Below are 57,671 nucleotides of genomic sequence, written 5' to 3'. Positions count from 1 at the left end.
GGTAAAGGCACGGATCTGGGGCGGCAAGGCGCAGCTCAACCTTTCTGGCTTTCATTACGACTACAACAACATGCAGGTCACCATCCTGCAAAATACGGGAACCCACACGACCAATGCCGCACAGGCGGTATCGAACGGTTTTGAATTTGAAGGGCAGGTACGCCCCTTGCAAAACCTGTTTGGCTCCTTTGGCGTAACCTACCAGGACGCACATTACACCAACTTCAAAAACGCCAGTGCGCCAACGCCGTTTAATGGTGGCAACCCGGTGGACCTGTCCGGCCAGCCGCTTGAACGCGCACCACACGTAACTGCCAACTTTTTGCTTAGCTATAAAATCCCTGTCTCCTTTGGGGATTTTACGGTGCAGACAGACTGGCGCTACACAAGCCGCTACCGTTTTCAGGCATGGTCGGACAGCCACGCCACAACCCCTGCCGCCTTTTTGGCATCCCCCCAGATGCAGGCTCTGGTGCGGCATGCTTTTTCGCAAAACCCGGTTATTACGGGCAATGTGCGCGTGGCATGGCACTCGGTGGATGAAAAAACGGAAGTGGCCTTCTGGCTCCATAACGTAACCAACCAGATGACCTACACCAACGCGTTTGGCGAATTTTTCAATCGCAATATCAGCCGCTATCCGGGCGACCTGCGCGCCTTCGGGTTTGAAGTCATGCGGGCGCTGTAATGGTCGCGGGGCTACGCAACCGGGCCGGGCTGCTGGTGCTGGCCGCGATCAGTGCGGCAGACTGCGCAGCCCATAGCATGAACTCGCTTGGCCCGTTTGCCGTGGGCGAGCTGGTCCGTGGCGGGCGGTTCAGTATCATGCAGGCCGGGTTATGGAGCTGTGTGGAAATGCTGGCCTATGCCGTGGCCATGACCGCCATAGCCCCCCTGTCTGCCCGGTTAAGGCTGCGTCTGGTGGCCCTGCTGGCAGGCATTGGGCTGGTTGTCGCACAGGCAGGCTCCGCCTTTGCTGTGGGGGTGTGCCCCCTGCTGGCCCTGCGTGTGCTCTCCGGCGGCTGCCTTGGCGGGTTGAATGCGGTAGTCAATATCGGGGCCAGCCGGTTGGGCAAACCTGTGTTTGTGCTGGCGTTTGTTATGGTGGTGCAGACTGTTGTTTTTAGTCTGGCAAGCCTGCTGCTCCCCCATGCCAGTGCACTGGCGGGGCAGAAAGGTATTTTTCTGGCACTGGCAGGGCTTGTTGTTGTGCTGCTGCCACTCCTGTTTTTTCTGCCCGATACGGTTCTGCCCACCCCCGGCGCCAACCCGCAGGCCGGTTATGCCGCCCCGGCTCATGCGGCCCCTATGTGGGCTTTGCTGGCCGTGCTGTTTTACACCGGGGGCAGTCTGGCGGTATGGCCTTTTACCCAGCGGATTGGCCTTTCTGTTGGGCTGGCACCCTCCTCTTTTGGGGTTTTGTCGGCTGTTGCCAATATTGCGGGGCTTGTGGTCTGCCTTGCTACGGTGCTGCAAAGCCGCAGGCACATAACCAGCCCCCTGCTTGTGCCCGCCCTTGTGCTGGCAGGCGGCGTTTGCGTGGTGCAGGCCTGCCCACCCACGCCATGGCTGTTCTGCACCGCCTTTGTCCTGAATTATGCTGCGTGGTTCTTTGTGTACCCCAGCCTTGTCGGCCTGACCTGCCTTGTGGACCCCACGGGCAAGCTGGCCTCCCGCGCTGGAGGGGCGTGGATGTTCTCTCAGGCGGCAACAACGCTCTTTGCCAGCGCCACCCAAACACATGGGCTTTACCTGTGGACCGGCCTGTTCAGCCTTGCGCTGTGCCTTTGCGCGGCACTGGCCACCCTGCGTGTAACCCGCCCCCATGCGGGCAGGCCCGGTATGCAGCAGGCCGCCTATTCCGCCTGTGGGCCACACACGGGCACAGGCCCGGACTAAAGCCACAACCAGCCCCAGACGGCACACCGCGTAAGGCATGCCGCATGCAGGCGGCACAAAAGGCAGCATGGCCTGCCCGCCTGCGCATATAAGGCATGGACAAGCAGGGGGAGCGGGTTCTATTTTCCGCCGGTTATGACCTCCTTACCCGCCCCCACCCGCATCGGCATTGATTTTGGCACAACCAACAGTGTTATTGTCATTGCGCGCCCCGACCGCACGATCCAGACCATCCGCTTTGCCACGCCTGATGGTGAACCTTCGGAAACCTGCCGCACACTGCTGGCCTTATGGCAGGACATGGAGGGCGGGCGGCGCGTGCAGCACCGCGCAGTTGGCGCGCATGCCATTGAAGCACATCTGGATGACCCGGCCGAGACGCGGCTGATCATGTCCATGAAATCCTATCTCGCACAGGCCAGCTTTCGCGAGACACAGGTTTTTGGCCAGCGCCTGTCGCTTGAAAGCCTGATTGCCACCTTTTTGCAGGAACTCATGGCCCTTGGTGGGCTTTCCCCCGCCCAGTGCCATGTTACGGTGGGCCGCCCCGTGCATTTTGTGGGGGATAATGCCGATGATGCTCTGGGGGAAACCCGGCTCCGCGCCGCCTTTGCCCAAGCAGGCTTTGCCGATGTTACGGTTATGATGGAGCCAGAGGCCGCGGGCTGGCGCTTCATGCAGCGGCTGGACCGGCCTGCAACGGTTCTGGTCGGGGATTTTGGTGGTGGCACAAGCGATTTTTCCGTCGTGCGTTTTGACCCCAAAGGCCAGACCGCAACGCAGCCACTGGGCCATGCAGGGGTTGGGCTTGCAGGGGACCAGTTTGATTTTCGGATCATAGACAACGTGGTGGCTCCCTACCTTGGGCGGGACTGCACCTTCCGCATCATGGGGGGGGAACCATTACCCGTACCGGTTGAATGGTACCATGCACTGGCGCGCTGGCACCGGCTCTCGCTCATGCGTACACCGCGTATTCTGAACGAAATCGAGGATGTGGCACGCACCGCCACCGAGCCCAAGAAGCTGAAGAACCTGATCGAACTCGTGCGTGAACAGCGCGGGCAGGAACTCTACAACGCCGTATCGGCCACCAAGCGCGCGCTCTCCACCCACACATCGGCAGACCTGCACTTTACGCAGCCGGGGTTGGATATTCACACCACCATCCAGCGTGAGGATTTTGACCGCTGGATCGCGCCCGACATTGCAAGGCTGGGCGCAGGCATTGATGCCGCCTTGCAGGAAGCAGCCCTCCCCCCCGAGCAGATCGACCGCGTGTTCCTGACCGGTGGCACATCGTTTGTGCCTGCGGTGCGCGCCCTGTTTACCTCCCGCTTTGGAGCCGAAAAGGTGGAACTGGGCGGGGAGTTTGTCTCGGTCGCTGAAGGGCTGGCTCTGGCGGCAGCGTAAAAGCTGCCTGCCCTCCTGCCCTTTGGGGGTTAGGCCGCACTGGCGCAGGCTTTTATGTCTGCTGCCAGCCGGTCCACCTCCGCCATGTCCGCATCCCATGCGAACATAAAGCGCGCCCCTCCGCCGATAAAAGTATAAAAGCGCCAGCCACAGGCCCGGAGCCGCTCCAGCACAGCAGGCTGTGCATGAATGAAAACACCATTGGCCTGCACCGGAAACATGAGCGAAACACCGGGCAGGCCCACCACCTGTTCGGCCAGCCTGCGTGCGCAGGTATTGGCATGCCGGGCGTTACGCAGCCATGCCCCGCTCTCGAGCATACCCACCCATGGGGCGGATAAAAACCGCATTTTGGAGGCCAGTTGCCCGGCCTGCTTGCAGCGGTAATCAAAACCATCAGCCAGGGCGCGGTCAAAAAACAGAACGGCCTCGCTGACGGCCATGCCATTTTTGGTGCCACCAAAACACAGCACATCCACCCCGGCCCGCCATGTCATGTCGGCCGGTGTGCAGCCAAGGGCGGCGCACGCATTGGCAAAGCGTGAGCCATCCATATGCAGATACAGCCCGAGTTCACGGCATGTTTGCGCCAGTGTGCGAATTTCGGACAGGGAATACAGCTCCCCCGTCTCGGTCGGTTGCGTAATGGTTACGGCCCGTGGCTTGGGGTAATGAATATCGCTCCGGCAGGTGGATAACAGCCTGACATCCTGCTCGGTCAGCTTTGCACTTTCCGTCCGGGCGACAAGCAGCTTGGAACCGTTGGAAAAAAACTCGGGCGCTCCGCACTCATCCGTTTCCACATGCGCGTAGGAGGAACAGATCACACTGTTATAAGACTGGCAGAGAGCCGCCAGCGCCAGTGAATTGGCCGCCGTGCCGTTAAAGACAAAAAAGACCTCGCACTCCTTTTCAAACAGGGCGCGAAAAGCGTCTGCCGCCCGGCTGGTCCATTCATCCTCCCCATAAGGGATCAACGAGCCGATATTGGCCTGCATCATGGCCTGCCATGCCTCGGGGCACATCCCGGCGTAGTTATCGCTTGTAAATTGCTGGCGCGTGTTCATCGCTCATCATCTTTACCGCATTGTGGCAGGCACGCAGCCTTAACCACTGTGGACAACAGGGGGCCACGCGCAGGCTGCGCACATGGCCTTTTACATCAATACGTCTGGCACAGGGGCGCGTTAGTTGACCGTGTAGGTCACCAGCACAAGGTAGATCACCAGCAGGACATTGGTCAGCAGGAAAACCGGTGTCAGCCGCGCCCAGCTCCGGGTAGCAACCGCCATGACCGTGTAGGCAAAGCACCCCGCGCAAATCCCGATCATGAGGTTGGCGGTTGTGACCGTCAGCAGCACGATCATGCCAGCAGAAACACTCTGGAGCGGGTCGGATATATCCAGCTCCGTCAGGCCTTCCATCATCAGAATCCCCACCATCACCAGTGCTGCGGTGGTGGCCTGTGGGGGAATACAGGCAATAAGGGGCCAGAAAAACGCACTCAGGCCAAACAGTATGGCTACGGTCAGGGTTGTCAGGCCCGTGCGCCCGCCTGCCTCCACCCCGGTTGCGGATTCAACATACGCCCCCACGGTCGGGCTCCCCAGACACGCCCCCACAATGGAGGCCAGCCCATCGGCCAGAAACGCACGCCGGGAGTTCATGAAATTGCCTTGCGCATCCATCATGCCCGCCCGCCGCGTGACCGCGATCATGGTCGCTGTGGCGGAGAAAAAGTCGGACAGGAAAAAATAAAGAGTCAGGGGCAGGACCAGAAAAAAGTTGTGGAAGAACTCGGTCGTATCAAACGCAAACAGGTACGCGCTGGGCGCATGGGGCAGGGCCACCGCCTGCGCAGGCAGAACGGTCATGACATGACCCGGAGAGGTCTGGATAAACAGCCCCGCCACCGTAACCGCCAGAATGGACAACAGCATGGCCCCCCGCACACGGGCCGCCACCAGTGCCGCGATGAGCAAAAGCGAGAGAAAAACCACCATGACCGAGGGGGAGCGCAAATCCGCAAAGGCAACGCCCCCGCCTGGATCCGTTACAATCAGCCCCCCGCTGCGCAGGCCCAGATAGGCAATAAACAGGCCAATACCGGCCTGTAACCCAATACGGATAGAGGCGGGAAAGCCCCGCACAATATGCTGGCGCACATTACTGAGCGACAGGCAGGTAAACAGAATACCCCCCACCAGCACCATGGTAAGCGCCGTGCCATAGGACAGGCCCATTTTAACCACGACAACCTGAGCAAAAACCGCGTTGGACCCCATGCCCGGCGCCAGCGCAATGGGCAGGCGTGACAAAAACGCCATAAGCAGGGAGCCACACATGGCGGCCAGCACGGTTACGGTAATCATATCCGCACGGTTGGCACCCGTTGCTGCCAGAATGGCCGGATTGACCGCAATAATATACCCCATGGCGCCAAAGGTTGTGAGCCCGGCCAGCACCTCCGTGCCCACGCTGGACTGGTGGCCCGCCACATTAAACCGGAAGAGCTTTTGCAGGGATAAAACGGCTCTCATAATCAACAGCACTCCAGTTTTATGCGACCAGTGGGCTGCTCCGCCACACCGGCGCGCTGCCCGTTGCCCCTACCAGACAATGGGGTGTGTCTGCCCGGTCTGAACATTAACAAACCCTTCGGGCACGCTGGGGCTGGGGGCCACCAGCACCCACCGCCACGGCGAGCAGGTAAGCGTTGCAAAGCACAGCCGCTCGGGAAAACCCTCCGGCCAGTTTTTGGAATAGGTGGGCTCATGCATCCACTCTATTGTCCGGGCCTGTGCGTAAAGTTCCTGCATATCCGCGTCCAGTGCTTCGGCCGGGCGGGCGGTCATTAGCCCGCCAACCTCGTAGCGGACCGTGGCCAGCACGGCGTTATCCCGCACCAGTGCCCAACCACCCTGCTGCCTGCGGATCTGGTTGACCACCTGCGCCATGGCGGCATCGGACGACCCGACGACCCATATATTATGCTGGTCATGCGCGACCGAGCAGCCCACAGCCGTATCGGGCGTGCTGGGGCCACAGCCGCGCCAGAACATACGCCCGACCCTGCCCTGCCCGGAATAGCGGTCCACAACCGCAAACTTGGTAATGCACTGGCTGGTATCACGCTGCACCTGCCCGTCCTGCACAGGCAGGGTTTCCACCAGAAAATCATCCGCCCAGTGGAACGGGCGCAGCACAGCGGCCTGCATGGTCTGCCGCCCCGGATCAGCCGGAATGGCAAAATCCTCCGCAACAAGCTCCCGCGTGATGTTGATGGTCTGGCTCGCCCATGCGGGCCATGCAATAGCGGGCACGGGCGCAATATAACGCCCGTTCTGCGCCACGCACTGGCCATCTGCCCAGACCTCCGCAATGTCCAGCGCTGCCACATCGGACAGCAGCACAACATCAGCAAAGCGGCCGGGGGCCAGACTGCCCACCCACGGGGTCAGGCGCATATGCCGCGCGGGGTTGATGGTCACACACTGAATGGCAATTTCTGGCGGCAGGCCAGCCTCCATGGCTCTGCGCACATTATAGTCTGTGGCTCCCATGCGCAATGTGTCGCTTGCGGAACGATCATCGGTGGTCAGCGCAATCTGGGAAAAATCCTCAAAGCCTGCATCCAGCATGCCCCGCACCAGTTCGGGAATGGCCCCATGCCGCAACGCCACAAAAATACCGGCCTGCAACTTGGCCTGTAGTTCGGCCATGTTCAGCACTTCGTGGTCAGAGGCCAGACCAGCCGCGGCAAAGGCGTTAATGGAACGTGTGTCATGCAGGCCCGCCCCGTGCCCTTCCACCACGCCACGGTGTTCATACGTTGCCTGGATCATGCCCCACAACCGCGCGTAGGAGGGGGATTCAGGGTTCCACACACTGGGCCAGTCCATAACCTCGTCCAGCCCGGGCACCATCAGGTTCCCGCCCATAAAGGCGCTCTGTTCGTCATACCCATAATACCCGCCCCCGCCCTCATACGCAGTGGGGGGCACGGCCGAACCGGGGAGCGGGAATATTTTAAGCGGCACACCATGGCTGCGCGCCGTCATCCAGAACGACAGGTTATGCGCGCCATCCACGTTGGAAAACTCGTGGCTGGCCTCGCACGTCCATGTATTACCGCGTGGCAGCACCAGAGTGGCCTCGTATTCGGGGGTCAGGTGCGAGCTTTCGATATGTTTGTGCACCTCGCCAAAGCCGGGCACGGCGGAAAGTTCCAGCCGCTCGACATGCGCTCGGGCTGTGCCGGTGTAGGTGCCCGCAGGGCCGGTCCAGGCAATGCGGCGACGATACATAACAATATCCTGCTGCTCTACCCAGCGGCGCGTATGCACGTCCAGCAGGCGGCCCACACGCAGCACCAGATCGGCCGGGATCAGCCCCATGGCCACACGGGTCAGTTCCTGGCGGATGCGCACTTCCTGGGCAGCACTGATAAACAGGTCATTCCCGGACATCATCTCCGATGCAGACTTCATCACCATGATCCATTATACCAAAGAAAAATCTGGAACTTTGCGAAAGATACGGAAGAAGTTTTCCGTTGTCTGCCGGGCCAGTTCCTCGGGGGTGACCTTGCGCAACCCGGCCAGAACCCTGAGCGTATGCACAAGGTAGGCGGGCTCGTTCCGCTGGTCCGCGTAGGGTTCGGGGGCCAGAGATGGCGCGTCTGTCTCGATCAGAATACGGTCTGCGGGCAGGCTGGCGGCAATAGCGCGCATGCCATCATTCCCCTCATGGGTGAGCAGGCCGGAGAAAGAGAGGTAATGCCCCATCTCCACATTGGCCCGCGCCAGAGCCGGGCCGCCTGAAAAACAGTGCATGACCACCGGAAAACGCCCTTTGGCATCCTCCTCACGCAAGACCTGCTCCATGGCCGCATCCTGCTTGACGGAATGGATGATCAGGGGCAGCTGCGTCTGCCGGGCGGCCTCTATATGGACCAGAAAATTGCGCATCTGCGCATCCCACGAGGCCGTGGTAAAAAACGTGTCCAGCCCCACCTCGCCTATGCCCACCACCTTGGGGTGGGCGGCATGGGCAACAAGGTCCTGCACCTGCACGTCGGTTTCCCCATCCGCCCAGTGGGGGTGGGTGCCTACGGAGCAGAAGACATCGTCCATCTCCTCCGCTTTTTGCAGCACCTTTGCAAAATCATGCACACTGGTACCAATGCTGACAAACCGGCGGATACCCACCGCGCGCGCCCGCTGCATGACCGCGTCCAGATCCCCCGCAAGCTCGGAAAACTCAAGGTGGCAATGACTGTCAACCAGATGCATGCTGCGTCCTCCCGTTATGGGGTTTGTTGCAAGGCCGGATCATACTACCGTGCCCTGTCTGGCCGAAATATCAAGCACTTCCGGCAGGCGCGTAATAAAATTAACCATAACGGCAAAGGCTGCCTGCACATCCGCCACGATCACGCTCTCATCGGGGTGGTGGCTTATGCCGCCGGGGCTGCGCAGGAACAGCATGGCCGTGGGCACCCAGTCCGTCATCATCATGGCATCATGGCCAGCACCGCTGACCAGAACATGCTCGGGCATACCCTCCGCCCTTATGCCTGAACGCAACAGGTCAACCAGCCGGCCATCGCAGGGGGCGGGGGCAAAGGTCTGGTGGTCCTGCACCTCCCACCCCACGTGGCGGCGCCCGGCAATGCTGCCCACCAGTTCCTTTACCTGCAAAAACGCGCGCTCAAGGCATTGCGCATCCGCCGAGCGGATTTCCACCGAAAGGCTGGCACTGCCGGGAATAACATTTACCGCCCCCGGATGCGCCTCGATCTTGCCCACGGTGGCCACAAAATCATCCACATGCGCGCGGGCCAGTGCCTCTATACCCAGAACCATCTCGCACGCAGCAGCCAGCGCATCGCGGCGCATGGAGAGCGGTACGGTGCCTGCATGCCCTGCCTGCCCCTGCACGCGAACATAAAACCGCTGGATACCGGCAATGGCAGACACGGCCGCCAATGGGGCATCCGCATGTTCCAGCACGGGGCCTTGCTCAATATGTGCTTCCAGATAGGCCAGTATGTCCTGCCGGTTGCGCCGGGCCTCGCCCATTCTGCCAACATCCAGCCCTGCACCACGCATGGCCTCGTGCAATGTTGCGCCGGTGCGGTCACGCATCTGGCCGACATCCCCCACGGCCTTGCCCGCCATGGCCCGGGAACCCAGCATGGACAGCGGGAAGCGTGACCCCTCCTCATCCCCAAAAGCCACAACCTCCAGGGCAAAAGGCAGGCGTATGCCACGGCTTGCAAAGGCGGCCACACATTCCACCCCCAACATGACCCCCAGTGCGCCATCGTAAAAACCACCGTTCCACACGCTGTCTATGTGCGAGCCGATCAGCAGTGCGGGGGCGTTGGCCTCTGCCCCCTCGTACCGGCCAATAACCGTGCCTGCGGGGTCCGTGCGCACGCTCATGCCTGCATCGTGCATCCACCCCCGCAATGTGGCCATGGCGGCTTTGTGTGCAGCCCCAAGGTAAGGGCGGAACAGGCCGCCACGCATATCGCTATAAGGTTCGCACCCGAGTTCTTCACACCGTCTGACCGCACGCGCCCCTGCATCGTGCTCGACAATCCGCTCCAGCTTGTTCATCTCAACCACCAACGTAAACCGGCACTCAATCCCGGCGGCATTCTGCACGCCATGCCACAAAGGCCGCCCCTGCCCTGTTCCACCTACCGGTGTGTGGGAAAGGTCTGTGCGGAGCGGCCTTTTTATTATTGCTTCAGAAATCCGTGGAAATTGTTCCCGTCATGCTAAAGCGTGGCAGAACGTAAAACTGTGCCCCACTCCCCGCAGCCAGGGTTGTGCCATCCAGCAGTTGCCCCTGAGTGGCGTTTGTTGCAATACCCACCGGCCCCGTGCGCACCACGGCCCCGGTCAGGTTCTGAAAATTCATTTTAAACGTAGGTGATTTGAGGAAAGAGAACGGCTTGAAGCGATACCCAACACTCAGGCTGTCCGTTACGTAGCCGGGCATACGCTGGTCCCCCGTCAGGGTTACAGACTGGGAACTGGCATAATGCAGGGCAAAGTTTCCAAAAAAGTGCGTGTCATCATACGACAGGCCAAAATTGGCCATGACCTTGGGAGCCATTGGGGCTTCATGCCCTTTGGTCCGCAGGTAGCTCCCCCCATATGGCACGTTGGAATCCAGCGTTGCATGCAGGTATTCAAACGACGCATAGGGGCTAAAATGGTGGATCGGCCGGGCCGCCACCATAAGGTCAAAGCCACGCACGGTCTGGTTGCCTGCATTGGCCGTGCCAAACACGCCACCACCCAGATAGGTGCTCATCAACCTGTTGGTAATGTTGTAGTTGAACAGGGACAGATCGAGCATCACATACTTGTCGTGGTAGCGGTACCCCAGCTCCTCCTTGATCGAATACTGGTTTTTGGGCATGCCGGTCACGGCCTGAATGGCCGAGGGGTCTGGCTGGCGGAAGTCCCCTTCCCCATGCACATAAACCTGACTGTGGTCGTCAATGTCATACGAAATGGAAAGCTGCGGCAAAGGCACCGTGGAGTTTGCCCCCAGATGCGCGTTTGACGTGGAGGACGATGCCAGCAGGTTCTTCATCCAGTAATTTGTCATCATGAACTTGAAGCCTGCGTTAATCCGCAGCTTGTTGTGCAGGTAACGTGCTTCGTCCTGCACAAAAATCGAGTGGATTTCGTAGCCCGTGTTGGTCAGCCCGGCCAGCGCACGTTTGCCATCTGCCGTATAGAGCGCAGTATGGGGGTTGCCCGGCGTTGTAGCCCCGCTATAGGACACGTTGATCGGGAAACCGATTTTGGAAAAATTGTTGGCATACCAGTACCCGACCGAAAAATGGTTATGGCTGTCAATGTCATAACCCAGCTTGGCGGTTACACCCACATCGGGCTGGCTATAGGCATTCCATGCCTGCACAAGCTGCTGCCCGCCGGGCAGAGCGCTCCCGTTGCCCAAGCTATACTGCCCGGCAGAAGACTGCCCGATACCCCAGCTATCCCACCCAAGAGCATCGTAAAAATAGGGGGTCACATCCAGCGTGAGCTTTCTGCTCAGCACCACATGCACCGGCATGACCAGAAAAACCGTGTTGAAGTGCGAGATATTGTTTTTCCAGTAGTTATCGTTCCCGCCTGTTGTGCTGTAACCGCTGTGGTTATAGCCCGCTCCGGTGTGCTTGTAGGCCTTGAACTGTTCTTCCGTTGCGTAATTATCAACCATGATCTGGTTATTGTTCCACGAAAAATACAGTTTAACACTTGATGCGTTCTGAAAATCCTTTTGCAGGCCAAAGTCAATGTGCTGGCGGTCATTTGTGCCAGCACCCATCCACTGCCGGGCATGCGTGTGCGAACCCGATACGTAAAAACGCACACCCGTGTTGCCAATATCCCCCGACTGCAAGCGCAGGAACTCGCGGGAGAGGTTGTTTGTACCGTAGGAGAAATCCATCGTCCCGCCCATTCTGTGGGAGGGAGTCAGGGTTTCCTCACGCATGACACCCCCAGCACTTGTGGTTACCGGGGCTTCCAGCGCGGAGGCACCGGGGCTGACGGAAATACGCTCCAGATTTTCGGAATCCACGTTCTGGTCAATGTAACCCGCACTGCTTGCGGGCACGCCATCAAGCAGAATAGCCATGTCGGCATCTGTCAGGCCGCGGCTTTCTATGCCCCCACCATGCATACCAGATGTATCCGCCGAGGAGACGTTAAGACTTGGCATGGTCTTGACCAGGTCCAGCACACTACTTGTGGGGCTTTTCTGGTCAATAAACTGCTTTGTAACCGTTTGTACAGAATAAGCGGCTGTTTCACGCCGCATCATCCCGCCCCCGCCATCCACGGACAGGCTGACAGACTGCCGGTTGGATGTAACGTCAATATTTTCCTTATTCTGCGCCTGCAGGGCAGACTTTGCATGGGGTTTATGCCCGCTTGCCACCACCCGGTCTGGTGTTTGCACACGCCCCGCCGTTGCTGCACCAGCACTGCGTGCCGTGTCATGGAGTGCTGCCAAAACCAGAATGCCCGACGCCGATACGAACAGCCTGTGCTTTAACGAAAAAATTTGCATTGCTTGTGCCCGCCCCCTACAGCCTTCCGCCTAAAAGACTGTTTTCAAGTTCTTTTTTGTCTAGCCCGTCCGCAGTTTGTTCAAACTTATTGTTCTGCTTATGCAACGTATCGTTTCTGCCCATCTTTTTGGAAGCGCTAAATTCTGCACGTTGTGTAGCCTTTTTCTGCACGTGCGGACTCTTTTTTGGTGCGGTATAGAAATGATTATGTTTATTCTTGATTCGCCGTTAACTGTTCTCACCAACAGGTTCCAAAAGACGCACACCCAGAAAAAGGACTATGGCCATGGTGCTCCTGACCAAGTTTTCCCGTTATTTTCAGGAAGTCATCCACCATGGCTCCATCCGCAAGGCAGCCGAGCACCTGCATATTGCCGCCTCAGCCGTGGACCGGCAGATCCTGAATGTAGAAGAAACACTGGGGGTGCGGCTGTTTGACCGGGTTTCCGGCGGTGTGCGGCTAACTGCTGCGGGCGAGGCGGTTTTTCACCAACTCACCCGCTGGGGCAAGGAGGAGGCCGCCCTGCACCGCCATCTGGCCGAACTTAAAAACGCACGCGGGGGAGAAGTCCGCATTGCTGTGGCCGATGGTCTGGCTGTCAGCTTCATTCCCTCCGTGATCATGCTTTTGCATGACGACAGCCCGGGTTTGCGCTTTAAGGTGACTGTTGCTACCGCCGCAACCGCTGCCATCCTGCTCCGGGCGGGAGACTGCGATCTGGGGGTTACATTTGACCCCCCATCCTTTGCCGGACTGAGTGTGGAGGCCGAGGCCCTGTCCCGCCTTGGTGTGCTGGTACCGCGTGACCACCCGCTTACCCGCATGGAGGATGTGCGGGTCACGGACTGCACCGGCTACCCCATTGTGGCACCTGATTCATCCACCACATTGTGGCGTCTGGTCAAGGAACTGCTGGAAGAAACAGACATGCCTTACGATATTGTCTTTAATTCCAACAATATTGCGCTTGTCTGCGATATGGTGAAAAAAAATCTGGGCATTGCGATCATGCGTGATCTGGATGCCTTTGGCCATTATAATGAAGATGAAGCCCGGTTTATTGAGCTGAACGAAACCAAGCTGGCAACGCAGAAACTCTCGCTCATTATTCCCAAAACACGCGTTCTATCCCCCAGCGCGCACTTCATTATTGAGAAATTCAAAAAAATATTCCAAGGATTTGACAATAACCCCCAGCAGTTTCTGGGAAAACCCAAACTCGTGGGGGATGGAGGCAAGGCGGAATAACCCCCATACCCCCGGACCATACCCCCCAATGCGCACTTTCCCCCGCACCGGGCTGCGTTAATGCTGCATGTTCAGCGTGACAGTTCCATAGCCCCAAGCAGAGCTTCTGCATGGATTTCGAGCGTATCCAGGCACGGGATTGCTGGATGGAGTCCATTAAACAGCAGCGGCAGTTCCGTGCACCCCAGCACCACGGCATCTATGCCGGATTCTGCCACCAGTTTTTGAATAATATTCAAAAACCCTTCCTGTGTTTCTGGTTTAACAAGACCGTGTTCCAACTCCTCCGATATTTTTGACACGACAAAATCAAAGTCGCACCCCGCAGGAGTTACAATCTCCATCCCCGCATCCCTGAAGGGTTTTTTAAAAAAATCCTCTTCCATGGTAAAGCGCGTGCCCAGCAAACCCAGCTTTTTAAAGCCGTGTTTTTTTGCTGCATCTCGGGCCGTTTCAATAATACTTACCAGCGGCACAGAGGATTGCGCGCGCAATGCGTCAAAAACAATATGGGGTGTATTCCCGGTAAGGGACACAACCTCACACCCTGCGGCCACAAGATTATCAATGCCCTGCATCAGATACTGCGTGAGCGCAGGATAATCCCGCGCTGCACAGTATTTGAGAACATCAAAAACATTCAGGCTTTCTATACTCAGGTTAGGGAAAAAGTCTTTCCCCACCAACTGGTTCGCACCGTAAACCAGTTTTTTGTAATAAATAAGGGTGGACTCTGGCCCTGTTCCACCGATCAAACCCAGTTTTTTCATGATCATTGGCCCTTAATATGCAGGTTATACATTATTCTTGGTATAGGCTGGCCCTACAGGTATCCACCTTGCAAGGCTGCGTTCTGTAAAAAGTATTTACTTTTATTTTGAAATGCTCTCACCCTGCGGATAGGTAATACGGTGCTGATCATCAACGACAGCGGCTTCTGTCAAACCTGCCGGCACCACATTTGACATGGACAGAATATGAAAAACCTTTACGCCATTGGCCAAAAGGTAATCTGTAATAATCCGCCTGTGGCAACGCCACCAGAGCACCTCCGCACACATGATCGCAACAGTGGCATGCTGCCCGGCCTGTATCAGCTGGGTGAGCCCAAGGTGAAAATCTTCTCCCAGAGCGTAGTCCGCGTAATTATGGAAGCTTTGCACACGCCAGAATGCATTGGTGTTGACCGGCACCGTTTTGGACCGTGGCCTCCGGCCACCTAATGCCGGAAAGTGGCTATACCCTATTCCATAAGCCGCCAGCTCTGGCAGAAGGTTAGTTCCGTCATAATCACGGTCACGGCGGGAATATGGAAAAGCCCTCACATCCGCCACCAGCGTCACGCCATAATGCCGCAGGAGCGCAATAAAGTCCTTCAGCAAGAGCGTTGAATGTCCAATAGTGTAAAAGGGGTTGGTAACAGCTATGCTCGACTCTCTTTTATGGTCCATGCTGGATTTGGAGTTTTTCATGCCATTACAGTCTTTCAAGATCGGAGACATCGTATCCTGGAACTCAGAGGCCGGACACGTGAGCGGGCGGATCAGAGCGATCCATTTTACCCCTTTTCTGGTCAACGGCTATCAACATCACGCAACGCTGACAGAACCACAATACGAGATTGAGAGCCTTAAAACCGCGCATATAGCATTCCATAAAGGTACAGCCCTGACCATTGGGGAGTAAAGATTCCGCAATACCTCCCCTGCACCACCACCCCGAACGCAAAAAGCCACCCTTCGGGGTGGCTTTTCCTTTGGTTTTTCAGGCGTGTTGCTATGGGCGCGGGGTGGGCATTAACCGCGCCAGCCAGGCCAACAGTAAGGGCCGCCAGCTCAGAACCAATGCGACAAGGCAGGCGGTAAACGATACCAGACCGGCCCAGAGCAGAACCCCGAACCCTCCCCCTTCATGCCTGACCGCCAGAACAAGTGCCAGCACCACGAGCACTCCAGCTGCCAGCCGCACCCAGACGGCATTGTAAAGGGGCAGCTCTGCCAGCCCCACAGCACGGCGATGCGGGAACTGCGTCAGCGCCAGTAACGCAAACGCAAGGAACAGCAACACCCCAAGGGCCGGGTAGAACAGGGCATAACGTATCATGCAGCCTGCTCCCCTGCCGGACGGGTGGATACCACTGTGTTACGCACCCGGTGGGACAGGTGCCGTGCCACCAGCAACGCCAATACCGCGCCCACAAGCAATACCATATCCACCCCCGCCACCGGCCAGAGATAACGGTGAGACAGCGTGCGCACCAGATGGTCACCGGTGGTGAGCCAGTTCAGAACCGCCACCGCAAGAGCGAGAACGGCAATTGCAGCACTTTGCTCAATCCACACCCGAGTGCTTCGCACCCAGCCATGCACAAATGCCCCCAACCAGACCAAATAGAACGCGCAGACCTCCAGCGATGCCCGCTCCAGCCCGAACATTTGCGCCCCGTGCGGTATCAGACGATTGGCGGTAAAGAACGCCAGAGTTGCAAGGATAATCCCGGTTACGGAACCTGCCGCTATAGCCTCCACCAGACGGAAGCCAATCTGCTTTTCCTGCTTTTTCCGGCGAGATTCCATCCAGAACAGAAAACCGGTCGCGATCAGCACACAGCTCCCTAACCCGAGCACAAAATAAATCCACCGCAATACCCAGTGATGAAACTCGATAAGATGCAAGCCGCTCAGAAAACGCTGCGAGCGCATGATGGGTGTCAGATGCGGTGCACGGGAAAGGAGCTTGCCCGTAGAACCGTCAAACGCGATAACATCCCGGTCACTGACAACCTGATTTTCGTTCCCCCGGAAAAAGGCAATCCGGCTTGTTGTCATACCCGGATTGGCCACCAGCACCAGATGTGGCTCATCCCCACCCCATAAAGCGCGTGCCTTCATGGCTGTCTCATCAAGCGACACACCAGATGCGCCGGGTTTGCCGTGTTTTACGGAAAGGAACGACAGACCGTTTGACTCAAAAAAATACGCACGTGTGTTGGGATAAACCGCGGTGACACCAGCAGGAAAATAAGTTGCCCCCAGAATAACCAGCCCGGAAAACGTTAGAATAATGTGAAAAGGCAAGCCAAGCACACCAGAGATATTGTGCAGGTCCAGCAACATCCGCCGCGACTTTGCCCGAGAGCGGAATGTAAAGAAATCCGCGAATATCTTGCGATGAATGATAACACCGGTAATGCACAGGATAAGCATGGCCATGGACGCCAGCCCCACAATCCATTCCCCAAGGTTCATCAGCTCAAGATTAAGCGTGTAATGAAATGGAAAAATAAATTCCGTAGCCCCCAGTGTTCCGGAATCCGGCAATACGTGCCCTGTTACAGGATCAATATCCCGGCTGATCATTTTTTGTCTGGTGCCGTAATGTGTATGGAACACTGCATCCCGATCATTGGGGAGGGTCACGTTCCAAAAGGAGGCTTTTGCCGCAGCTGCTTCATCAAGCGATGACCGAAAACTCTCCAGCGGCAGCATATTATCGGCATGGGCCATGCGCGTGGCCGGTTTCATCCACAGATCAATCTCGCTGTCAAAAACCGAAAGCGTGCCCATCAAGAAGATGGCAAAAAGGACGCTGCCCAGCACAACACCCGCCCAGGTATGCAGCCACCCCATGGAACGGCGAAAATCCGGCTCCATCGCTTACCCCCCATGCCCGGAAAAGGACATCAGCACGTAACTGGAAGCCGCGAGCAGAGAAAACACCATAACCGGCAGCCACAACACCCGCGCGGCAAAAACCCAAAGAACCAGACAGACATACAACACAAAAACAAGCAGGATGCTGAGTGTCACCACATCTGCACGTGCAACGCCTGCACTGCCGAGAAGAAGGCAGAAAATGACCATGGCGGAGGATGACGCCAGATACCCTCCACCAATGGCAAGCACAGTTCTGGCAGCCACCTGAAACGGGGAGGCGCTCATCAGAAATCCGCCATTACCGCAAAACGCACCGTACGTGGCGCACTGAGCGAAAGGTAATTATACCCACCCGAATTCCAGTAACGCTCATTGGTTATATTATCGACATTCAGAAGGAAGGAGAGCTTTCCGTCCCTTGATGCCGGGTTCTGCATGACGTAACGCGCACCCATATCCAGCCTTACCCAAGCGGGTATGCTGCGGCGGTTCTTGCCGTTTTCGATATATTCCGAATGGGTGTACATGACATCCGCAGTCACAGACAGCCCTTTGACAAAAGGCAGGTCGTAGTCCAGCCCCATATTAAAGTTGACGGGGGATGTGTTGGCCGCCCGCTGGCCATTATTGGCACCACCTTGTGTATGCGTCAGAACGGGGTCGAGGAGCATCAGACCGCCTGTTGCGCGCAACCCGTGCGTGATTTCACCAGCAATATTCAGTTCAAGCCCACGATTACGCTGCTTGCCATCCACCGACATGGTGTTGGTGTTGACGTTGGTGACCGTACTCGGTTGGGTTATCTGGAAGACATCAAAGGTCAGAATAAACTTTTTCAGATCCGCCTTTACGCCAACTTCATACTGGGTTGATTTATAGGGCGCAAAAATCTCGCCCGAGTTGGCATAATTTGTGGAAACGGTAGTTCCCTGCTGAAGGCCCTGAATCCAGTTGCCGTAAATGGCAACATTTTTCAGAGGTTTGAAAACCGCCAGAACAGAAGGGCTAATCGCCGTTTTGTCATAAACACCAGTTTTTGTGCCAACATGATCCGAACCAGTATTGGCACTCTGGACCCGCTGCACACGCAAACCACCCGTGACCTGAATACGCTTATCCAGCGCGGAAAGCGTATCAACAAATGCAAGGCTGGATAATGTTGAATAGCTTGTCCGACCCGCACTGCCGGGAATGGATATTTTATTCCCATATAAAAACTTATCTGCACCACTATAAACATTAAGATTATAGGCAGGCAGGCCCGTATTGGTTCCAAACGCACGCCCAAAATCAAGGTGCATACGATTGGCGGAAAATGCCAGCTCCTGCGTAATGGGGCCACTTTCTACCTTGCCACGCACGCCAACCTCGGCGGTCAGGTAGCGCCCATGCTGCGCAACCCCGACTGGGGTGGCACCGCGTGAGTTCCCTGCGGCATCGTTTACAACGACCTGCTGAAAGTAAGCGCTCCTTAAAGTGTAATCATGCGCCCCTACGCTGCCGTAAGCGGTAAAGTTGCGAAAAAGGTCAACCTCCCCACGAAAGACGCCAAAAAAATCCTCACCATGTATGTAGGTGCCGGGCAGATTGAAGTTTCGTTTTGCACGCCCGGCATCTGGAACCGGAACGCCTGACGCAAGCTGGAAAAACGGCACGACACCTTCAATATCCCGGTACTGATACCCAAAATCGGTTGAAAGCCGGACACGATGAAGGCGAAGATCAACACCAGCACCAACCAGTGCGGTCTTCATATCATTATGGGCAATGGCTGTGGGGCCGGAGCGGATCATCCCGTTAAGGCGCACACCAAGCTGTTTTTCCTTGCCAAAGCGCCTGCCCAGGTCCGCACGACCACCAAACTGGGCATTGGAGGAGTAATCGGCTTCAATTTTTGAAAGCGGTTTATCATGTGCCCTCTTGGGCACAATGTTGACAACACCCCCGACTGCCCCACCGGGCGACATGCCATTGAGCAATGCAGCCGGGCCACGGAGCACTTCCACCCGCTCCGCCAGTTCGGATGTAATGCCGCCAAAAGGCATCATTCCGTAAAGGCCACCGTAGGATATATCCACGTTATCAATATTGAAGCCGCGGATCTGCAACCTTTCCACCCCCGAACTTCCGGTTGCAAATCCGGCTCGCACGGACGGGTCATCTTTTAAGGCGTCACGTATGCTTCTGATCTGGCGTTTTTCAATAAACTCTTCAGTGTAGCTTGTCTGGTTAAACGGTGTGTCCATGACATCCCGGTTGCCCAGCATGCCAAGCTGCCCGCCACGCGCGATTTCTCCCCCCGGCAAGGCCGGTGGCAGGTTGCCTATCATAGCCGTGGAGGGAACTGCATCGCGCACGGTGCCGCCAACACGCACCGGGCCAAGCATGATTGCGGAAGATACCGGAACAATCTTGTAAACATGCGGGCCGGTTTGCAAAAACGTAAGCCCGCTCCCCTGCAAAAGCCGCGAAAGTGCTTCAGACGCTGTAAAACTACCCTGAAGACCCGTGCTCACCTTGCCGGAAAGCATAGGGGCCTGTGATGTCAGCGGAGCATGGGCCTGCTCACTAAAAGCCACCAGCGCATCGGACAGGGAGCCATGCGGAATATTAAAGGATATGGCAGGCGCACTGGACTGGACCGCCAACCCGGCACCCTGAGGCGCATTGGAAACCACGGTCTGTGCAAGAACTTTGCCTGATATCAGCGACGTAAGCGCCGTACTCGTAGCAAGCGCGAGAATAGCCACAGCCCTGCCCTGAGAGGCTTTTTTCCCCGAACCTGAAGGTGCGTTCTTCCCGTTATAAAATGACCTGGCCCGCGCGCCAGATGGTTCTGCTGCCGTAGTATGTGCCATTCTTGCCCAGTCGCCTTTTCCGTAACTTGCAATTCATTCGCATTTGTATCTTTCGACTAGACAGATGCCGCAGCGGCGCTGTTTTTCCCTTTTTTGGTAATTTTTTTTTCTGCCATTACGGCTTCAATGCCGTAAGCCTCTGATTCAGCTAGAATTAAAAGGTATATTTTCCGGCACGCCACGCTGCAGGCGCTTCAGCGCGCCGTGACAAGATCAACCCACGTCATCCAGGACGACACATGCCCCCCATAGGCATCCACAATCTGGCGTAAGGAGGCCTCGGGCTGGTGCAGATCATAGGTGCCGGTCACCCGCTTTTCCGCCAGCTTACGGTCAGTCAGGATAATTCTGGTGGAGGTCCATGGGCGAAGGGCCTCAATCAGCTTGCCGATTGTCTCGTTCCGGGCAACCAGTGTGCCATCACACCAGGCACCAATAGCTGCAACCGGCACCTCCCCGGAGGAGGAAGCCGCACCAGCAACGCGCTCCCACTCCCCGGCATGCAGTTCCCTGCCAGCAGATGCCGGGCGGCGTGCGGTAACACGCACACGTCCTTCCCGCACGGCAACAACCGTGGCGGCGCCATCCGCGCTAACATCAAAAACCGTCCCGATATCAGTTATGACCGCATTGCCGGTGGTAACACGAAAGAGCCGTGCGGGGTCATGGTGGACGGTAAACAGCGCCTCACCCTGTAGCAGGTGAATACTCCGTTCCGATGCGTTCATCGTGATTGAAATAGCGGCCTGCGGGGCGAGTATGATCTCGCTGCCATCTGCCAGCCGTATATCGCGCGTTTCGGCAACGGGTGCATAATGGTCCGCCCGAAGCCGCACCAGCATGTCCGGTGTCAGGAAGATCATGGCTGCACAGGCCGCCACAAGTGCCAGACCACACGCAAACACGGGCTTACGCGCAAACACGCGCCTGCGCATCCGCAGGACGGGCGCTGGTGTTATGGCGGGCGGCACATGCAGGGCGTGGGGGATTTCCGCCATAACGGAGGCGGTAACATGCATCTCCTCCCATGCCTGCACATGGGCAGGATCACGCGCGAGCCATTCCTCAAACCGGCTTTGCAGCTCTTCATCATCCGGGTCCTCCCGAAGATAAAGGTACCAGCCAGCGGCGGCCTGCGCTGGCGTTTTTGGTTCAGTCATGGCAAGCAAAGCCCCCCAAGGCGCACAATAGCGGCCAGTCCGGCCTCCTGCGTGGAGCAGAAGCTGAAAAGCCATCTATTGTTACAGATGCGCGGTGGAAGCGTTTTTTCCGTCGAATGTGAAAAGACACGTGACGCTACTGCCCCTCCTTACGGACACGGTCACAAATCACCATACCGTCTTCAATAAGGCCATGGACACGCGTAAGAGACAGGCCGAGATGCGCGGCAATTTCCCGAAGTTTCATGCCCTCAAAATGGTACATGCGGATCGCCTGACGCTGGCGTGGGTCGGGCATGGCGGCTATTGCATCCACAATACGCTGCATTGCCTCGCGCGATGCCACGTTTTCTTCCGGTGAGACCTGCCCGTCCGCTATTCCCGCAGTTGCTACATCAAAATCCGTGCCTGCGGTGCCTTCAACCCTCTGCCTGCGCGCGCGGGTAATCACGAGGTTGCGAACCATCGTGCGGAGATAGTTCAACGGTGCGGCGATCGTCTCGATCTGCTGCCGGCTGAACAGCAGCCAGACATCCTGAACAATATCCTCCGCGAGTGTTTTGTCCCCCGAAAGACGAGCAGCGTACGATAACAGGCTGGCCCGGTGGGTTTGATAAAGCTCCAGAGATGTGCGCTTCCGGTTCAACGCGAGGCCCCTCCAGAGGCTCCAATCACTTTACGTCAGGTGCGTAGTTGATACTGCTTCTCAACTCGATGCCATAAACTGTCCTGCACCGCAACCGGGTCCGGAGCAAAAGCACAGGCAGCTTTTGGAAGATGAAAAAACACCATCAGCCCCAGCAGCATGGCGGGAGCAGTAGCCGGAGTGTTCCCGGCAAGCGAGGGACAAACCAAAAACATTCAGTTTTTCTCAGCAGGCATCCAGTTTGTTGATTTTCACTGAGAACTGGGTTCTTCCGCACTTTTCGTGATGGGTATCTTGTACTTAGGTTCCGGAACTGGGAAATCCAGAAAGTCGTTCACTTTCATGGATATTCCCCAGTGTCACGCCTTCGGTCTCTTGATCTTCCCCGTTCCCTCGTCGTTCGTCGTGTTGTTGCACTGGACAACAGAGTGGAGATCGAAGTCAGTCTGCGAAAGCGGAGTGCAGTGTGTCCGGACTGTCAGTGCCCGACACGACGCATTCACAGTTTCTATCAGAGAAAACTCGCGGATCTTCCATGGCAGGGCCGTCCAGCCACGCTGATCGTTTCTGTGCCGCGCTTTTTCTGCCAGACGATGCTTTGTCCACGTCGGACGTTTGTCATGCCCCTTGAGGGGATAACCGTGCGTCATGGCAGACAGACCACACGTCTTGCCGATCTTCATTATTATATCGCCCATACCCTGGGCGGTTCCGCTGGAGCACGAATGACCGTGCGCCTGTGTTGCCCCATCAGCGCCGATACTCTTGTCCGCCGTCTTCTCTCACGTGCGCAGAACACCACAAAAGGCATGGCCCGTACACGTGTGGTGGGGGTGGATGACTGGGCATGGCGGCGGGGACATCACTATGGAACGATTGTGGTTGATCTTGAGAAAAATGATGTCATTGACCTCCTGCCAGATCGGGACGCTGATACCCTTGCCCGATGGCTGCAGGTCCATCCCGGTATTGAAATCATTGCCAGAGACCGTGCCGGTGCTTATGCAGACGGATGCCGCAGAGGCGCACCATCCGCTCTTCAGGTGACAGACCGCTGGCATCTGCTGAAGAACCTGTCAGACGCTTTTGTCAGCATTCTGGACCGTTTTACGACAACAGTGAGGACCCTGACACGACAGCTGAACGTATCAACGGCAGTAAGCAAAATATCTGAAACAATCAGAGCGCATCCAGAAGAGGCGCAGGCGGTCGTCAGGTCAGCCTCTGGGGAACGACGTGATATTCTTTTCAAGGAAGCTCTTGCCCTGAAAGCAGAGGGACACAGCATTCAGGCTATCGCCACAACGATCGGGGTAGAGAGAAAAACCGTGCGGCGCTGGTTTCAGCGGGGCCATGCACCACCATGGAAAAGGACGGTTCCGCTACGCAGCATACTCGTGCCTTACGCAGCCCACCTGGAAAAGAGATGGTCCGAAGGATGTCGCAATAGTCGTCAGCTATGGCGGGAACTCCTGGAGCAGGGCTTTGCAGGACAATATGGCACCGTCTGGAAATGGGTGGCGACGCGACAGGGATGTTCCGCGAAACCCGTTCCTTCCGCGCATGTCGTTGCACCTCGGGGACGCAGACTTGCGCGGCTTCTCCTCGCAGAGGATCCGTTATCTGCCGGACAGGAGGGACTGCTGGTTCCTGCCCTTCTGGAAGCTGAACCGCACCTTGCCGTCACACTCTGCTGGCTCAGGAAAATGCAGACCCTGCTCTGTAAAAGGGGTGACACCTGCACGGGAGGCGATCTGAAGGCTCTGCTGGAAGAAGGAAAGACGACGCTGCTGTCACGTCTGATTCCCGCGCTTGAACGGGATGCGGCTGCCATTGAAGCGTCTCTTGTCACACCTTGGACAACCAGCCCGGTTGAAGGACAGATCAGCCGACTGAAAATGATCAAGCGAACCATGTTCGGAAGAGCAGGCTTCGAACTCCTCAGGGCGCGTGTCCTTCAGCCCGCATAATCAAAAAACATCATCACGAAAAGTGCGGAAGAACCCAAATCTCGATGAAAATTTCCGCCCTACCCGGGTCAGTTCTCAGTGAAAATCAACAGCTTACCGTTATGCGCAGATTTTGACCGATAATCGCGGCTTTTGCCGATTTTTTTGCGCAAATTTCGGATAAACACGGGTTTTTATCGGTTTTGCCGGTGTCCGAGATCACTAATTGGCTCTAATATCAGCCATAAGGCTGGGCAGGACAGGTGAAGGGTGCACCCTTCACACAACCTTATTCGCCTGTGGCTCAACGGTGTCCTGTCCTGCGGAGCATCGGCTGCCGCCGTAAAACGCTAGAAAAGATTTAGCCGCTAAAACTGAGACACTAAATCTCGCCCCACTAAGGGCAAAGAATAGTCAATGAGCCGTCATGATCTTCAGTGTATGCGGATAGAATCACACATCACTTTTGATCTTAATCACAAGATGCTTTTATTATAGACATCCAACAAACAATACAGGAGCACTCGATGAGGCCCGCCCCTAACCGCTGCCCCACACATCCGGGCGAAATACTGCGGGATGACGTTCTTCCGGCTCTTGGCAAATCGAAAATCGAAATTGCCGCGTTGCTCGGTATTTCCCGCCAACACCTTCATGATATTTTGTCAGAGAACAAGCCAATCAGTCCGGTTGTTGCTGTTCGTATTGGCAAGCTCTGCGGTAATGGCCCCACCCTTTGGAACAGAATGCAATCGGCATATGATGAATGGCAGGCTGTTAAAACTGTCGATGTGAGTGAAATTCCTACTCTACATGCGGTAGAAATGACACCATGATGAAAGGCCCGGTTCAGGATAATCTGACCGGGCCTTTTTTGGTTTACTAGGCTCAGGACTCATTCTTTAAGATAGAAGATGAAGCTTGCTGCGATTTGGATTGCGGACATGAATGTATGAGCACAGCGGTCGTATCGTGTTGCCACCCGTCGCCAGTCTTTCAGCTTTGCGAACATGTTTTCGATCAGATGGCGCTTTTTATACAGATGCCAATTGTAAGGTGGCTTTGATTTCCGGTTCTTCTTCGGCGGAATACAGGCGGTGATATTGCGTTCTGCGAGAGACTGTCTGATTTTATTGCTGTCATATCCCCGATCGCCGATGACTTCCTCTGTCTCATCCGGCAGGTCCGACAGCAGCGCATCAGCGCCTTTGAAATCACTGACCTGTCCCGCAGTCAGATGAAGGCGAACAGGACGCCCTTGTCCATCACATATGGCATGAAGCTTTGAGTTCAGGCCGCCTTTTGTCCGTCCGATATGGCGGGAAAAAGCCCCTTTTTGAGCAGGGACGCCGATGTCCGGTGTGCCTTGAGATGTGTTGCATCGATCATCAGACGCTTCGAACGGCCTGCCTGTTCTGTCAGGGCGACAAAGATCCTGTCAAAAACACCGAGGCGGCTCCACCGGATAAAGCGGTTGTATAAAGTCTTGTGCGGACCATACGCTTTCGGAGCGTCTTTCCACTGAAGGCCGTTACGGATCACATAAACGATCCCGCTCAGAACACGCCGGTCATCCACGCGTGGCACTCCGTGCGCCAGAGGAAAAAACGGCTCAATCCGCTCTATCTGGCGCTTAGATAGCATAAACACATCACTCATAGGCCCACCTTCCATCGGTAAGCCTGTGAATCACAACCGTTCGTCCAGTTCAATAAATTAATAGGTCCTGAGCCTAGACAGGCCACTTCCCAAGATCGGGAACTACAGCAAAAATTTAGCCGCTAAATCTTTGCCTCTCATTATATCAAGAACTGTGCCGTATAGTTCCGCATGTTCTGATTATGGGAAGAACGTTCCATCCGGAAAATATAAGCACTTTCATACAAAATAAATGCTTCATAAATTATGGATTGAATTGGTTCCTCATTGGCGGTTGAGGTAACCCTATAATTAAAAATCCAAATCATATAAATATATTATTCCTTTTTTTTAAATAATACCTTGATTGAAACAAAAAAGGCCGTCATAAATATGACGACCTTTTCCGTTGGAGTTCAGTGTTAGAAGCACTTAACCCCGACGAACCGCTGACAACCACTCAAGCGATCCGACATCTTGGTTAGTATAGTACCTAGGATAAGCTGGTATTTCAACCATGGAACGGGCTGTTTGATACGGAGAAAATAAAATGTCATTAGAAAATTTAGGCCGCAATAAGAATTTTATTTTTGATAGCAGCTCCAGATTTCTTTTCTGATCTACCATCTTTTTCCATGTATATATCTTTTTTCGTACTAGTAAGGCTTACTAGATGAAGATGTTTTATTTCACTGAAAGAGATGCCGCTGCACATCTTGGCATTTCCGTCTCCACTTTACGACGAGAAAGATTAGATGGTCGCATTGGCTATCTAAAAATTCGTTTTCGTGTGCGCTACACACAAACTCATATTTCTGATTATCTACTAAGAAATGAACAATGCCCGACCATATCTTCAGAATTGGGAAACACTTTCTTGGAAAACGCCCCAACTCGGATGCATGGTGCGCGTGCTGGTATGAACCACATACCAGACAGACAAAGCGAGCATCTCTTGGCACAACAGTTTTTCAGGAAGCCCAAATAAAGCTGGCTGCATTTGTTACTCAGAATGCCCATAGACGCAATGAACCCGCAATCGACACGACAATTGCATCCGTTTTTATGCGGTATTACTCTCAGCACTCACAAAGCACACGCAGCTCTGGCCCGAACCGACGCGCTCTAGAATTAGTACTTGAAGCCCTAACACCAGGTCTTTGTGTTTCTGATTCCACGCTAACAGAACAGAAGCGCATAGCGGCACATCTACAAAAAAACGGCTTATCTACTGGTTATACCCGTAGAGTGATGGGTATTGCAGCCGCAGCTCTAAACTGGTCGTGGAAAAATGGTGAGATAGACAAACAAATGCCAATTACCTTGCCCCCTGAGGGGGAAGGGAGACAACGCATCATGACGATACAGGAAATGGCGCAACTATGGGATGCCGACATGCCCCCACACATGCGGGTATTTGTCGCCTTATTGATTGGCACAGTCTCTCGACCAGAAGCGCTCTTACAGCTTACACGCGAGCAATGCGACCTGACTCATGGGATTATTGATCTCAATCCCCCCGGTCGAGAACGGACCAAAAAGCGACGTCCACGCGTACCAATGGCACATTTCCTTCGCCCAATCATTGAAGCCGCTGGACCTGGTTCCCTTATCACCTATCATGGCAAACCAATTGCCAAGATCAATAAGACTTGGCGGGCCGTGCGCCGTAATGCTGGGCTACCAGAAGAAATTGTCCCCTACACAATTCGTCACACAATGGCGACAGAGCTTATAACCCGTGGAGTACCTGACATAGAGGTTGCAACCTTTATGGGCCACGCCATGCCCAATCTCCGCACGACTGGACGCTATGTCCATGTCCGACCGGACTATCTTAGCAACGCCAGAAAGGTTATTGACGAAATCGCAAGCGCCATCGACCGGGCTGCAACCCAGTCGATGGTAAATCTCAATATGCGTGCTATTCGCGTGCTAGACGATCATGCAGAAGGTAAGGAGCCAACTGCTGATGCCCCAGAAAACCTTGGTTTTCTGCCACTCTAGGAATGGTGGGCGCAACAGGGATTGAACCTGTGACCCCTACCATGTCAAGGTAGTGCTCTACCGCTGAGCTATGCGCCCATTCCTGATGTGTGTGGGCCTTTTATCCTCCTTGCCTTGCAAGCGCAAGCCCACAATAGTGGGAATATGAAAAATTTTGCGTCTTCTTTATTCCCACCCAGCCTGAAGCGGTTGTTTCAGCCTCAGCAGGACATGCAGGAAGAGAACACAGCCAACCGGCAGGCGGCCCCCAATCCGGTTCTGGTCTGCGGCACACCCGCAACCAGCCCCGTGGTGCTGGGCTCCCCCCATTCAGGGCATTTTTATCCGGAGGCGTTTATACGCATTGCCCGCCAGCCCCTAGACATCCTGCGTAGTGGTGAAGACAGCTTTGTGGATGAACTGGCCCTTGGTGCCCATAATCTGGGCCCCCCGCTGCTGAGCGCCACCTTCCCCCGTGTGTTTTGCGATGTAAACCGCGCAGCATGGGACCTGGACAGCCGGATGTTCCATGGTGCCATTCCATCCTTTGTCGCACCCTCTGAGCGGGGGTTGGCGGGGCTGGGTTCCATACCCCGCATTGTTGCAGACCGCCGCCCTATTTACCGGCAGCGCATCCCCTTTATGGAGGCCGCCTTACGCATCCGTCATTACTGGATGCCCTACCACGCTGCCCTGGCTGATCTGCTACAGGCCGCTCATACACGGCATGGCTTCTGCCTGTTGCTGGACCTGCATTCCATGCCCGATACGCCACAGGCGGGCTCGCCCGACTTTGTGCTGGGGGATCGCTATGGCACATCCTGCACGCAACGCCTGACAGATCTGGCGGAGCAGACCTTGCAGGGACTGGGGTTTAAAACCGCCCGGAACGCGCCATACGCAGGCGGATATATTACGCGCCATTACGGCCGCCCCACCCAGAACATGCACGCCCTGCAAATAGAAATGCGGCGCGGCCTGTATATGGATGAAGCCACACACACACCGCATGAAGGCTTTGCCGCCTTGGCCGAAGCCCTGACCATTCTGGTCGCTCAGGTGCTGGCGCATTTTCCGGCGCAGGAAAAACCAGCCCATAATTCTGGCTGACATGCCCCCGCCAGATATTGAAAACAGGCCCGTTCCACCACATCTGTGCAACCAGAACAGGCAGGGATGCACACCCCCATCAGGTGTGGCATACACTGCCCATGTGCAGAGTTTATAAGAAGCAACAGGGCCAGTAGCATGACAGAAACAACCTCCAACGCCACGGCACATCAGGGAAGTGAAACACGCGAGTTCAGCGCCGAAGTAGGGCGGCTGCTCGACCTGGTTGTGCACTCACTGTATTCCGAGCGCGAAATCTTCCTGCGTGAACTGGTCGCCAACTCAGCGGACGCCACTGATCGCCGCCGCTTTGAAGCCCTGACCGATGCCGCACAGGCCCTGCCCGAAAATGCCAAGATCAGCATCAACCCCGACAAGGACGCCCGCCTGCTGACGATCAGCGATGATGGGTCAGGCATGAGCCGGGATGAACTGGTTGCCAACCTTGGCACCATTGCCCGCTCCGGCACCCGCGCTTTTGGCCAGAAGCTTGAAACCGCCAAACCCGAAGACCGCCCAAGCCTGATTGGCCAGTTTGGCGTTGGTTTTTACGCGGCCTTCATGGTGGCGGACAAGGTGGATGTTGTCTCCCGCCGGGCCGGGTCGGATGAGGCATGGCGCTGGTCATCCGATGGTAAAGGGGCCTACACGCTTGAACCCGCAACACGCGAAAAAGCGGGAACAGACATTACACTCCACATTAAATCCGATGCGGATGAATTTCTGGACCCATGGCGTCTGCAGGCCATTATTCGCAAATGGTCGGACCATATTGCATGGCCTGTAACCATCATGCGTGATGGCAAGGAAGAAGCCGCCAACGAAGGCACGGCCCTGTGGCGCAAGTCCCGCAATGATGTGACGGAAGAACAGCTGGAAGAGTTCTACCGCCATATTTCCCACAACTTTGACAAACCGTGGGATACGCTGCACTGGCGTGCAGAGGGCATGATGGAATTTTCCGCCCTGCTGTTCATCCCCTCCTCCCGCCCGTTCGAGTTTGGCGAGCAGACGCGTGAGAGCAAGGTGCGCCTGCATGTGCGCCGGATGTTCATTACCGATGATGCCGAAATCCTGCCCCCATGGCTGCGCTTTGTGCATGGTGTGGTGGATACGGAGGACCTGCCGCTCAATGTCTCGCGCGAGATGTTGCAGGCAACCCCCGTTCTGGCCCGTATCCGCAAGGCCGTGACCACCAAGGTTGTGAACGAGCTGAAAACCCGCGCCAAGGACGCGCAGGCCTATGCAACGTTCTGGGACAACTTTGGCCCCGTGCTCAAGGAAGGTATGTGGGACGACCCCACCTATAAAACCGATGTGGCAGCCCTTAGCCGCTTCCGCTCCAGTGCCGTGGATACCCTGACCTCGCTGGACGATTACATAAGCCGTATGCAGCCCGAGCAGGACGCCATTTACTACGTAACAGGCGACAATGCAGACGTGCTGAATGCCTCCCCCCAGATTGAAGGCTTCAAGGCCCGTGGGGTGGAAGTGCTGCTGCTGTCCGACCCGGTGGATTCCTTCTGGCCGGAACGGCTTGGCACATATGAGGGCAAAAGCCTGCGCAATGTGGCACAGGGCCTGAATGACCTTGAAAAATTTGGGGCCCCTGAAGCCAGCACCGCCGAAAAAGCGGATATGGACACCCTGCTGCCAGCCCTGAAAACCGCTCTGGGGGATGCTGTATCCGACATCCGGGCAACGGATCGTCTGGTTTCCAGCGCCATGGTGCTGAGTGCGCCAGAAGGCGGGCCGGACCTGCAACTGCGCAAGCTCATGCAGCGGAGCGGGCAGGATATTCCGGACGTAACCCCTGTGCTGGAACTTAACCCTGCACACCCCATTATCCACTCTCTGGCCCAAAAGGTGCAGGCCGGGGATAACATCGATACGCTGGCCCATATCTTGCTTGATGTTGCCAGCATCCAGAATGGTGAAACACCAAAGGATGTTAACGCCTTTTCCCGCCGGATCATGGATTATCTGGCTGGTGGTACGCAGGACGCCAACGCACAGTAACGTCATGCGGATTAACCGTAAGGGAGCGCGCTCCCTTACGCCCACAAACCAGAACGGCTGGGGCAAAGGCTCCAGCCGTTCTGGTTTTCAGGGCTTTTCAGTCTGCTTCACCGCATTCCACACGGCGTCCAGCTTCTCCACGCTCTGGTTCTGCATGCTCAAGCCATCCTGCGCCAGACGAGCTTCCACTGCTTCAAACCGGCGGGTAAACTTGTCACAGGCCTGGCGCAGGCAGGCTTCCGGGTCCAGCTTCAGGCGGCGTGCAAGACTGGCGACAGAAAACAGGACATCGCCCAGTTCATCCTGCATTTTTTCTCGGTCATTCTTCTGCATTTCCACCGCAAACTCGTTTATTTCCTCATGTACCTTGTCCAGCACACCGGAAATATCGGGCCAGTCAAACCCGACACGGGCCGCGCGGGATGCCAGTTTGGAAGCCCGCAGCAGGGCGGGCAGAACAGGCGGCACACCCGCCAGCGCACCGGGGCGCTGCGCTGCCTGCCCCCCGGATTGGGCCAGACGTTTGCGCTCCTGCTCCTTGATTGCCTCCCACTGCCCCGGCATGGCACGTGCGGACAGTTCAGCCGCTACGGACTGGGGTTGAGCGGCATTCCCCAGCACGTCCTTGCCAAAGGTAACGTGCGGGTGCCGACGGATCATTTTTTCCGTAACAATTTCCGCCACATCGGCAAAAGCGAATTTCCCCTCTTCTTCCGCCAGTTGCGCCTGATAGACCACCTGCAACAGAAGATCCCCCAGCTCATCGGGAAAAGCCTGCCAGTCCTGCCGCTGAATAGCATCGAGCACCTCATAGGCCTCTTCAATGGCATAGGGGGCTATGGTCTGGTGTGTCTGCTCGCGGTCCCACGGGCAGCCTTCCTCCGGGTCGCGCAGGCGCGCCATAAGAGCAAGCAGCCGCTCAATATTCTGCGCGGCCTTGTGCCGGTTCTGCACGGCATCCACAGGGGAGGTTGCGGGGGTTTGTGCTCTGCTGGTCATGCTCTCTGCCTGTTCTGGTGGCCTGCCGCGCGGGCAGCGCGGGACTTTATGTGTTAAACATTGTGCCAGAATCCTGTGCCGCGTCTATGCGCTTGCAGGCAGAAAGCCTAACCTACCGCCAGAATCAGAAGAGGAAGGCATGACACAGAAACCCGTTATCTTCATTGATGGCGAAGCAGGCACAACAGGGCTGGAAATACGCGAGCGCCTCTCGGCCCTGCCTGTTACGCTGTTTTCAATCGACCCCGCCCGGCGCAAGGACCCGGCTGCCCGCAAGGACGCCATGGCCGCAGCCGATCTGGTTGTTCTGTGCCTGCCAGACGATGCCTCGCGCGAGGCCGTGCATATGGCAGCAACTCTGGGTGATGCTGCCCCCCGCCTGCTGGATGCCAGCACCGCTTACCGCACGGACCCGGCATGGGTTTACGGCTTTCCCGAACTGGCAAAAGGTCAGGACCGGGCCATTGCCAGCGCACTGCGTGTGTCCAACCCCGGCTGCTACCCCACGGGGGCCATTGCCCTGCTCCGCCCGCTGGTAGATGCCGGGGTGCTGGATGCCCGCTACCCGGTATGCATTAACGCGGTTAGTGGGTACTCCGGGGGTGGCCGCAGCATGATTGAGGCGCACGAGCATGAAGGCGGGCCAGCGTTTGAGCTGTATGGGCTCAGTCTGGAACACAAGCATGTGCCCGAAATCCACCAGCACGCCAACCTTGCGCGGCGTCCGGTTTTTGTGCCTTCGGTCGGACATTTTGCGCGGGGAATGATTGTTTCCATCCCCTTGCACCTGGATGACCTGAAAGGCCATATAACCGGGAGTGATCTGCATACCATTCTGCACGAACACTATGCCGGACAGGCCCATGTGCGGGTTATGCCGCACGAACCCAAACTCTCGGCCGAAGCTTTGGCTGGGAGCGACAACATGGAACTGCGTGTGCATGCCAGCACCCAGAACAGACAGGCCCTGCTAACGGCTCGGCTGGATAATCTGGGCAAAGGTGCATCTGGCGCTGCATTGCAGAACATCAGCCTGATGCTGGGTTTGAACGACGCCTGAAAACAGGCATGAATTTTGAAAGGTTTTAACGATCATGAGCAATCGAGTTGCTATTGTAACCGGTGGTAGCCGGGGCATTGGAGCCGCCATTGCAGAAGCTCTGGCAAAAGATGGGTACGATATTGCCATTTCCTATTCCAGCAGTTCGGGTGCTGCTGAAAAGGTAGCGGAAAAAATCCGCGCCATGGGCCGCAAGGCGCTGACCATTAAAGCCAACAGCACGACAGTTGAAGGCAACCGTGAGGTCATTGCCGAAACCATTATTGCCTTTGGCCGCATTGACGCACTTGTATGCAATGCCGGCACATACCCCTACGGCCCGATTGATGAAATGACGGTCGCACAGATTGAAAATATTCTGAACCTGAATGTGCGTGCCGTTATGGTGGAAACCATGGAAGCCGTAAAACACATGAAGGAAGGCGGGCGGATTATTTACATCGGCTCCGCTTTTGGTGCACGCGCGCCCTTCCCCGGCATTTCGCTTTATGCTGCCACAAAGGCGGCCCTGCGCGGTTTTGCCAAAGGCGTAGCACGCGACCTGGGGAGCCGTGGCATTACGGCCAACGTGATCGAACCCGGCCCGATCCACACCGACATGAACCCAGAAGATGGGGAAGGTGCTGCCCTGATCAGCAGTTTTGTTGCAACCGGCGCTTACGGCAAGGTGGATGACATTGCCGCCATGGCTGCTTTTCTGGCAAGCCCCAAGGCATCCTACATTACAGGTGCCGCCCTGCCTGTTGATGGCGGACTGGAAGCCTGATCAAACCCGTTATTCCTTAAACCTCCATAAGGAATAATGGATTTTACAACCCACCTCTATGCCCTACGCATGGAGGTGGGTTTTTTACGTACCCATAAAACAAAACAGCCTGCATACCAGAGGTATGCAGGCTATTCCTTTGTGAGACTTCCCTGATGCTCGAATTACAGGCTAGGGAAACATCCTTCTTATAACAGAAAATGCTATTATATAAAACGATAAATACAAAAACGGCACAAAAAATATAATAGCCTCCAGATCTCCCATCATCGTCAGAACTCCCCTTCCGAGACAGACGCATCTGCCTGCGCATCAAACAGGACGCCACCGGCGGCTGCGACCAGAATAATCATGACCGTGCCAACCGCCCATGCAAAATACCAAGGCCCCTGGTCACCCACAAAAACGGCAAACAGAAGAGCCACTACCAGAGCCAGACCCAGCCCCGCAAAACGCAGCAATGTGATCATGCGCCCTCTCCTTTTCAGTAACTATGCGTATCTTTGATGATATCCGCCGTGTGAACTTTCCCGCGCATAACGTAATAGCACCAGGACGTGTAACACAGGATCAGCGGCACAAAGATCAGGGCCACGGCCAGCATGCAGGTCAGGCCGTACTGGCTGGCTGAACTGTTCCAGATTGTCAGGCTCTGGTCCGGGCGTGTGGTGGACGGCATGAAGAACGGGAACATGGCGGCCGCAACCGTACCAATTGTACCCACCCAGGAGCCAAGGCCCATCCACCAGGCCACATGGGAGCGGTTAGCCAGCACAAGCATGACACCGGCCAGCATGCTCACCACACCGAGCACAGGCAGCAGCCACAAAACGGGGTGTGCTGCATAGTTGTGCAGCCAAGCCCCAACCTGCACACTTACCTGCTGCCCCTGCATGGGGTTTGCAGGCATGGCAGGGTTCCCCTGCTCAAGCACAAAACCCGGCATGCCGCGGATCCATACGCCACCGGCAAGAAACAGAGCAACGGCGGCAAGCCCTGCACGGCTGGCATAGCGCCGCGCCCGGTCGTGAATGGGGTTCTCAGAGCGGATCATCAGCATGACACCGCCTTGCATAACACTCAGGCAAACCGCCATAAGGCCGCACAGAATGGCAAAGGGGTTAAGCAGATAAGCCAGAAAAGACCCATCCTGAAAATACTGCCCGGTCCAGTTAAAGTGATACCCCACACCTTGCAGAATATTGCCAAAAGCTGCGCCGTAAACAAACATGGGCAGGAAGCCCGAAACCAGAAAAACCCAGTCCCAGCTTGCACGCCACAGACGGGCATCCACCTTGGAGCGGTATTCAAAGGCTACGGGCCGTAAGATCATGCTGAACAGCAGCAGGATCATAACCACATAAAACACCGAAAAAGACGTGGCATACAGCGTGGGGAACGCCGCAAAAATGGCACCACCACCCAGAATGAACCAGACCTGATTACCATCCCAGTGCGGGCCAATGATGTTGAGCGCAGTGCGGCGCTCCCCATCCGTGCGCCCGACAAAGCGCAACAGGGTGCCTACCCCCATGTCCATGCCCACCATCAGGCCAAGCCCGATCAGCAGCACACATAAAAGGCCAGCCCATATAAGCTTGAGAACAACATAAATATCCATGATGCAGGACCTTCCTTAATGCGCCACAACGGACAGGTGTGCGGGGTCTGCATCGTCATGCGGACCATGCGCCTCTGGCCCCAGCCGGGCGAACTTGAACATCAGGTAAAGCTCAACCGCGATGAATATGCTGTAAAGCACAGTAAATCCGGCCAGTGAGAACAGCATGTAAGACACGCTATGCGTGGAAGCGGACATAAAGGTTGGCAGGCGGTCAAACACCGTCCAAGGCTGGCGGCCAGCCTCAGCCGTAATCCAGCCAAACTCGGTTGCCAGAACCGGCAGGGGAATGGACCACATGCACAGCTTGAGGAACAGCGGGTTACGCTCCAGCTGGTTTTTCAGGCTCAGGTAAGACGCCATGGCAAACAGCACGAAAAAGAACACGCCCAAAAACACCATCAGGCGGAAAGACCAGAAGGTTACAAAAACATTGGGCAGAATATCGGGCTTTGTCTGATCGATAACGTTCTGGAGCTGCTCGGGTGCAATAGCGGTTACGTCCTGCCCCGGTGCATGGCGGGTAGCAAGCAGGCCATACCCCATGTCGTTCTGGTGAGCACGGAACTCCTCCAGATCGGCCGCCTGATGGTTTTCCTCATACCGGCGCAGGGCACTTACGGCTGTAATGCCAGAGGCAATGCGCGGAGCGGCGGCATCTTCAAGTTCGATCATGCCGGTAATGGGCGTGTTAAAGCTGTGCGTGATCAGGGGCGTGAGCACAAAAGGCACCCCGATTTCAAACGAGCTTTCCTGCTTTTCATCATTAGGCAGAGCCGCAATAATCCAGGGTTCATACGGCGGCTTGCTGGTGTGCCACAGCCCTTCTATGGCTGCGATCTTGGTCGGCTGATGTTCGTAGTCCAGACGGCCCAGCACATCCCCCAGCGTAATAACGGCAACGGTGGAAAAAATACCAAACAGTGCTGCCATCCGAAAAGAACGCGCAGCAAATTCCCGGTGCTGCTTACGCAGCAGATAGAACGCACTGATCCCCATGACAAACAGAGATGCCGCCACATAACCCGCAACCGAAGTATGCACGAACTTGGCCTGTGCATCGGGGTTGAAGACAACGCCGACAAAGCTGTCAAATGTCATACGCAGGGTTTCGGGGTCAAAATGTGCGCCGTTGGGCATGTTCATGCTGGCATTGGCCACCAGAATCCACAATGCAGACAGGTTGGACCCCAGCGCCACCAGATAGGTAATGGCCAGATGCGCAGGTTTGCTCAGACGGTCCCAGCCAAAAAACATAAGCCCGACAAAGGTGGATTCCATAAAAAAGGCCATCAGCCCTTCAATGGCCAGAGGTGTGCCAAACATATCCCCGAAAAAGCGGGAATACATGGACCAATTGGTGCCGAACTCAAACTCCATGGTCAGGCCGGTTGCCACACCCAGAGCAAAGTTGATGCCAAACAGCTTGCCCCAGAACAGGGTCATGTCCTTGTACACCTGCTTGCCGGTTACGACGTACACCGTCTCCATGGCCGCGAGCATAAAGGTCAGTCCCAATGTCAGGGGGACGAACATGAAGTGATAAAGGGCCGTTAACGCAAACTGAAAACGCGAAAGGTCAACGACCGTAGGATTAATTAAGTCCATTTTTTTAACCTTATTACAGAATAGAAGCGTTTTTCACTTTCAGCTCTTCATGTCGCTCCCTCCTCCGGGGCGAAAACACGCGTCCTCCACCCTGATAACCCTGTGCATGAACGGAAGCACCGCCTGCCGGTGGGTCATGCATATAATGGTTGTCTGCTCACACCGCTGCACCAGCGCGGCCATGAGGGCCTGCTCCAGAGCGGCATCCAGCCCTTCGGTTGGTTCGTCCAGAACAAGCCATGGAGTGCCGCGTAGCAGGGCCTGAGCCACCGCCACCCTGCGCGCTTGCCCACCGGAAAGGCGCAGGCCATCATTACCAACCCAGGTTTGCAAACCCTGTGGTAAAGACTGAATGAATTGTGTGAGCTGTGCCGTTTCCAGCACATCTGCAAGCTCCTGCTCCGTAGCGTGGGGGGCTGCCAGCAGAAGGTTGTCCCTTAATGTGCCCGCAAACAGGTGAAAGTCCTGTGCGGCCACACTCACAAAAGCGGCCATATCTTCCGCACGCAGTGTACCAACATCCACACCGCCAAAGCTTATGCTGCCGCTATCGGGCGCATAAAAGCCAAAGAGCAGGTTGATCAGGCTGCTTTTGCCAATACCGGATGGCCCGACCAGCCCTACATGCTCCCCCTGACGGATAATCAGGTTAGCATTCTGTAAAACAGGGCTTACAGTTTTCGGGTATGCAAAGCTCAGGTCACGCACCACCAGATCATACGGTGCGTGTGGAAGGTCTGCCCCCTGCACCACAGGCCGCGGCACACTGGGGGGGCAGGCTGCATCCAGCCGGATGGTCGCAAGTTTTGCCTGTGCCGCAGCCTGCCGCGCCAGAGGCAAGGGGGCTGCCACATCAAAAGCTGCCAGAACCCCCAGCACCAGCATGGGCACTTCCGCAATACTCAACTGCCCTGCCCGGCAGGCGTTAACCGCCAGAACCAGAACCCCCAAAGCCGTGGCAAACGTGATAAGGGTTACCAAGCCGCGGGCAGCACTTTCGAGCACATCCAGCTTCCAGCATGCCCTATCCATTTCGGCCTGCTGCGCCTGCCACTGCCCTGCCCGGCTGCTGGCGGCATCCAACAGCAGATATTCCCCCATATTCTGGAGTGTTTGCGCCAACTCCGCCTGAATGTGGCTCTGTTTTTCCGCCTCCCTCCGTACCAGCCGGTCCATGGCGGGGCCAACCAGCAGTGGCACCAGAACACCGCCCAGCAACAACCCTGCAGCCAGAAGCACTGCCGCGGGGAGCATAAAGCAGGCGAACACACCCACAAATACCACACCACACAACAATGCGCGCAAAAAGGGGAGTGCGACATCTGTATAATATGCCGCCACTTTGTCCGTATCCGAGACAAAGCGCCCCAGCAGGTCTCCTCCCTGCTGGCCCATCAGCCCGGCGGGGGCAAGCGGAGCAAGGCGTGCATAAACCCATGCGCGCAAATGCCCGCCCAGACGGAGTGCACCATCATGCGCCACAACCCGCTCCAGATAGCGGGCTATAATGCGGACCATGGCAAAAAACCGCACACCCGTTGCTGGCAGCACAATATTGAAGGCCCGCGCAACGGCTTGCCCACCCAGCCCCGCAACCGCAGCCCCCGCCAGCAGCCAGCCTGACAGAAAAAGCAGCCCAAAGCTGGCCAGTGCCGCAGCACAGGCAAACCCTACCCCAAGGGCAAGACGCCAGCGCAGCCCCACCGAAAGACGGAAAAAACCCTGTGCACCACCGGCCAAAGAATCTTGTGGCATGCTCATGCAACAGTCTCCTTTTGTACGGGAACACTCTCTACCGTGCCGCCAGCCACGTGCAGCAGCGCATCTGCCCGGTCAGCCAGTGCCTGCCTGTGGGTTGCAACCACAACAATGCGCCCAGCCACACACCGGCGCAGGGCGTTGGCCACATGCAGCGCGCTCACTGCGTCCAACCCTGCTGTGGGTTCGTCCAGCACCAGAACATCCGGGTTTTGCAGCAAGGCCCGCGCCAGAGCCAGACGGCGGACCTGCCCGCCAGACAGGCGGCTACCCCGTTCGCCTATATGCGTTTCAAACCCTTCAGGCAGGGCGTCTATGAACCCCAATGCATCTGCCAAGGTGGCAGCCTGCCGCAGCTGCTGCATATCCGCCCCCGGTGCACCCAGACGCAGATTATCGGCCACAGTGCCAAAAACCATAAGCGGGTGCTGCGGCACGCACGCCATACGTACGCCATGCAGAGGCATGGACTGCCCCGAGGTATCGTAGGCGCCCAAGCTCCCGGCAACAGGTTGTAAAAAACCCAGCAGAGTATTCAGCAAAGTGGTTTTACCCGCACCACTGGCACCGGTTAAAACCGTCAGCTGGTTCCGGGCAAAGTGGCAGGTCACGTGCTGCAAAACAGGTGCGCCGTCGGGGGTATGCACTTCAAGCCCGGAGCAGACCAAAGTGCCAACGCCCCCTGCGGGCAGGGGGGCTGGCAGTGTGTAACGCTCTGCCTGTGCAGGCAGGGCAAACAGTTTGCCCATATGCTCCATGGCAGCCTGAGCATTCTGCCGCGCATGATAGCTGGCAGAAAATGTGCGCAGCGGCATAAAATACTCTGGAGCCAGCAACAGAACCAGAAATGCAGACCGGAAATCCGCCGTGCCAGCCAACAGGCGCGTGCCAAAAACAACGGCAACCAATGCGATGGACAGACTGGAGAAAAACTCCAGTGCAGCCGATGTGAGGAATGCCACCTTCATGACAGACAGGGTGGTGCGCCCATGCGCATCCGCCAGCCTGGCAATACGGTCCAGACTATCCTGCGTGCGACCAAACAGGCGTAGGGTTTTTAACCCCCGCAACGCATCCAGAAAACTCCCGCCAAGCAGGGATAGTTCCCGCCACCGCCGGTCCATAATGGTTTGCGCGCCATAGCCTACAAACACCATAAAAACCGGCACAAGCGGGCCAGTGCAGGCAAGCACCAGAAAGCTCCACCCATCCACCCCCGCTACCACCGCCAGAATAAGCAGCGGCAGAACCACCATCATGGCCGCAGACGGCACATACCGGGCAAAATAGGGCACCAGCGCGCGGGCACCCTCCGTAAAGGTGGTTACGACCTCCCCTGCGGGTACACCTGCGCAAACCACGGGCCCGGCTGCAAACAGATGCGCCAGCAGCTTGCCCCGAACATGGCCCGCCACCCGCAGACCTGCCTGCGTTCCCAGAATGTCGGATACAAAACGTGCCCCAACCTGCCCCACAAGACAGACGAGAATGAGCCCAAACACAGAAAATTCCGTATCCAGCCCACGGTCATGGAACGCCAGATCATCCACAAGATGGGCCAGAAGAATAAACTGGCACACCAGTAGAACAGCCGACACACCCCCAGCCACAACAGAACCAAGCAACCAGCCGCGCACCTGACGGGCCAGTCCCTTGGTCATATCTGCGCCGTGTGCTCGGGCGGGTGTGGCATCCATGGCTCAATACTTACATAATTTACTTAACAGTTTTGTTAGTTACATTTATCTGTAACTTTCGTCAAGAGCGCCATGAAGTTGAGAATTTTCTCAACTCCTTAAAGGAAATACTCTTTTCTCAACGATGAGAAATATTTTTGAATATTTTCCATGATAGAATTTAAATATAATTAAAATCTCCCATAAACAAAAATAAATATGGGGGTATATTTTAAATTAATATGGTTCTGGTTTTATTATTACAAACAAACCACCATTTTATTGATTTTCCTATTGTTTTGCACCGAATCAACTATTCCAAACCCTTGCACATCCGTGCAAAAATCTGGAACAGTTACACAAAACAATAAATTATCATGCACCTAACAAATGCAGTCTTAACCGCCAGAACTGCCTTCCAAAATGCCCCGACTCAGGGCACCTCAACCACAAGACGACCTTTTATTTTGCCATCAAGCAGGTCCGTGGCCGCAGTTATGGCGTCTGACAGGGGGATAACCCGAGTCATTTCCGCCAGCAGGTCCTTATTGACCAGCAGGGCCAGACGCTCCCACATATCCTGCCGGACCGTTTTGGGGCACATCACGCTATCTATCCCCACCAGCGTTACGCCACGCAGAATAAAGGGAGCAACAGTGGCGGGGAACTCCATCCCCCCCGCCAGACCGCAGGCGGTTACCACGCCCTGCGGTTTCATTGCGGCGCAGACAGAGGCCAGAACCTGCCCGCCTACCACATCCACCGCCCCTGCCCAGCGGGCTTTTTCCAGCGGGCGGGAAGGCATTTCAAAATGTGAGCGCGCCAGCACTTCGGAAGCACCCAATTTTTGCAGGTAGGGCTGCTCTTCCAGCCGGCCGGTTACCGCCACAACCTCATACCCCAGCCGAGCCAGAAGCATAACCGCCACACTGCCGACCCCACCCGTAGCACCCGTCACCAGCACCGGGCCGGAACCGGGCTCCACACCTTCACGCACCAGTGCCTGCACGCACAGCATGGCCGTAAAGCCCGCCGTGCCCAGTGCCAGAACCTGCTGGGCATTTAACCCCTGCGGCAAAGGCAGCAACCACGCGGCGCGAACACTGGCTTTTTGCGCAAGGCCGCCCCAGTGCTTTTCGCCCACACCCCAGCCATTCAGCATAACCTGCTGCCCGACTGTAAAATCGGGGCTGGAGGAGCGCTCGACCACGCCTGCAAAATCAATCCCCGGCACCATTGGCCATGCCCGCACCACAGGACCACGCCCGGTAATGGCCAGCGCGTCCTTGTAGTTCAGGCCCGACCAGTGAACACGGACTGTCACCTCCTCGTCCGGCAAGGCATTTTCGGGCAGTTTCCGCAGAGCAGCCGGCTGGCCTGCTTCTTCAAGGTAGAGCGCATCAAACATCTGTTTTTATCCGGCCAAAGAGAACAACACGGCACACTAGCCTTTAACCAACGCCCGCAAAGCCCTTCGGTCCCGCACTGACAGAGTTTTGAAGTTCCGCGCACATCATACGTGACATAAAAAATACAATTGGAATCACGCTGGTCAGCGACTCACTTTTTGTTCATACTGTGGCATCCTAACAGTATAGCGGACGTTCTCTTGCTCCTGTTCATAATGGGTCTGCTGACCCTTGTTCTGCTTATCGTGATCAGCATCCTGATCGCGCTTTCCGAAATCTCCTTTGCCGCCGCCCGGGAAGTCAGGCTCCGCAGCCGCGCAGAAGCAGGAGATCCGCGTGCCCAGGCTTTTCTGGCACTCCGCCGCAATAGCGGGCAGGTCATAACCGTCATCCAGATCTGCCTGAACGGCGTGGGGATTATGGGCGGTATTGTCAGCTCGGAAATGCTGTCTCCCCCTCTGGCCGATTTTTTCACCCAGTGGAATCTCTCCGACTGGTGGGCGCAAAATCTGGCCTCCACCCTCAGCTTTATTTTTGTCACCGGCATGTTCGTGCTGTTTGCCGACCTGCTGCCAAAACGGGTCGCCATGAACAACCCGGACAAGGTAGCCCTTGCCGTAGGCTGGTTCCCACGGCTGGCCTTGCGGATTCTCTACCCGGTTGTCTGGATTTTTTCCAAAATTTCCGATGTGGTGCTCAAAGCGCTCAAAATCCCGGCCGCCTCGGCAGTCGAACCCGTAACGCCTGAAGACCTGCACGCCATTCTGGCGGCGGGTACGGCCTCCGGCGCCCTGCTCCAGCAGGAACACCAGATGATCGAGAACGTGCTGGGGCTACAGGACCGTTCCGTTACATCCGCCATGACCCCACGGGACGAGATCATTTTTCTCGATATTCAGGACACGCCTGAACACAACCATGAAAAAGTGCGCATGGAGCCTTATTCGCGCTACCCGCTGTGCAATGGCGGGCTGGATAAGGTTATTGGCTCCATCCGTGCGGAAGACGTTCTGGCCTCGGTCGTGGACCCCTCCACTGCACCTTCCGGTCGCCCACACTCCAACCCCATTGCCCGCATGCGACGGGACGTACCCTCCGTGCCGGAAACGCTGAACCTGTGGGATACCCTGGCCCAGTTTGACACATCGGGCGTAGGCTTTGCACTGGTGGTCAACGAATACGGGCTGGTTGTGGGGCTGATCACCTTCAAGGACATCATGGGCGTGCTCATGGACGGACTGGCCAGCCCGTTTGAGGAACAGGCCATTGTCCAGCGTGATGCCAACTCCTGGCTGGTAGACGGCGCTGCCCCCATTGGGGAAGTCATGCGTGAGCTCGACATTGCAAACCTGCCCGACCATGAGCAGTTTGATACAATCAGCGGCTTTATCATGCACCGCCTGCGCCGTATGGCCCGCAAGACCGACAGGGTGGATGCAGCAGGCTTCCGGTTTGAAGTGGTTGACGTGGAAGGCTTCCGCATCAACCAGCTACTGGTCACGCGGCTTAATACCGCGCTCTAAAGCCTGCGCCTGAAAAGGGGGAACAAGGCCTGCCAGTTCTGGCGGTCTTATTCCCCCTTTTTCTATTATTCCTATACTACCAAAAAAATGACATACTTCTCTCACGTTAACATCATCCAATACAACTTGGAGTAAAGTGAGATGAAGTTTACAGCACTCCCCATTGCTTTTTTGCCTGTTCTTTTACTGGCTGGCTGTGCGGAAACCCCAATGGGCCCAACCACGCAGGTCCTCCCCGGCCCGGGCAAGGAATACGGGCAATTCCTGCAGGAACAGAACTTCTGCCGCTCTCAGGCTGCCGCCGCTGTACAGGGGCAGGCCGAACGCCAGAACCATAAAGCCATTTACGGTGGTCTGGCGGCAACCGCTTTGGGTGCCGGGCTTGGGGCTGCTGCTGGCGGTGGGGCTGGTGCGGGCATTGGGGCTGCTGCAGGGGCCATGGGTGGCGGTCTGGGCGGGAGCCTCTATTCCAACAACCAGCAGGGTGGCATTCAAACGCAGTATAACAATGCGTATGTGGCCTGCATGATTGCCTACAAAAACGTCCTGCCCGCTCCCCAGCCCGCTTACGGCTACGTTCGCTAAAACGCCCGGCTTCTGCCGGGGATACATCCGGCAGAAGCCGTGTGTTGGTAAACCGCTTACTCCATACGCGCGGTGTTACTGAAAGACCCACCCTTGCGGGCGGGTTAAAAAATACTTTCATACCTGCGCATAAAAAAGGGCCATTCATAAGAATGGCCCTTTTCCACACTGAATATCTGACACAGGCCAGAGGCAGAAACTTTAGAACGCAGCCTGCACACGTGCAGCGAAGGAGTTGCCATCGCGGCCTGCATTGTTCCAGCTAGAAGCGCTCATGCCACCACCCGTAGCCGTGCGGGAAACAATGAAGTGGTTGAAGTCGAGCATGAAGCGGAAGTGACGGTTGGGATACCAGTTGATACCACCGGACCACACGGTTTGACGGCCACCACGAATATCAGCCGAAACATCGCTGAAGTCGGTGACACTGTAACGGCCCGTAATTTCGAGCGCGCCCCAGTAACCGCGTGAGGGGTCGAATTCGTGTTCAACACCCGGTGCGCCGAATGCACCTTCCTTGATGTTATATTCACGACCTTTGCCAAACAGGGTGTAGTTGGCAGAACCATAATAACCCTGAAGGTGAACGGTTTTCTGCGACATCGCTTCCGTCACACCCGTAATCGGCTGGTTGCTGCGGTTGACGCCAATATTATAGTATTCGCCCTTGAGCACCATTTTCTTCCAGCGGAAGCCCAGTTCCGGACCGGCAGACCAGACAGATGATGCGTTGTTGATTGTCGCGCCAATCAGGTTGGTGCTGGTCAGGTTAACTTCAGGCGACTGGCTGGGACCATAAGACTTGCTGCACGAAGCGGAACCCGCTTTGCAGACTTCTGCCACCTTGAACGCGCTAATGGCGGAAATACCAACATGCACATCAATATCTTTGGACATGTAGGGACGGCCCGCCGCACGGAAAGTGCCGCCCGTCTGGCTGTTAACAATCCCGTTGTAACCATAATTATTGGTGCTGGCACTTGCATTGCCGCTACGCTGGCCAAAGCTCTGGCCTGTAAAGTAAGCAGCAATCCACCAGCGTTTTTCGTAATGTAGACCACCAAAGCTGAAGCGCGCATCCCCTGCCGCAATCTTACGCACGGCATCGGTAATGGCGGGACGTTCCATCATTTCGAAGTCGTTCGAGCTTTCGGAATCTTCTTCCGTCACGCGCGGCTGGAAGTAACCGACTGTCAGGATCGTGTTGTGCAGCCCCGTGTAGTTCAGGTTTGCTTCATACAGGGTCTGGTCAGTGCTCGCACCATCTGCACCACCGGCACCAAAGTCTGGCGTTACGTTAGCAACCCAGTCTTTGTAACGGAAGGTGAAGGGGATACGGATACGGCGGGCGTTTTCGGTAAAACTGTTGAAATCGCCATTTGTTTCCCCACGACGTGGACCACCGCCGAGGAAACCACCAAAGTCTTCATGGAATGCCAGGCCAACCGAGAAGCCATACGCACCATCTTCAGATGAAACTGTAAAGCGACCTTTGGGGAAGCCGACAATCATGCCGCCAACGCGTACTTCTTCATCAGAAGCCGTGGCAGCCTTGAAGTCTTTCCAGGACATGGTGTCACCACGGTCAGACGGGGGAGTGCCCACGCCAGACAGGGGTGCAACCTTTTTCATGGGTTCCTGCTCGCCGAACTGCACGTTCGGGTCGTAGTTCCCATCGGCAACATGCGTGGTGTGGCGGCCGTGGCCAGCTGCCTGACCCATGCGGCCTTTGGTTGTGGTTGCATCGCTTTTAGCCAGCTGATGCTTGAGGGTGACGATCTGCTGCTGCATATCCCGACGCATCTGGGACATTTCCGCACGCAGCAAACGGATTTCGGAATCCTCAGTGGAAGCCGCCTCGGCCACAGGAGCGATTCCAGCCAACATAAAAGACGTTAGAGCAACAGAAGAAAAAAGCGAGTTACAGCGCATTGTGGCCATTCCATGATAAGAACGATGAGGAGTGAATAACCCGCCATAACTTTTTTGTGCGTGATGCTTCGGTGATGGTTTCGTTACGGAATTATGAAAAAAAGCGGCCCGTTTCGGGGCCGCTTTCCAATAAGCTCAAATACGCAGTGAAAATTATAAACGGCTGATTATTTGCCGCTTTTCCATGCGGACATAATGCTGTCCTTAACGGTTTTGGGCAGCGGAACGTAATCCAGCTTGGTGGCAACGCTATCACCGTTATTGAAGCTCCAGCCAAAAAACTTCTGCACAGCCTGATCACGGTCAGCATTACGGGCAGGCACGGGAACCAGCACGTAGGTTGCAGACATGATCGGCCAGGCTTCCTGACCATCCGTGTCCAGCAGGTTCACAGCAAAGTGGGAAGCATGGCTCCAGTCTGCTGCCTGCGCGGCGTGGGAGAAGCTGTTCATGCCTGCTGCAACGCTGGCACCTGCATGGTTGCGCAGGCGAACAGTAGTCAGGTGGTTGCGGCTTGCATAAGCGTATTCCACATAACCAATGCCACCTTCGGTGTTCTGCACGGTTGCGGCAACGCCGTCATTCCCACGTGCACCCAGACCACCGGGCCAGCTGATGGATGTGCTTGCACCGTAGTTTTCCTTCCAGGAGGAAGAAGAACCGGCAAGGTAGGACGTGAACACAAAGGTTGTGCCCGAACCATCTGCACGATGAACAGGTGCAATGGCCACGTCTGGCAGCTTAACACCGGGGTTCAGCGCAACGATCTTGGGATCGTTCCAGGAGGTAATGGTGCCTGCATAGATTTCGGCCAGCACATCACCGCTCAGCGTGATCGTGTCGGGCTTGATCCCGCCGGGGATGTTCACAACCGGAACAATGCCACCCATAACCGTGGGGAACTGGAAGAGGTGGTTGGTTTCAAGCTTCTGGGCATCCATCGGCGCATCGGATGCGCCAAAATCAACCGTGCCAGCCACGATCTGGTTCTGGCCTGCGCTGGAGCCAACGCTCTGGTAGTTAACGGTCACGCCCGTAGCGGACTTTGCAACCGCGCCCCATGCCTCATAGATCGGAGCGGCAAAGCTGGAACCTGCACCGGTCACGCTCTCGGCCCGAGATGCTGCTGGAAGTGCCGTAAGGAAGGTGGTCATGACGGCCAGACACATTCCAGACCTGACTGAAAAACGCATGTTGGTTTTTTCCCTGAGCCAATTGCAAAAGCTTACGGCCACAAAAACGTGCCGTGCTGTTCCGGGTTAAAGTAAATCAGAACAGAATGGTGTTATGCTTTCAGGACAATTGAATGACGGTTTTATGACACTGCGGACCTAGCTGAGCAGCGGCAGCCATATCCGGCAGGCGGTACCTTCGCCCACCGTGCTTTCCACAACAAAACGCCCATCATGGCGAGCCAGAATCTGCTGCACAATGGCCAGACCCAGCCCGCTACCCTGCACACTGGCTGCCGTTTTGGCCACACGGTAGAACCGTTCAGTCAAACGGTTCAGGTGCCGCGCAGGAATACCCGGCCCCGTATCCGTAACGCTCAGCACCAGCCCCGGCTCGGCAGGCCAGCCGGCATTTTTGGCAGCCCGCGCGCAGGTAACCGTAATGCCCAGCGGCTCCCCATTACGTTTACCCCGATCAAACAGCCCGTATTTGAGCGCATTTTCCACAAGGTTCATCAGCACCTGCAAAAGCTGGGCCTCATCCCCCTGCACGCAGAGTTCCTGCGCATCATCCGCCTGCACCTGAAAACGAACAGGCTTACCCGCGATCAACCCTGCGGCTTCATCCGACAAACGCTTGAGCAGTTCGGCAATGCCTATTGTTTCCTTGGGCCTGTGGTGCTCCTGCATCTGCACTCTGGACAGGTAAAGCAGCCCGTCAAGCAAACGCTGCATGCGCTTGGCCTGCTCGGACATAATACCCAGAAACTCTTTTTGAATAACCGGATCATCCGCCGCAGGGCCTTGCAGGGTTTCTATGAACCCCAGCAGGGAGGCCAGTGGCGTGCGCAGCTCATGGCTGGCAAAAGCCACAAAGTCCGTATGCTGCCGCTCGGCCAGAACGGCCTCGGTCTCATCATGCAAAGCAACAAAGACCAGCGCTGTCCGGGACGAAAACGCTCCCCCACCCTTACGGTACCCTTCGGGCAGAAAGGCATCGGGCACGGTTTTCTTCTGTAACCATGCCCGCACAACGCGGTAATGGGGAATATCCAGCACAATCAGCGCTTCAGCCGGTTGCTGGTCTTCCTTTTTTTGCGCCAGAAGCCTGTCCACCGAACTTTGAAAAGCCGGATGGCGGATGATGCTGCCAAGGCTGTTTGTGAACTGCCGCTTAGCCTCGGGAGAAATCACACAGGGCAGGCGTGTGTCGTTCAGCACCAGCGTTGCCGCTGGCAGGGAAGCCATAACCTCGTCCAGTGTTACTGCGGAGGCAGTGTCACGCCCAATCCGGGTTTTCTGCCGTTCCGTGTCATCCGGCAAAGGTTCAAAATGGCCCGAGCGGGCGATAAACAGCGGCAAAGCCGCCAACGCGCCGCCCCCTGCCATACCGCAGAGTGCTGCCAGCCAAGCGTGCATGATCAGCCGCCCCTTTTTGCGGTGTGTTGCTTAGTCCGGGTCCTGCACTTTATCCAGCGCATAGCCACGGGCCCGCACGGTGCGGATCAAATCCACCCCGCCCCCTTCGTTCAGGGTTTGCCGCAGGCGGCGGATATGCACATCCACTGTGCGCAGCTCGACAAAGGAACTGCGCTCCCATGCGTGTTTAAGCAGCTCCTCGCGCGAGAAAACCTGTGCCGGGTGCAGCATCAGGAACTCTAAAAGCCGGTATTCCGTTGGCCCCAGAGACAGCAGGCGGCCATCACGCTCAACCTTGTGGCTCACCCGGTCCATGACCAGCGTATCAAACCGCAGGGTTTTATCGGCCGGGGGAGCCCGGCGCAAAATGGCTTTGACCCGGGCAAACAGCGCATCCATGCTAAAGGGCTTGACCAGATAATCATCCGCCCCTGTATCCAGCCCACGAATGGCGTCGGCTTCCTCGCCACGGGCACTGAACATGATAATGGGCAAGGCTGCCGTTCTGGCCTGCTCGCGCAAGCGGCGGCAAACTTCCAGCCCGGAAATACCCGGCAGCATCCAGTCCAGCAGGATCAGGTCCGGCCGACGTTGCCGAACATACTCCAGGGCTGCCTCTCCGTCCGCCGCGTGGCGAACCATGTAACCCTGTTTTTCCAGATTGTAGCTAACAAGCCGGGCGAGTGCCGGGTCATCCTCAACAACCAGAAGATCTGCCTTATGCATACCAGAATGCCTTTTAAAAACCTGCACCTAGGATATGACGCGCAGATGACAAAAAACAACCGCCCGTCTGCCCCAAACCCCGCGCAGGCCGCATTATCCCCCGCCACACCCCCATAAAAGCCGCCATTCACACAGGAAAAACCGCTTTATGAATGTTTTATGACCCACCCTTAAAAACAGCAGACCCCCAACAAAAAAGCCCCGGTGCAAAGGCCGGGGCTTTAAAGGGCTTGTCATAAAGCCGTCATATATCAGTCTTCAAACGGGTCACGCACCAGAATGGTGTCATCCCGGTCCGGGCTGGTGGACAGCAGGGTTACAGGTGCCCCCACCAGTTCTTCCACACGGCGGACATACTTGATGGCCTGCGCGGGCAGGTCTGCCCAGCGGCGGGCACCCTGTGTGGTTTCTTTCCAGCCTTCAATCGTCTCATACACCGGGCGCACACGCTGCTGTGCAGCTGAACCGGACGGGAAGCGCTCTATCTTCTGGCCATCCAGCTCGTAACCGACGCAGATGTTGATCTCGTCCAGACCATCCAGCACGTCCAGTTTGGTCAGGGCCAGCCCGTTAATGCCACCCACCCGCACAGCGTGACGGACCAGAACCGCATCAAACCAGCCACAGCGGCGCGGACGCCCCGTAACCGTGCCAAATTCATGCCCGCGCTCACCAAGGCGGCGGCCAATGCCGTCATGCAGTTCGGTCGGGAACGGCCCCTCACCCACGCGGGTGCAGTATGCCTTGGCAATACCCAGCACAAACCCCGCAGCAGACGGCCCCATGCCAGCCCCCGTGCCCGCATTGGAGGCAACAGTGTTGGAACTGGTCACAAACGGGTACGTCCCGTGGTCCACGTCCAGCATAACGGCCTGCGCACCTTCAAACAGGATACGGCGACCATTGCGGCGGGCATCGTCCAGAATGTCCCATGTCGCCGCCATGTAGGGCAGCACCTTGGGGGCAACATCGCTCAGGAAGGCGAGCAGCTCTTCCTTGGAGAAGGTCTCCGCACCAAGGCCTGCCAGCAGGGTGTTGTGGTGCAGGAGCAGTTCGTCCAGCTTCCAGTCCAGCGTTTCAGGCTCTGCCAGATCGCACAGGCGGATGGCACGGCGGGCCACCTTGTCTTCATACGCAGGGCCAATGCCACGGCCTGTGGTGCCGATCTTGCGGTCGCCACGGGCTGCCTCACGCGCACGGTCAAGTGCTCCATGCACGGGCAGGATCAGGGGCACGTTTTCAGCAATTTTCAGGGTTTCGGGCGTAACCTTCAGCCCCTGTTCGCCAATGCGGGCAATTTCAGCCAGCAGAGCCTGCGGGTCCACCACAACGCCGTTGCCGATAATGCCCAGCTTACCGCTCACAACGCCTGAAGGCAGGAGCGACAGCTTGTAAACCTGATTGCCAACCACCAGCGTATGGCCGGCGTTGTGACCACCCTGAAAACGCACCACCACGTCGGCCCGGCTGGCGAGCCAGTCAACAATTTTGCCTTTGCCTTCATCGCCCCACTGGGCGCCGATCACGGTTACGTTGGACATAGACGGTCTGCTCCTGAAAAAAACTGCCTGCTGGTCAAAAAGAAAAAAATCGCACCCGAGGGCAAGCCCTCAGGCCAGATCCACCCGCTGAGTGCCTGAAAGAATGATGCCACAGCCCAAATGCCGCGCCTCGGCCTCGGCCTGTGCTCCGGCTGCAAAGCCCCGCACCGTGGCGTATCCCTGCGAACGCAAAGCTGCCGCTTCCTGCCTGCTGGCATCTGCTGCCAGATACACGCGTGCGCGGGCTGGTGTGGGGGGGATCATGCGGAACAGCACATCGGGGCGCAGGGTTAACCCACAGGCCGGTTCGTTATCATTGCAAAGATAACGCCCGCCACGCCCCAGCTCTTCCGAGCGGCCGACGGCAAACAGGGTTACGCATACGCCGGTATGGTACTTCCAGCCCCGGAACTCCACCGGGTCCACAGTCATGCGCAGGTCCGGGCAGATTTCGCGCACGGCTGCAACCGTATCAATCAGCCGGTCCAGAACAATGCGGGCCTTGGGGGGCAGGGTCAGTTCTGCCAGTTGCGCCACAGTATGTTCGGCAGCCCCGGTGGCATCCAGCAGGGCAATAAGCGTGGCGGCCAATGCACCCCCATGCTGGGCCACGGCTGCGGCATCCTTGCGGTCAAGTGCGCGCATAAGTGCCGGGCGCTGGGCGGCGGGCACACCGGCCTCTTCCAGCAGGGCGGGAATAAAGGGCGGCATGGTCAGGTCGAAGGAGACATCCTTCACACCCAGACGCATGAGCGCTTCTGCCCCGATGGACATGACCTCGGCATCTGCTTCGGGGGAATCCGGGCCGATCAGCTCTATGCCGGTCTGCATGATCTGGCGGCTGCTTTCCTCCGCCGCCACAGGGGCCACCACAACACACGGTCCGGCGTAAGAGACACGGAGCGGGCGCGGCGACCCGGCAACGCGAGTCGCGGCCATACGGGCGATCTGGGGGGTAATGTCTGGGCGCAGGACCATCATGCGCCGCGTATCAGGGTCCATGACCCGGAAGCACTGCTCCGCCAGAGCCACCCCTGCACCGGCAAGGTAGGTCTCCTCAAACTCCATAAGAGGCGGGCGGACGCTGTCGTAGCCGTGGGAGGCAAACACATCCATAAGAGTGGCCACACCCCGCGCTTCCGTTCGGGCATCGGGGGTGAGCAGATCTACAAAGCCAGCAGGCAGCAGGGCCGGGCTAAAGGGCGGGTCGTCCGTCATGCCTCGGGCTATAGCACTCCCCGCTCCGCCCGTCATGCCCGCGGGCGTGTTCTTTTGCGCCTTTTGCCCACAAAACAGGCGGACTGGTCAGCTATCGGCCATACCGGGCAGTGTTTCCCACCCTGTTCCTATAAAGGTCAGCACCCGCCGCCCCATGCCATCGGCCCGCAATACGAGCAGATTCTGGTCCTCCAGCCATGCCAGCAGGCGGCGGGCACGCCCGGTGGAAACCGTGCCATATACCTTGGCAATCTGGGCGTCGGACGGGCATGGCGTGCGCTCAATGGCCGCGCGGGCCAGGAACAGAAAGACCGCCTGCAAATCTTCCGGCAGGGATGATGCGCGGCTTTCGGCCTCCTGCCACTGCGTGGAGGATGAGGTATCTTCGCTCACTCCGCTGCGTGCTGTGGCCAGCGCGCGGTTGAAGCGCCGCAGGTCCAGCGCATTGCGCCCCAGCCCGGCAATACGGCAACGCACCAGAAAGTCCTGATACAGAACGGGCACGGGCCTGAAGGACGAATCCTCATCCTCCATCATGTCACGCAGGATGGCGGTCATGCGGGCTTCGCGCTCGGCCTGGGTTTCGGCCGTATCTTCCTCCTGCTCCTGCTCGGCCTGCACACTGGCCTGCGCCTCCCCGTGGGCAGCAAGCTGCGTCAGCAGGTCGGGGGCGGAAGGAGCGGGGGCCTTGCGCTGGCGGGCGGGCAGGTCATGCACCGGCACGGGGGCCAGAATAAGCTCGTGCACCGGCGCGGTTGGCGGCTCAAAGGGGGCAAGCACCGGCCCGGCCGAGCGGCTTTCGGTTTCCACCGCACCAATACGGACCGAAAGCGGCCTGCGGCTCAGGGCCGGACCAAGGGCAACAAACGTGCCACGTGCGAGGTCCCGGAACGCTTCGGCCTGCCTGCGCTCCATACCCAGCAGGTCGGCAGCACGCGCCATGTCGATATCCAGAAACGTGCGGCCCATCAGAAAGTTGGAGGCTTCCGCCGCCACGTTCTTGGCCAGCTTGGCCAGACGCTGCGTTGCAATAATACCGGCAAGGCCACGTTTGCGCCCACGGCACATCAGGTTGGTCATGGCGCCAAGGGAAGCCCGGCGGGCCTCGTCCGATACTTCGCCCGCTGCGGCTGGTGCAAACAGCTGGGCCTCGTCCACCACCACCAGCACAGGGTACCAGTGCTGGCGCGGCACCTCGAACATACCGCCCAGAAAAGCCGCCGCCCAGCGCATCTGCTGGTCTGCATCCAGCCCTTCCAGGTTCAGCACAACGGACGCGCGGTGCATGCGCATGCGCTCCCCTGCAGCGTGCAGGGCCATTTCTGAATGATCGGCACCATCTATGACCAGATGGCCGAATTTTTCAGCCAGACTGACAAAATCGCCTTCGGGGTCAATAATGGCCTGCTGCACCATACGGGCAGACTGCTCCAGCAACCGCCGCAGAAGATGCGACTTGCCCGACCCGGAGTTCCCCTGAACCAGCAGACGCGTAGCCAGAAGTTCGCCAAGGTCCATCTGTGCCGGACCGCCCCCCGGCACCTCCCCCATTGTAATCATGCTGTTCATGGTTGGAGGGGATACCGCCTTGCCCCACCCTTGCGCAACCATGCCTCTGCCCCCTTTGCCGCCGCACGGCCGGTGGCAAGGCAGGCATGGAGCAGGTAGCCCCCGGTCGGGGCCTCCCAGTCCAGCATCTCGCCCGCAACAAACACACCGGGCAACGCCCTGAGCATAAAGGATTCGTCACACGCTGCCTGCGTGATCCCTCCGGCGGTGGAAATGGCACGGGCCAGCGGCTCTGGCGCGTAAAAAGTAACGGGTACGGCCTTGATCAGGGCTGCCAAGGCACGCGGGTCTGCTGGCAGCACGTCCTGCGCCTCCCGCAGCAGTGCTACGGCTGCGGGGGCCAGCTTTATGGCCTTGCGCAAGCGGTTGCTCAGGCTCTCCCGCATTCGGGTGGCACGCAGCCTGCCCAGCAGGTCCTGTTCGCTCAGGTCGGGGCGCAGGTCGCACAGCACGGTTGCCTGCCCCTGCGCGGTTATGGCCTGCCGCACGGTGCGGGAGAGCGCATAGAGCGCGCCCCCTTCCATGCCTGTGCGGGTCAGCACAATTTCACCCCGCACACGCCTGCCTTCAAATGTCAGGGCTACAGGTTTTAGGGGAGTGCCGGCAAAACGCTCAGCAAAAAAGGCGGACCATGGGGTGCAGAACCCGCAATTGGCAGGCTCTAATGGGGTAACGTCCACCCCACGCTGTTGCAGCAGGGGTACCCAGCCACCGGAACTGCCAAGCCGTGGCCAGCTTGCCCCACCAAGGGCCAGCACTACGGCATCTGCCGCCAGTTCAGCCTTGTGGGGTGCTCCCTCCCCTGCCTGTTGCAGATTAAACAGGAGCTGTTCATGCGCCCCCCAACCCAGCCAGTCCGCACGGGTCTGGAAGGTCACACCAGCGGCATTCAGGCGGGCAAGCCATGCCCGCAGCAGGGGGGATGCCTTCATCCCAACGGGAAAAACCCGGCCAGAGGAGCCAATAAAGCTCTCCTGCCCCAGCCCTGCCATCCAGTCCCGGATGTTCTGCATGGTCCACGCGTCCAGCGCGGGCCGCAGCCAGGAGCTGGCTGGACCATAGCGCTCCAGCACCGTCCCATGCGCTTCGGAATGGGCAATGTTAAGCCCACCCCGCCCAGCCATCAGAAACTTGCGGCCAAGGCTTGGCATGCGCTCCATAACCTGCACACCAAACCCGCAGTCGGCCAGGTATTCGGCTGCGGCAAGCCCGGCCGGGCCACCGCCCACAACAACAATACGCTGCTTATTGGTCATGGGCAGTCACGGCCGCATGTCATTCCGGCTGCTGGCCCGCAGCACGGACTGCCTGTGCCAGACCACGGATCTGCTCCAGCACACGCGGCAGGGTCTGGGGTGTGGCGCGCCCCTGTTCATCCAGCGTTTGCGCCAGTGTCGCCAGCAGGGCCGAGGCCACAACGGCCCCATCGGCAATGCTGGCAGCCTGCGCGGCCTGCTCGGGCGTGCGAACGCCAAAGCCAATGGCTATGGGCAGGTCTGTGGCGGCACGTATGCGGGGGATAGCGCCAGCAAGGTCATGCGCACTGGCCGAGCGGGTGCCCGTAATACCCACAATGCTCACATAATACACAAAGCCCGATGCATGCCCCAGCACATACTCCAGACGGGCGTCCGGCGTGGTGGGGGCAACCAGACGAATAATGTCCAGCCCCGCAGCCTGTGCGGGAGCGGCGATAACCGCGCCTTCCTCGGGGGGGAGGTCAACCAGAATAAGCCCATCCACCCCTGCGGCGGCGGCATCCTTGCAGAATCGCTCGTAACCGTAGGATTCAACCGGGTTGACATACCCCATCAGAATCACCGGGGTTTCATCATCCCCTTTACGGAATTCGGCCACCATATCCAGCACGCCAACCAGCGTAGCACCGGCCTTGAGCCCACGCAGGGCGGCAGCCTGAATAACCGGACCATCGGCCGACGGGTCGGAAAAAGGCATGCCAACCTCGATCAGGTCGGCACCAGCCGTTGGCATGGCACGGAACAGCTCCAGAGAAGTCTCCCGGTCCGGGTCATACGCCTCCAGATAAGGGATGAGCGCACCACGGCCTTGGGCAGCAAGGGCTTTAAAACGGGCGGCAATACGGCTCACAGCGAGACTCCCAGATGTTCGGCAACAGTAAAGATGTCCTTGTCCCCCCGGCCGGACAGGTTCACCACCAGCAGTGTGTCCTTGGACAAGGTGGGGGCAATCTTGGCCGCATAGGCAATGGCGTGCGCCGATTCGAGCGCGGGAATAATCCCTTCCAGCTTTGTGCAGAGCTGGAAGGCTTCCAGCGCCTCGGTATCGGTCGCACCCACGTATTCCGCGCGCCCTATATCGTTCAGCCAGGAATGTTCGGGACCGACACCGGGGTAGTCCAGCCCGGCGCTGATGGAATGGGCCTCGTCAATCTGGCCATCCGCGTTTTGCAGCAGGTAGGTGCGGTTGCCGTGCAGCACACCGGGGCGGCCACGCTCGATGGAGGCAGCGGTTTTGCCACTATCCAGCCCGTGGCCTGCGGCTTCCACGCCAATCAGGCGCACGGACACATCATCAAGGAACGGGTAAAAAATCCCCATTGCGTTGGAGCCACCCCCAATGGCGGCCACCACCACATCGGGCAGACGGCCTTCGGCGGCCTGCATCTGCGCTTTGGTTTCTTCCCCGATCACGCTCTGGAAATCACGCACCATGGCGGGGTACGGGTGCGGGCCAGCCACGGTGCCGATCAGCATGTAGGTGTCGGCCACATTGGCCACCCAGTCCCGCATGGCTTCGTTCATGGCGTCCTTGAGCGTACCGGCCCCAGCGGTTACGGGCACAACCTCCGCCCCAAGCAGGCGCATGCGGAACACGTTTGGCTTCTGCCGCTCCACATCGGTAGCACCCATGTAGATCACGCATTTCATGCCAAACAGAGCGCATACGGTTGCGGTGGCCACACCGTGCTGGCCGGCCCCGGTTTCTGCCACAATGCGGGTGCGACCCATGCGGCGGGCAAGCAGGATCTGCCCCATGACGTTATTGAGCTTGTGCGAACCGGTGTGATTGAGTTCTTCACGCTTGAGGTAGATTTTTGCCCCCCCAAACGCTTCGGTCATGCGGCGGGCGAACCATAGCGGGCTGGGCCGACCGATATAATCGGTCTGGTAATATACCAGTTCCTTATGAAAAGCGGGGTCGGCCTTTGCGGCCTCGTACGCCTCATTCAGTTCCAGAATAAGCGGCATGAGCGTTTCGGCCACAAAGCGGCCACCGTACCGGCCACCAAAATGACCGTGCTCATCAGGCTGCTGCCTGAAAGAATTGCTCTGCGCCGCTGCGCCGCCGTGTTCGATCGGGTTCGCCATCAGTCGTTCTGCCGCTCCTTTAACCCCATGGCGCGCCCTGCTGGGGTGCCACATGTTTTATTCTTTTCAACTGGCAAAATGGCTTACCAGATGCGCCGCCGCATTGCACGGTCCCGCGTGGTCATCTTGCCATAAACCCAACAAAGGCGTCATACTTGGGGCATACATGGGCTCCGGCTGGCTGCCGCCAGAACCGGAAAATACAGCTGTACAGGCCCACAGGGCACAAACTGGGAGAATCGCATGTTTCTGGCCCACAGGCCCGGTATGCCTGCTCGCGCCGTTGAAACGGAAGACGATGCCAAAAATGCTGTCTGGCTGGATCTTCTCAACCCCACCCCCCAGGAACTGGCTCTGGCGGAAAAGCTCTGCGGCCAGCCCATTCCCTCACTGGAAGACCTGAGCGCGATCGAAAGTTCATCACGTATCAGTGTGCGCAACGGTGCGGCTTTTCTGTCCTCGCCCCTGCTGCGCAAGAGCGGGTCGGATTTCCAGACCATGCCGGTGGGTTTTATCCTGACCGAAAAGCGGCTTTTTACCATCCGCTTCCAGTTCTATCTGGCGTTCGAGACCGTAGCCCAGCTTGTGGCGGACTGCGTGACCTCCGCCATGCCTCCACCACACACCGCACCGGAGCGCCAGAGCGCACAGCCCCCGCCAACCGAGATCCCGCCCCAGCACGACACCTTACTCCATTCGGGCGAGATACTGGTCGCCCTGATTGAAGCCATTGTGGACCGGCTGGCCGATATTCTGGAAAGCATGGGCAACCTGCTGGACACGCTCTCACACGATATTTTTCGCGCCCGCACGCAGCAGACCCCCATCCGCAACGTGGCCGTGTGGCAGCGCAACCTGCTCCAGCGGGTTGGGGAGGCAGGTAACCTGTGCTCACGCATGCGGGACACACTGCTGGGCATGGAGCGCATTGCCCTGTTCCTTGGGGAAAGCCGTAAAACCGCTTCTGCCATTCCGGTCACAGGGTTTGCCCTGTGCACCCCCCGCACCGCCCCCCCGACACCCCTTGCCACGGCAGCACCGGAGGAG

Annotated in this window: 48 protein-coding genes and 1 tRNA gene (2 of these 49 cut by a window edge); 16 read left to right on the top strand and 33 right to left on the bottom strand. The window is 57.4% G+C overall.

The features are described from left to right. From LKE65_RS05715 to LKE65_RS05705, 3 genes are all read left to right on the top strand, one after another. Positions 1 to 688, top strand: partial view of a TonB-dependent receptor domain-containing protein gene (locus LKE65_RS05715; RefSeq protein ID WP_278740708.1) — the 3' portion only. 515 nt of this gene lie to the left of the window's left edge; 688 of the gene's 1,203 nt are visible here — the last part of the coding sequence; the start codon falls outside the window, past its left edge; its stop codon occupies positions 686 to 688. Further along, complete coding sequence (locus LKE65_RS05710; RefSeq protein WP_278740707.1) at positions 688 to 1,899, top strand: hypothetical protein; 1,212 nt, start codon at positions 688 to 690, stop codon at positions 1,897 to 1,899. The genes LKE65_RS05715 and LKE65_RS05710 overlap by 1 nt, the downstream gene beginning before the upstream one ends. A gap of 135 nt (positions 1,900 to 2,034) precedes the next feature. Further along, the gene (locus tag LKE65_RS05705; RefSeq protein WP_086645749.1) at positions 2,035 to 3,312 is read left to right on the top strand and encodes an Hsp70 family protein; all 1,278 of its coding nucleotides are present in this window, start codon (positions 2,035 to 2,037) and stop codon (positions 3,310 to 3,312) included. 29 nt (positions 3,313 to 3,341) lie between these two features. On the opposite strand, the gene LKE65_RS05700 is transcribed toward LKE65_RS05705, so the two are convergent. The 6 genes from LKE65_RS05700 to LKE65_RS05675 all read right to left on the bottom strand — a co-directional run bounded on the left by LKE65_RS05700 (position 3,342) and on the right by LKE65_RS05675 (position 12,420). Beyond that, positions 3,342 to 4,379, bottom strand: a complete 1,038-nt coding sequence (locus LKE65_RS05700) for a threonine aldolase family protein (RefSeq protein WP_253530621.1) — start codon at positions 4,377 to 4,379, stop codon at positions 3,342 to 3,344. 120 nt (positions 4,380 to 4,499) lie between these two features. Continuing rightward, on the bottom strand, positions 4,500 to 5,852 hold the full coding sequence (locus LKE65_RS05695; RefSeq protein WP_095349729.1) for an NCS2 family permease: 1,353 nt from the start codon (positions 5,850 to 5,852) through the stop codon (positions 4,500 to 4,502). Between the two features lie 69 nt (positions 5,853 to 5,921). Next, a complete protein-coding gene (locus LKE65_RS05690; protein WP_278740706.1) occupies positions 5,922 to 7,802 on the bottom strand; it encodes an adenine deaminase in 1,881 nt (626 codons plus the stop codon). Between the two features lie 12 nt (positions 7,803 to 7,814). After that, a complete protein-coding gene (locus LKE65_RS05685) occupies positions 7,815 to 8,606 on the bottom strand; it encodes a TatD family hydrolase (RefSeq protein WP_278740705.1) in 792 nt (263 codons plus the stop codon). A gap of 39 nt (positions 8,607 to 8,645) precedes the next feature. Beyond that, a complete protein-coding gene (locus tag LKE65_RS05680) occupies positions 8,646 to 9,986 on the bottom strand; it encodes an allantoate amidohydrolase (protein WP_278740704.1) in 1,341 nt (446 codons plus the stop codon). A gap of 85 nt (positions 9,987 to 10,071) precedes the next feature. Beyond that, positions 10,072 to 12,420 (bottom strand): TonB-dependent receptor, encoded by a 2,349-nt coding sequence (locus LKE65_RS05675; RefSeq protein WP_244896419.1) that lies wholly within the window; start codon positions 12,418 to 12,420, stop codon positions 10,072 to 10,074. 287 nt (positions 12,421 to 12,707) lie between these two features. On the opposite strand from LKE65_RS05675, the gene LKE65_RS05670 reads away from it, so the two are divergent. Further along, a complete protein-coding gene (locus LKE65_RS05670; protein ID WP_158093026.1) occupies positions 12,708 to 13,670 on the top strand; it encodes a LysR family transcriptional regulator in 963 nt (320 codons plus the stop codon). Between the two features lie 71 nt (positions 13,671 to 13,741). Here the strand turns inward: LKE65_RS05670 and LKE65_RS05665 are convergent, their stop codons facing one another. Together LKE65_RS05665 and LKE65_RS05660 are read right to left on the bottom strand one after the other, a co-directional pair. Continuing rightward, a complete protein-coding gene (locus LKE65_RS05665; protein WP_095349773.1) occupies positions 13,742 to 14,440 on the bottom strand; it encodes an aspartate/glutamate racemase family protein in 699 nt (232 codons plus the stop codon). 102 nt (positions 14,441 to 14,542) lie between these two features. Further along, the gene (locus LKE65_RS05660) at positions 14,543 to 15,142 is read right to left on the bottom strand and encodes a DUF488 domain-containing protein (RefSeq protein WP_278740703.1); all 600 of its coding nucleotides are present in this window, start codon (positions 15,140 to 15,142) and stop codon (positions 14,543 to 14,545) included. Here LKE65_RS05660 and LKE65_RS05655 point away from each other — a divergent pair. Continuing rightward, positions 15,141 to 15,356, top strand: coding sequence for a DUF2945 domain-containing protein (locus LKE65_RS05655; protein WP_278740702.1), 216 nt, complete (start codon positions 15,141 to 15,143; stop codon positions 15,354 to 15,356). The genes LKE65_RS05660 and LKE65_RS05655 overlap by 2 nt on opposite strands. Before the next feature lie 90 nt (positions 15,357 to 15,446). On the opposite strand, the gene LKE65_RS05650 is transcribed toward LKE65_RS05655, so the two are convergent. The 6 genes from LKE65_RS05650 to LKE65_RS05625 all read right to left on the bottom strand — a co-directional run bounded on the left by LKE65_RS05650 (position 15,447) and on the right by LKE65_RS05625 (position 21,990). Next, complete coding sequence (locus LKE65_RS05650; RefSeq protein WP_253530667.1) at positions 15,447 to 15,773, bottom strand: DUF3325 family protein; 327 nt, start codon at positions 15,771 to 15,773, stop codon at positions 15,447 to 15,449. Next, positions 15,770 to 17,323, bottom strand: a complete 1,554-nt coding sequence (locus LKE65_RS05645; protein ID WP_278740701.1) for a PepSY-associated TM helix domain-containing protein — start codon at positions 17,321 to 17,323, stop codon at positions 15,770 to 15,772. Before LKE65_RS05645 ends, LKE65_RS05650 begins: the two co-directional genes overlap by 4 nt. 3 nt (positions 17,324 to 17,326) lie before the next feature. Continuing rightward, positions 17,327 to 17,611, bottom strand: a complete 285-nt coding sequence (locus LKE65_RS05640; protein ID WP_253530671.1) for a hypothetical protein — start codon at positions 17,609 to 17,611, stop codon at positions 17,327 to 17,329. Continuing rightward, on the bottom strand, positions 17,611 to 20,184 hold the full coding sequence (locus LKE65_RS05635; protein WP_278740700.1) for a TonB-dependent receptor: 2,574 nt from the start codon (positions 20,182 to 20,184) through the stop codon (positions 17,611 to 17,613). Before LKE65_RS05635 ends, LKE65_RS05640 begins: the two co-directional genes overlap by 1 nt. 194 nt (positions 20,185 to 20,378) lie before the next feature. Next, positions 20,379 to 21,344, bottom strand: a complete 966-nt coding sequence (locus tag LKE65_RS05630) for a FecR family protein (protein WP_278740699.1) — start codon at positions 21,342 to 21,344, stop codon at positions 20,379 to 20,381. Positions 21,345 to 21,480: 136 nt separating this feature from the next. Continuing rightward, on the bottom strand, positions 21,481 to 21,990 hold the full coding sequence (locus LKE65_RS05625) for an RNA polymerase sigma factor (protein WP_278740698.1): 510 nt from the start codon (positions 21,988 to 21,990) through the stop codon (positions 21,481 to 21,483). Between the two features lie 356 nt (positions 21,991 to 22,346). Here LKE65_RS05625 and LKE65_RS05620 point away from each other — a divergent pair, with 356 nt between their 5' ends. Further along, complete coding sequence (locus tag LKE65_RS05620; protein WP_075624942.1) at positions 22,347 to 23,960, top strand: ISL3 family transposase; 1,614 nt, start codon at positions 22,347 to 22,349, stop codon at positions 23,958 to 23,960. Between the two features lie 506 nt (positions 23,961 to 24,466). Next, complete coding sequence (locus LKE65_RS05615; RefSeq protein WP_278740697.1) at positions 24,467 to 24,775, top strand: HigA family addiction module antitoxin; 309 nt, start codon at positions 24,467 to 24,469, stop codon at positions 24,773 to 24,775. A 59-nt stretch (positions 24,776 to 24,834) separates the two neighbouring features. On the opposite strand, the gene LKE65_RS05610 is transcribed toward LKE65_RS05615, so the two are convergent. Continuing rightward, a protein-coding gene (locus LKE65_RS05610; protein WP_278740696.1) for an IS5 family transposase occupies positions 24,835 to 25,598 on the bottom strand; the annotation gives its coding sequence in 2 pieces (ribosomal slippage) (positions 24,835 to 25,256 and positions 25,256 to 25,598; 765 coding nt in all). Between the two features lie 652 nt (positions 25,599 to 26,250). On the opposite strand from LKE65_RS05610, the gene LKE65_RS05605 reads away from it, so the two are divergent. Beyond that, the gene (locus tag LKE65_RS05605; protein WP_159101962.1) at positions 26,251 to 26,565 is read left to right on the top strand and encodes a helix-turn-helix domain-containing protein; all 315 of its coding nucleotides are present in this window, start codon (positions 26,251 to 26,253) and stop codon (positions 26,563 to 26,565) included. Between the two features lie 368 nt (positions 26,566 to 26,933). Then, positions 26,934 to 27,584 carry a site-specific integrase gene (locus LKE65_RS05600; RefSeq protein WP_278740695.1) on the top strand — a complete coding sequence of 217 codons (651 nt, stop codon included), beginning with the start codon at positions 26,934 to 26,936 and terminating at the stop codon, positions 27,582 to 27,584. Between the two features lie 3 nt (positions 27,585 to 27,587). On the opposite strand, the gene LKE65_RS05595 is transcribed toward LKE65_RS05600, so the two are convergent. Next, positions 27,588 to 27,662: transfer RNA gene (locus tag LKE65_RS05595), tRNA-Val, on the bottom strand. 66 nt (positions 27,663 to 27,728) lie between these two features. Between LKE65_RS05595 and LKE65_RS05590 the strand changes: the two genes are divergently transcribed. Together LKE65_RS05590 and htpG are read left to right on the top strand one after the other, a co-directional pair. Continuing rightward, positions 27,729 to 28,673, top strand: a complete 945-nt coding sequence (locus LKE65_RS05590) for an N-formylglutamate amidohydrolase (RefSeq protein WP_408744031.1) — start codon at positions 27,729 to 27,731, stop codon at positions 28,671 to 28,673. 138 nt (positions 28,674 to 28,811) lie between these two features. After that, positions 28,812 to 30,692 carry a molecular chaperone HtpG gene (gene htpG / locus LKE65_RS05585; protein WP_278740693.1) on the top strand — a complete coding sequence of 627 codons (1,881 nt, stop codon included), beginning with the start codon at positions 28,812 to 28,814 and terminating at the stop codon, positions 30,690 to 30,692. Between the two features lie 87 nt (positions 30,693 to 30,779). On the opposite strand, the gene mazG is transcribed toward htpG, so the two are convergent. Continuing rightward, positions 30,780 to 31,691, bottom strand: a complete 912-nt coding sequence (gene mazG / locus LKE65_RS05580) for a nucleoside triphosphate pyrophosphohydrolase (RefSeq protein WP_278740692.1) — start codon at positions 31,689 to 31,691, stop codon at positions 30,780 to 30,782. Between the two features lie 139 nt (positions 31,692 to 31,830). Between mazG and argC the strand changes: the two genes are divergently transcribed. Both argC and LKE65_RS05570 read left to right on the top strand, forming a co-directional pair. Then, positions 31,831 to 32,751: an N-acetyl-gamma-glutamyl-phosphate reductase gene (argC, locus tag LKE65_RS05575; protein WP_253528201.1), complete on the top strand. Its 921-nt coding sequence runs from the start codon at positions 31,831 to 31,833 to the stop codon at positions 32,749 to 32,751. 34 nt (positions 32,752 to 32,785) lie between these two features. Further along, entirely contained in the window at positions 32,786 to 33,517 is a 732-nt protein-coding gene (locus tag LKE65_RS05570; RefSeq protein ID WP_086646287.1) for an SDR family NAD(P)-dependent oxidoreductase, read from the top strand. Between the two features lie 272 nt (positions 33,518 to 33,789). Here LKE65_RS05570 and LKE65_RS05565 read toward each other — a convergent pair whose 3' ends face one another. The 6 genes from LKE65_RS05565 to acuI all read right to left on the bottom strand — a co-directional run bounded on the left by LKE65_RS05565 (position 33,790) and on the right by acuI (position 41,588). After that, positions 33,790 to 33,987, bottom strand: coding sequence for a hypothetical protein (locus tag LKE65_RS05565; RefSeq protein WP_165925530.1), 198 nt, complete (start codon positions 33,985 to 33,987; stop codon positions 33,790 to 33,792). Positions 33,988 to 34,001: 14 nt separating this feature from the next. Beyond that, positions 34,002 to 35,138 carry a cytochrome d ubiquinol oxidase subunit II gene (gene cydB / locus LKE65_RS05560; protein WP_086646288.1) on the bottom strand — a complete coding sequence of 379 codons (1,137 nt, stop codon included), beginning with the start codon at positions 35,136 to 35,138 and terminating at the stop codon, positions 34,002 to 34,004. A 15-nt stretch (positions 35,139 to 35,153) separates the two neighbouring features. Beyond that, the gene (locus LKE65_RS05555; RefSeq protein WP_278740691.1) at positions 35,154 to 36,746 is read right to left on the bottom strand and encodes a cytochrome ubiquinol oxidase subunit I; all 1,593 of its coding nucleotides are present in this window, start codon (positions 36,744 to 36,746) and stop codon (positions 35,154 to 35,156) included. 39 nt (positions 36,747 to 36,785) lie between these two features. Beyond that, positions 36,786 to 38,507 (bottom strand): thiol reductant ABC exporter subunit CydC, encoded by a 1,722-nt coding sequence (gene cydC, locus LKE65_RS05550; RefSeq protein WP_341461184.1) that lies wholly within the window; start codon positions 38,505 to 38,507, stop codon positions 36,786 to 36,788. Beyond that, positions 38,504 to 40,201, bottom strand: coding sequence for a thiol reductant ABC exporter subunit CydD (cydD, locus tag LKE65_RS05545; RefSeq protein WP_278740690.1), 1,698 nt, complete (start codon positions 40,199 to 40,201; stop codon positions 38,504 to 38,506). The genes cydC and cydD overlap by 4 nt, the downstream gene beginning before the upstream one ends. A 412-nt stretch (positions 40,202 to 40,613) precedes the next feature. After that, positions 40,614 to 41,588, bottom strand: coding sequence for an acrylyl-CoA reductase (NADPH) (gene acuI, locus LKE65_RS05540; RefSeq protein ID WP_086646290.1), 975 nt, complete (start codon positions 41,586 to 41,588; stop codon positions 40,614 to 40,616). Positions 41,589 to 41,789: 201 nt separating this feature from the next. Between acuI and LKE65_RS05535 the strand changes: the two genes are divergently transcribed. Together LKE65_RS05535 and LKE65_RS05530 are read left to right on the top strand one after the other, a co-directional pair. Beyond that, a complete protein-coding gene (locus LKE65_RS05535) occupies positions 41,790 to 43,112 on the top strand; it encodes a hemolysin family protein (protein ID WP_086646291.1) in 1,323 nt (440 codons plus the stop codon). Between the two features lie 141 nt (positions 43,113 to 43,253). Continuing rightward, positions 43,254 to 43,697 (top strand): glycine zipper family protein, encoded by a 444-nt coding sequence (locus LKE65_RS05530; protein ID WP_086646292.1) that lies wholly within the window; start codon positions 43,254 to 43,256, stop codon positions 43,695 to 43,697. A 201-nt stretch (positions 43,698 to 43,898) separates the two neighbouring features. Here LKE65_RS05530 and LKE65_RS05525 read toward each other — a convergent pair whose 3' ends face one another. The 10 genes from LKE65_RS05525 to trpB all read right to left on the bottom strand — a co-directional run bounded on the left by LKE65_RS05525 (position 43,899) and on the right by trpB (position 56,624). Beyond that, complete coding sequence (locus LKE65_RS05525; RefSeq protein WP_165925533.1) at positions 43,899 to 45,638, bottom strand: OprO/OprP family phosphate-selective porin; 1,740 nt, start codon at positions 45,636 to 45,638, stop codon at positions 43,899 to 43,901. Between the two features lie 158 nt (positions 45,639 to 45,796). Next, positions 45,797 to 46,783 (bottom strand): phosphate ABC transporter substrate-binding protein PstS, encoded by a 987-nt coding sequence (pstS, locus tag LKE65_RS05520; RefSeq protein WP_233129108.1) that lies wholly within the window; start codon positions 46,781 to 46,783, stop codon positions 45,797 to 45,799. Positions 46,784 to 46,960: 177 nt separating this feature from the next. After that, positions 46,961 to 48,220 carry a sensor histidine kinase gene (locus tag LKE65_RS05515; protein WP_278740689.1) on the bottom strand — a complete coding sequence of 420 codons (1,260 nt, stop codon included), beginning with the start codon at positions 48,218 to 48,220 and terminating at the stop codon, positions 46,961 to 46,963. Between the two features lie 30 nt (positions 48,221 to 48,250). Beyond that, positions 48,251 to 48,946 carry a phosphate regulon transcriptional regulator PhoB gene (gene phoB, locus LKE65_RS05510; protein WP_086646402.1) on the bottom strand — a complete coding sequence of 232 codons (696 nt, stop codon included), beginning with the start codon at positions 48,944 to 48,946 and terminating at the stop codon, positions 48,251 to 48,253. 251 nt (positions 48,947 to 49,197) lie between these two features. Then, the gene (locus LKE65_RS05505; protein WP_278740688.1) at positions 49,198 to 50,487 is read right to left on the bottom strand and encodes an adenylosuccinate synthase; all 1,290 of its coding nucleotides are present in this window, start codon (positions 50,485 to 50,487) and stop codon (positions 49,198 to 49,200) included. A gap of 69 nt (positions 50,488 to 50,556) precedes the next feature. Continuing rightward, positions 50,557 to 51,741: an ATP phosphoribosyltransferase regulatory subunit gene (locus LKE65_RS05500; RefSeq protein WP_086646297.1), complete on the bottom strand. Its 1,185-nt coding sequence runs from the start codon at positions 51,739 to 51,741 to the stop codon at positions 50,557 to 50,559. A gap of 51 nt (positions 51,742 to 51,792) precedes the next feature. Then, on the bottom strand, positions 51,793 to 53,274 hold the full coding sequence (locus tag LKE65_RS05495; RefSeq protein WP_086646298.1) for an ATP-binding protein: 1,482 nt from the start codon (positions 53,272 to 53,274) through the stop codon (positions 51,793 to 51,795). Further along, positions 53,271 to 54,536, bottom strand: a complete 1,266-nt coding sequence (locus LKE65_RS05490; protein WP_408744084.1) for a TIGR03862 family flavoprotein — start codon at positions 54,534 to 54,536, stop codon at positions 53,271 to 53,273. Before LKE65_RS05490 ends, LKE65_RS05495 begins: the two co-directional genes overlap by 4 nt. Positions 54,537 to 54,549: 13 nt before the next feature. Continuing rightward, entirely contained in the window at positions 54,550 to 55,383 is an 834-nt protein-coding gene (trpA, locus tag LKE65_RS05485; RefSeq protein WP_278740686.1) for a tryptophan synthase subunit alpha, read from the bottom strand. Beyond that, entirely contained in the window at positions 55,380 to 56,624 is a 1,245-nt protein-coding gene (trpB, locus tag LKE65_RS05480) for a tryptophan synthase subunit beta (protein ID WP_095349628.1), read from the bottom strand. Before trpB ends, trpA begins: the two co-directional genes overlap by 4 nt. Before the next feature lie 267 nt (positions 56,625 to 56,891). On the opposite strand from trpB, the gene LKE65_RS05475 reads away from it, so the two are divergent. Then, positions 56,892 to 57,671, top strand: the 5' portion of a protein-coding gene (locus LKE65_RS05475; RefSeq protein WP_278740685.1) for a CorA family divalent cation transporter. Its footprint extends 123 nt past the window's final position; the window shows 780 of its 903 coding nt (coding positions 1-780); it begins with the start codon at positions 56,892 to 56,894; its stop codon lies off the right edge, out of view.

It is taken from the genome of Acetobacter fabarum (assembly GCF_022483405.1).
In the GTDB taxonomy this organism is placed as follows: domain Bacteria; phylum Pseudomonadota; class Alphaproteobacteria; order Acetobacterales; family Acetobacteraceae; genus Acetobacter; species Acetobacter fabarum.
This window is presented reverse-complemented; position numbering and strand designations above follow the sequence as displayed.

What these genes read in the sequence shown, in the direction of transcription:
- LKE65_RS05650 (WP_253530667.1), bottom strand. Translation starts at nt 15,773, where the DNA reads ATGATACGTTATGCCCTGTTCTACCCGGCCCTTGGGGTGTTGCTGTTC.
- LKE65_RS05590 (WP_408744031.1), top strand. Translation starts at nt 27,729, where the DNA reads ATGAAAAATTTTGCGTCTTCTTTATTCCCACCCAGCCTGAAGCGGTTG.
- mazG (WP_278740692.1), bottom strand. Translation starts at nt 31,691, where the DNA reads ATGACCAGCAGAGCACAAACCCCCGCAACCTCCCCTGTGGATGCCGTG.
- LKE65_RS05655 (WP_278740702.1), top strand. Translation starts at nt 15,141, where the DNA reads ATGCCATTACAGTCTTTCAAGATCGGAGACATCGTATCCTGGAACTCA.
- LKE65_RS05605 (WP_159101962.1), top strand. Translation starts at nt 26,251, where the DNA reads ATGAAGATGTTTTATTTCACTGAAAGAGATGCCGCTGCACATCTTGGC.
- cydB (WP_086646288.1), bottom strand. Translation starts at nt 35,138, where the DNA reads ATGGATATTTATGTTGTTCTCAAGCTTATATGGGCTGGCCTTTTATGT.
- LKE65_RS05500 (WP_086646297.1), bottom strand. Translation starts at nt 51,741, where the DNA reads ATGACGGGCGGAGCGGGGAGTGCTATAGCCCGAGGCATGACGGACGAC.
- LKE65_RS05685 (WP_278740705.1), bottom strand. Translation starts at nt 8,606, where the DNA reads ATGCATCTGGTTGACAGTCATTGCCACCTTGAGTTTTCCGAGCTTGCG.
- LKE65_RS05515 (WP_278740689.1), bottom strand. Translation starts at nt 48,220, where the DNA reads ATGCACGCTTGGCTGGCAGCACTCTGCGGTATGGCAGGGGGCGGCGCG.
- LKE65_RS05675 (WP_244896419.1), bottom strand. Translation starts at nt 12,420, where the DNA reads ATGCAAATTTTTTCGTTAAAGCACAGGCTGTTCGTATCGGCGTCGGGC.
- LKE65_RS05635 (WP_278740700.1), bottom strand. Translation starts at nt 20,184, where the DNA reads ATGGCACATACTACGGCAGCAGAACCATCTGGCGCGCGGGCCAGGTCA.
- LKE65_RS05660 (WP_278740703.1), bottom strand. Translation starts at nt 15,142, where the DNA reads ATGAAAAACTCCAAATCCAGCATGGACCATAAAAGAGAGTCGAGCATA.
- LKE65_RS05570 (WP_086646287.1), top strand. Translation starts at nt 32,786, where the DNA reads ATGAGCAATCGAGTTGCTATTGTAACCGGTGGTAGCCGGGGCATTGGA.
- LKE65_RS05530 (WP_086646292.1), top strand. Translation starts at nt 43,254, where the DNA reads ATGAAGTTTACAGCACTCCCCATTGCTTTTTTGCCTGTTCTTTTACTG.
- LKE65_RS05525 (WP_165925533.1), bottom strand. Translation starts at nt 45,638, where the DNA reads ATGGCCACAATGCGCTGTAACTCGCTTTTTTCTTCTGTTGCTCTAACG.
- LKE65_RS05495 (WP_086646298.1), bottom strand. Translation starts at nt 53,274, where the DNA reads ATGAACAGCATGATTACAATGGGGGAGGTGCCGGGGGGCGGTCCGGCA.
- LKE65_RS05565 (WP_165925530.1), bottom strand. Translation starts at nt 33,987, where the DNA reads ATGATCACATTGCTGCGTTTTGCGGGGCTGGGTCTGGCTCTGGTAGTG.
- phoB (WP_086646402.1), bottom strand. Translation starts at nt 48,946, where the DNA reads ATGCATAAGGCAGATCTTCTGGTTGTTGAGGATGACCCGGCACTCGCC.
- LKE65_RS05710 (WP_278740707.1), top strand. Translation starts at nt 688, where the DNA reads ATGGTCGCGGGGCTACGCAACCGGGCCGGGCTGCTGGTGCTGGCCGCG.
- LKE65_RS05645 (WP_278740701.1), bottom strand. Translation starts at nt 17,323, where the DNA reads ATGGAGCCGGATTTTCGCCGTTCCATGGGGTGGCTGCATACCTGGGCG.
- LKE65_RS05670 (WP_158093026.1), top strand. Translation starts at nt 12,708, where the DNA reads ATGGTGCTCCTGACCAAGTTTTCCCGTTATTTTCAGGAAGTCATCCAC.
- acuI (WP_086646290.1), bottom strand. Translation starts at nt 41,588, where the DNA reads ATGTTTGATGCGCTCTACCTTGAAGAAGCAGGCCAGCCGGCTGCTCTG.
- LKE65_RS05630 (WP_278740699.1), bottom strand. Translation starts at nt 21,344, where the DNA reads ATGACTGAACCAAAAACGCCAGCGCAGGCCGCCGCTGGCTGGTACCTT.
- LKE65_RS05700 (WP_253530621.1), bottom strand. Translation starts at nt 4,379, where the DNA reads ATGAACACGCGCCAGCAATTTACAAGCGATAACTACGCCGGGATGTGC.
- argC (WP_253528201.1), top strand. Translation starts at nt 31,831, where the DNA reads ATGACACAGAAACCCGTTATCTTCATTGATGGCGAAGCAGGCACAACA.
- LKE65_RS05600 (WP_278740695.1), top strand. Translation starts at nt 26,934, where the DNA reads ATGACGATACAGGAAATGGCGCAACTATGGGATGCCGACATGCCCCCA.
- LKE65_RS05705 (WP_086645749.1), top strand. Translation starts at nt 2,035, where the DNA reads ATGACCTCCTTACCCGCCCCCACCCGCATCGGCATTGATTTTGGCACA.
- LKE65_RS05505 (WP_278740688.1), bottom strand. Translation starts at nt 50,487, where the DNA reads ATGTCCAACGTAACCGTGATCGGCGCCCAGTGGGGCGATGAAGGCAAA.
- LKE65_RS05555 (WP_278740691.1), bottom strand. Translation starts at nt 36,746, where the DNA reads ATGGACTTAATTAATCCTACGGTCGTTGACCTTTCGCGTTTTCAGTTT.
- cydC (WP_341461184.1), bottom strand. Translation starts at nt 38,507, where the DNA reads ATGAGCATGCCACAAGATTCTTTGGCCGGTGGTGCACAGGGTTTTTTC.
- LKE65_RS05690 (WP_278740706.1), bottom strand. Translation starts at nt 7,802, where the DNA reads ATGAAGTCTGCATCGGAGATGATGTCCGGGAATGACCTGTTTATCAGT.
- trpB (WP_095349628.1), bottom strand. Translation starts at nt 56,624, where the DNA reads ATGGCGAACCCGATCGAACACGGCGGCGCAGCGGCGCAGAGCAATTCT.
- LKE65_RS05640 (WP_253530671.1), bottom strand. Translation starts at nt 17,611, where the DNA reads ATGAGCGCCTCCCCGTTTCAGGTGGCTGCCAGAACTGTGCTTGCCATT.
- LKE65_RS05665 (WP_095349773.1), bottom strand. Translation starts at nt 14,440, where the DNA reads ATGAAAAAACTGGGTTTGATCGGTGGAACAGGGCCAGAGTCCACCCTT.
- htpG (WP_278740693.1), top strand. Translation starts at nt 28,812, where the DNA reads ATGACAGAAACAACCTCCAACGCCACGGCACATCAGGGAAGTGAAACA.
- pstS (WP_233129108.1), bottom strand. Translation starts at nt 46,783, where the DNA reads ATGACCACCTTCCTTACGGCACTTCCAGCAGCATCTCGGGCCGAGAGC.
- LKE65_RS05615 (WP_278740697.1), top strand. Translation starts at nt 24,467, where the DNA reads ATGAGGCCCGCCCCTAACCGCTGCCCCACACATCCGGGCGAAATACTG.
- cydD (WP_278740690.1), bottom strand. Translation starts at nt 40,201, where the DNA reads ATGGATGCCACACCCGCCCGAGCACACGGCGCAGATATGACCAAGGGA.
- LKE65_RS05695 (WP_095349729.1), bottom strand. Translation starts at nt 5,852, where the DNA reads ATGAGAGCCGTTTTATCCCTGCAAAAGCTCTTCCGGTTTAATGTGGCG.